Genomic DNA, 57,671 nt, shown 5'->3' with positions numbered 1-57,671 from the left:
GCTTATCTGCCGAATCGGTGTGGAAAAATTGTGCCAAGGGAGCAGCGGTTGAATCAGCAGGGGGTTCAATAGCATCCTTTTCCATTGGAGTGTCTGGCGTGGTCTTGAGAGGTGTCTGATTCGCAGGTGCATATGCAGTGAATGAGCTTCTATCGGTGAGGAATATTCCGGCAATCAACAGTACTGCAAACAAGCAAGCACCTAGCTGAAACGTCCGTTTACGCGACTTCGTCCACATCGCCGCCACTCCTTTAACGAGCTCTACATCTTGTATCAAATTGGACGCTTTTTTTGGGAAAAGGTTTCAGTTTTTTCGGTGCTTGCACAAAAAAAAAGCAGCCAATATCGCGAACGATATTAGCTGCTCATTCTCTATTAAAGCTTCAGCAAACTATAGATGACTTGCGCGGCTTCGGCACGCGTCGTCAAGCCTTTCGGCTCGAACTTGTCAGCGGTACGTCCTTTGATGAGTTCGAGGGAAACCGCCGCATTAACGTCCTTCGCGGCCCACGCCGAGATCGCAGCTTGATCGTTGAATGATACGGATGCGCCAGCTGAAGGAAGCGAGCTATGACCGGATGCATAGGCTCTCATCAGCATGACGACCATTTCTTCCCTTGTGATGCGATCATTTGGCCCGAATTTCGCTTCTGATTTCCCTTTGACAATGCCTGCAGCGACAGCCGCCGCAACATCGCTCGCGAACCAATCTCCAGTACGCACATCTTGGAAAGCAGAGCCGTTAGTAGAACCTGCCGGTAGCTTCAACGCTCTCACTAGCAGCGACGCGAACTCTGCGCGTGTAATCTGGCGGTTCGGCTCGAAGGTGTTCTCTGTTACGCCCGTTACTAATTGCTTGGATGCCAAGCTTTGGATGACATGATACGCCCAGAAGCCTGTTTCCACATCTGTGAAGCTCTTGCGTACTTCCAGTACGGCGTACTTGCTGAAGTGGCTAACTTGCGCAATAAACTCGCCATTCACCAATGTTCCGCCGACATATTCCAGCTTGCCGTCATTCGTAATGTAGTACATGCCAGCAAGCTCACTATTCACCGAGGAGCCAACTTTAATACGAATCGTAATCGGCTCGCTGAAGGTAGACATCTTGGTCGTCGTACCTGATGCGGTCGTCAAGGAAAGACTGAAGTCGTAGACTTCACCAATGACTTTCACTTGCGCGCCGGAAGCGCCCTGTCCGCTTGATACGAGCTGCTGGACCTGAGCAGCAGGCATAGGATTCATTGCGATCGAGATAACAGCATCTTTAAGCTCTTCTGCGCTTACTTTCTTAGATAGCTGCGAAATTAGGTCAGAAGGAACCTCAACTGAGAGCTTATCTGATTTAATCTCAAGGCTGTTGCTGCCCGATGCTGCGCTCACGGCGTCAGCATTCAGGTTGACGAGATTCGTACTCGCTGGAACTTCGAGGACTGCACTACCGTCGGTACCTTTTACGATCGAATCCTTACCTGCATTAACCGCTGATGAACCTGAAGGTCCGGAAGGTTCTGATGGTCCCGATGGATCCGTTGGTGTAATCGTACCGCCTGACGAACTGGAATTCGTCGTAAAAGCAAGTGTCGTAATCTCGCCGGCAGGAACCTCGCCGCTTGCCTTCACCCGTACTTGCACCGTATGCTTGCCGCTCAGGCTAGGCTTGGCGTTTGCATCGTAGGTCGTCCAGCTGCCTTCGTCGATTTTGTATTCCATCGCCGAATTAATGCCGACAATGGTATTACTCGAATCGTTTGCCGTTACGCTCGGAGCCGCCGGCGGTGCTATGCGATTGACCACCACGCTGTACGTCTTGATCGTCGCCGTATCTTGAGCGGTTACCGCAATCGTTACTGTATTGTTGCCTGGATTCAAGGCAATTGCACGCTCTTGACCCGCTGTATACGACTCACCGTTTATCGTAATGGTCGCTTTCGTATCCGCCGCAGCACTTACTACATTAAACGTATCAATGCTGCTTCCGACCGTAACCGAGTAGCTCGTCACATCGGAGGCGAATGCTGGAGAGAGCGTACCTTGACTCACGCTCAAGCTGCCTAGAGTAGCGATATCCACAAGTTTGCCTGCGATCATATCACCCTTAACAAGGTCAAAGTCCGCGATGATCTGCTTCGAATAATCCTCAGCAGCGTTAATAATCGCACTTTCAATTGCACTCCAGTTCGGAGCAACGTCGTTCTTGAACTTGCTGTCGAAGCTTCCGGTCAGACCGCCAATTGGCGAATCTGCGTCCGAATAAGCATGCATGTATGCGTACGCTTTGGCAGAATCAATTGCATACTGAGCTAGGTCCGTTGCATTCGAAAATGTCTTCTTCGTGTAATCGCCCTTGTACGGTGAAATTTCCCGTACAAGATACTGGCGGCTGTTGTCCCCAAGAAGAACGCCGAGGTAAGCATCCGTATCGAGCGTCATCGCCTGATACGCTTTCTTCGGCAAGCTTGCAGCGCGCAGCTGCTCTTTCACATCCAGAACGACATCGTCTGTAGCCGCTGTTGTTGCGCCCTCGACCATCACGTTGTAACGATTAACGCCGATACTGCCCATCCCTTGATTAATGCGGCGAACAATCGACTTGATTGTGAAATAACTGTCCAGCTGCTCTGAAGTCAGAGTATGAAGTGGACTGTTCTGATTCGCAGCGATGTCCTGAACATATCCGCCCCAATGTGCCTGAATATCCGCTTTCTCGGCGTCCGTCGCAGGCAAGTATTTGGACGTATCCGGACTTGTCACCGTATCCTTCACGAACTTGGAAGCTTGGCTGCTTCTCGCAGCGGCGTAGTCTTTATTGTTTACAACGGTATTCAGCACGCTTGCCGTATAAGTCGTCATATTGCTTGCCGTCAGCTTGACGGTCTTCTCATCATCATTATCCGCCACGCTAACAACCGCATCCTTATAGGCTTCAAGGAACTGCTTAGCTGCAGCACGAATCTCCGAGTCTGTGATCTGCGTGATTTTGGAGCTGTCCGCGTCATACTTAACGACATACAGGCTCACGACGAAGCGCAGCAAGTCCGTATAGAACGGATCAACCTTCGCGCTATCGAAGTCGTTCAGCCCAAACACAGGCTTGCCCGTGCTATCGTTAAAAATACCGACGTTCTGAATATGAGCATCGCCTTCGGTGTACGTCTTGAGCGAAGACAAGCTTTGGAGTGAAGCAGGCAGCGGGAATGCCGAAGTGCCTAAGTCTTGGCGATAGACATCATTCGTACCGCGCAGGAATGTAAAAACATCATGAGCTAGCGCTTCAGAGCTGTACTTGTAGGTCTTCGTGACAGGATCATTGAAGAAAGTGTTTGCTTGCTTCAGCGTTTGCTCGACGAGAGCTTTGCGATCGCTTGATGTATTCGGAGCAATGCGGTGGCGCTCCAAGGATAGTCCTGTAACCGCTGCAGAATCGAGGGCACCTTCCTCTTGAACCGCATGAGCTTTAATGAGGATAGAGAAGTTCGCATCTTCCGTAATTGCATTATTGACTGAGTTCACAGCCGTGAACACAATGCGATTGTTCTCTGCATCTGGTGCAGCAGTCAGTGTAATTCCTTCCGGCATACCTTCCACCGTATAGTCTGTTCCACTAGCAAGAGGAGCATCTGTACGAACCGTTACATTGCTCGACAATTGAATCGCAATCGTATTTTGGCCCAGAGCCGTGTCGCTGGACATGACGAGCTTATCCGATCCAGCAACTGCGCTAGCCGTAATTTGTGGAATCGTGGACACATGAGCTAGCGTCGCTCCGCCTATTGCAGCTGAGTCCGGATAAGCATTCGCATGCTCCAATGCAGCGCCCTTCACAACAACTGTCAGATCGCAATCCGCTGTGATCGGCTCAGCGGCCGTTCCACTAAGTGTAACCGTGATCGAGTTGTCAGCGCTGGAACCGACCGCTGTAGTCGTGAATGTGCCGTCCGGAAGACCGCCGATCGTATAATCGTCTCCCTCGACCAGATCGCCATCACGCACCGTACCGATGCTCAGCGTTACTTTAAATTGATTTTGCGTGGAGCTGACTGTCTTGTTATCTGCGTCCATGCTGAGGCCAGCCGTAGCCGCTGCACCTTTGATTGCGGGCTCGCGTACGCTGCTGTTGCGCGGAGTGAAGATCGTGCCTTTCAGTTGTTGGAAATCCGTCGCATTATTATCTGAATCGTAACCATTTCCGTACCCCGTAGATTCAGAGGTTGATGGTGTTGCTACACTATCATTTAACGTGTTTACGCCTTTACGAATAAGGACCTTCTGGTATGAACCATCAAGCGCATACGAGCCTTCCTTAGTTGGAGGTTCTGATGTTGAGGTGCCGTAGCCGACCAAATCTATTACAGTCGGGTCGTCGTTGGGTGCTTTTGTGTTCAAAGGAACAGGAGTACCGCTGCCCTTCACAAGCGCAATGGCACCTCCAGCTTTGTTCATGTGAGGAAACATGTTGCCATCTGTATTTACATCCATATCTGAATTGTTGATTTCTTTTGTATCCGCATTTGTTGCACCCGTGCCGTGGTTGCCTTTAATTAAGTAGTATCCGTGCGGCTGAATGCTCTGGACATCGGCAGTGTCAAATGCAATCACATTCCAATCGCTTCCGTCAGAATAGTCATATGGAACATATTGTATAGACCAGCCTGCTAGTGGCTGTGGTTCATCTGTCGGATTATACAATTCGATATAATCGTTAAAATACGTGGAAGGCTTCGTATCATTATCTGCCCCACCGGCATAAATCTGGCTGATAACCACATGATCCGCGTTCGAGTACGCTGCTGCAGCTGCTTCCCCTGCTCCAGTACCGGGAATAAATGTCCCGAGCCACCCATTAATGCCCAAGGCCAGCGATAACAATGACGCTGCATATTTCCTGCCTCTTGCTGATTTCAACACTTGGAAACCTCCTCAATTTGACTCATTTCAAAAATAGTAACAATTTACTATTTTCCGAGCGTTAGAAGGTTATTAATAATTCGTAAAAGGATGATGAAAAAGGGAGCTCCTAGCCATCATTTGTGATGAGCTTGGAACTCCCTTATATGTTGCCACCGAGACTCTATTTCCCCCAGCTGCGCTTATCATTAATCGCCATCTTCGCTTCGAAAGCCTGATTCAAATCAACGCCGAGCTTGTTTGCCAGGTCCATCAAGTTCCAGACAACGTCGAACATCTCATGCCCAAGGTTCTCGCTCCGCTCACGCTCAGGATGGTAGGAGACGGAGAGCACTTCTTTGGACAATTCACCGACCTCGGTCATCAAGTACAGCATCCGCTGCTCGATGGTGCCCTTGTCAAAACCTTTCTCCTCACTGAAACCTCGCACATACTGCTGCAATTCGGATATATTCACTACGCTACCCTCTTCTCGCTTTTCTAGCTTGCCTTTAGTTAACTAGCATAACATTTTTGCTGCTCAAAATTTAATAGATTTCGGGCTGCACCTGCACAGGACAACCTCAAACCCTCCCATATACTGGTAGATAGAGGAAGGAGGTGTTGCAGAAAATGCCCTTTACTACTGGAATTGTGACCAACACAAGAGACTTCGGAACAGCATCGTCCAACATCGTCGTCAGCATGAAGAATGAAAACTTGGAGGACACGGTGACTGTCGTTATCTTCGTCTTTGCCTCTGTTGACTCATCTAGCTTCACTCCTGCTTACGCAGAGTCGTTCACGCTCACGCCTAATGATTCTGAGATTACAACTTATTTTATTAGTGGGAACGTCGCTTATGAAGTTCAGTACGACGTTATTACGCCTGCCCTGAACAATGTCGTTGTATCGGTGTTCGGCATTGATGAATTCGGCAATCTTGTGCAAGATCAGCGTTATTCGCCGTCGGAATTTACGTTCATTCCGAACCTTACCCCGGTATCTTAATAAAATAAGGGGCATCCCCTCAAGCATCATCTACTGGCGCTTGTGGTGGGATACCCCGTTCTTTATGGACGTACGGCTTCGAATGTGAACGGCTGCTTGTCGCCCGTGAGCGGCTTGCCGTACTCATAGTCTGCGGAAACGACGATATCCGTAAAGCCGCAGCTTTCCAGTACATACTTGAACTCTTGCACACCGTACCATCGCAGAGCGAAACGCTGCAGCTCTGTCTCGATTAGCACGCCATCCCGCCACTTCTCATATTTGATTAGCGAAACTTTATTCTGGTGGAGGAAGCTCGTTTCGATCAACTTGCCTTCCATGGTGATGAGGTCGCCACCTGACATATGGAACACCGCTGTTCCTGCAAAATGGCTCTGTTCAAAGTTAGAGTCAGGCAATTCCAAGTCCAGCAGCAATCGGCCGCCCGGCTTCAAATGTTGATAAAACCGCTTCAGCGCTTCGATCGACTGCTCGCGATCTTCGATAAGCAGGAACGAGCCCGCCGGTATGAAAATCGCATCATAGAGATGCGGCAGCTCAAGCTCCTGCAAATTAGCCTGATACAACTCGGTGACAAGCCCCCGTTCCTCGCAGCGCTCCCGACAGGATGCTAACATGGCGGGTGAAGCGTCCACTCCATCCACTTGAAATCCCGCTTCAAGCAGCGGAATGATGACGCGTCCCGACCCTACCATCGCTTCCAGTATGCGCCCGCCTCTACAAGCTTGCAGCCTTTCCAGATAGTACTCAATATCTCCGTCGATCGATTGACCGACTTTCTTCGTATGATCATAAACCTCTGTACATAGTGCGCCATAGTAGCTAAAAGACATCCGCTTTCCCTCCATATTGTGGTTTGTTTCCACGAAAGGGAATTCTATCGTTCTGCTCCACTCACGCTAGCTCAGAAGCGATTATCCCTTCCGTACCTTCTTACTCTCGAATCTAGCCGTTTGACGAATTATCATGCGAAATCACTCGCTTCCATGTAAAATTACCCCAATTATACCGTTCGTCACGCTAGGGCGTCTATGGGGATATTGTGAGAGTCCGATATACCGCAACAAAAAAAAAGGTTCCCTCACTCGCAAGGGAACCTCCTTCTCTTCAATTAAGCCTCCTGCACGCGCGAGCGTCCGCGGCGTTGCAGCAGATAACCAATGCCCATGACGAGCAGGCCACAGACGAATGGGAACAGCGTATCTACCCACTCGCCGGCGTTATGCAGAAACTTCTTGAGCGTATCATTGTCCTCGAGCATCTCGCCAGCGGTATAGCCGAGAATGCCGGCACCGATGAAGACGACGATCGGGAACTTGTGCAGCAGCGCCATAATGAGCTGGCTGCCCCAGACAATGATGGGAATGCTGAGCGCAACGCCGAGCGACATCAGCCAAATGTTGTTGTTCGCAATGGATGCGATCGCGAGCACATTGTCGAGGCTCATGACGAAGTCAGCCATGACGATAATGCGAATCGCCTTCCAGATCGACTGGGCGCCTGCAATATCTTTGCTGTCGCCGTCGTCCTTCAGCAGTTGAATTGCGACCCAGAACAGGAGCAACGCGCCTGCGATCTGAATGAACGGCACTTTAAGCAAATAAACGGCAATGACGGTCAAAATAATCCGGAGAACAACTGCCGCCATCGCGCCCCACCATACAGCCTTCTTACGTTGTAAATCTGGCAGATTTCGGCTTGCCAACGCGATGACAACAGCATTGTCTCCGCTAAGTACAATATTGACCAGCATGATCTCTGCCAGCAATACGAGTAGTTCCATTATCCACACCTCAAACAGTCAGTCTTTGTAATAGCCCATTATCGCATAGATCAAAAGGGATTGTCTACGTGTGCGGGACTGCTACATGAAGGGAATTGCCACAGTCTTATCCACAAAGTTGTACACAACTCATCCACATAACGTGCATAACCTGTGGACAATCCCCATTGCGAATCGATTACCGCCGCGAGCTGCATCCCGAGGAAGATGCCGCCATATCAACAGCAGCAGCAGCCTCCGTAGCAGGCAGCTCTTCATGTTCACCCTGCGAATGCCGGTACAGTTCATCATAATACCCGCCAAGCGTAAGCAGCTCCCGGTGAGTACCTTCTTCAACAATCTCGCCCTGCCGCATTACAATAATACGGTCCGCCCCCATAATCGTGGACAACCTGTGCGCGATAACAAGCGTCGTTCGCCCTTCGGAGACGACCGCAAGCGCCCGCTGAATGAGCTGCTCCGAATGAGAATCGAGGTTCGCCGTCGCTTCGTCCAGGATGAGGATTTTTGGCTGGAACACAATGATCCTGGCAAAAGAAATGAGCTGCCGCTCGCCCGCAGACAAGCCGCTGCCCCGCTCGGACAGCCGCGTATCATACCCATCCTTCATCCGCATCACAAGCGTATCGGCCCCGACCATCCGGCAAGCCTCTATTACGCGGTCACGGGAAATCGACTCGTCGAACATTCGGACGTTGTCGATAATGCTGCCGGAGTATAGATACGGCTCCTGCTGCACAAGACCAATCAGCCGGTGGAGCGTATGCTGCGGAATGTCTCGAACGTCCGTCCCGTCAATCGAGACGCTTCCTTGCTTTACATCGTAGAAGCGGCAAAGCAAGCTGATCAGCGAACTTTTGCCCGCGCCTGTTGTACCGACAATGCCAATCATTTCACCTGGCTGCACATGCAGATCAAGATGATGAATGACCGGAACCCCGTCGCCGTAAGCGAATTTCACACCGTCAAAATCAATCTTCCCTTTCACGACTACTGCCTCGACCTCACGCGCACCTGCAGCATCCTGCACCTCTGGGACCGTCCCGAAGATGGACCAGATCCGGTTCATGGATACATTGGCAGATTGAAGCGTATTCCATTGCTGCGTGATGTTATTGATGGGCTGGAAGAACTGCCGGATATACGTAATGAACGCGAACAGTACGCCGAATGGAATCGAATGGCCAAGCACCGCATTACCGCCGAGCCACGTGACGAAGGCGACCGACAAATTGCCGAGCATATCGAAAGATCGGTTGAACAGCACGTTCGTGCGAATCTCACGCATATTCGATTTGAAGTAACGCTGATTGCCCTCATCGAACTGGCGCTGCTGCTCCTTCTCCTGATGGAACACTTGAATGATGCGCATCCCAGACAAGTTCTCGGCAACGAATGCGACGAGCCGCGACAGATTCGTTCTCGTAATCTGATAGGTCGTGCGCATGTAGGAACGGAACGAAATCGCAATCAGAGCAATAAGCGGGATCAAAATCAAGCAGTACAGCGTCAATTTCACATCGAGGTGAAACATCAGCGCAATGATGAATACAAGCGTCAGTCCATCTCGCAGCACGCTTAGCAGCACTTGGCTAAAGAACTGATTCAGCGTCTCCGTATCGCTCGACACATGCGTAATCAAGCTGCCGCTTGGCACGCGGTCAAAGTACGACATCGATTGTTTGGAAATATGCCGGAAGAGCTGTTTACGAATGGCTGCGACGATGCTTTGACCGGCTTCCTGAAGGTAGTTATTTTGCAGATAAGTAAAGACAAATCCGCACACCGATAACAGCAGATAGATGCCGGCAATGAGAAGCAGCGTACCCGCGTCCTTATCGCCTTTCATCAAATGATCATCGATAGCCACTTTCACTAAGTAAGGCTGCAGAAGGTCTGCCGCAATCGCGACGATGATACAGCCGAACACCGCAAGGAATGTCTTCGTATGCGGCTTGGCGTAAGACATGAGCCCTTTATAAGCGATTTTGTTGTTCGCATTGAAGTCCGCTGTTTTAGCCAACGCTGCTTCCCTCCTCCTGAATGGCATGAAGCATCGCGTAGATGCCCTCCTGCGCAAGCAGTTTCTCGTGCGTGCCGCGCTGTACAATTCGGCCTTCATCGAGCACGATGATTTCATCAGCATGCTTAAGCGCGCTGATCCGGTGCGCGATAATAATGGTCGTCTTGTCCTCGCGCTGACGGCGGATGGTATCAATGATAACCGTTTCCGTGACAGCGTCTACGGCGCTTACGCTATCGTCGAGAATAAGAATCGGCGCTTCCATCATCATCCCCCGAGCAAGCGCGGTCCGCTGCCTCTGACCGCCGGATAGCGTTACGCCGCGTTCGCCGAGCTTCGTCTCGAAGCCATCGGGGAAGTCCATAATACTGTCATAAATTTGCGCCTCGCGAGCTGCCTTCTCCACAAGCGACAGATCGGCGCTGCGGCGGTAGAACGCAATGTTGTCGCGAATCGTCGTGCTGAATAGGAAGCCGTCCTGAGGCACGTAGGCGATGCCGGCGCGCAAGCTTTCGAGCGAAATATCGCGCAGATCGCTGTCGCCAATTTCGACTGCTCCAGCAGGAGGATCATAGACCCGCAGCAGTAGCTTCACCAGCGTTGTTTTGCCAGAGCCGGTCCGTCCTACAATGCCGAGCGTCTTGCCCGGTTCGAGGCGAAGCGAAATGTGCTTCAACGCTTCCTCAGGTGATTCCGGATATGTGAAGGAGAGATCATTCACAGTAAGTACGGCCTTGTGCCAATCGACTTCCGCCGCAAGTTCTTTCTCAATGATTTCCGGTTCCTTCCCCAGCAGGTCGTTCAGCCTCTCGAGCGACGCTCGGGAGCGCTGTATCGTATTGATGACGTTGCCGATCTGCTGCAAAGGGTTAACCATCATCCGAACATAAAGCGTCAGCGCAACGAAGTTACCGAGTGTGAGACGCCCTGACAGCGCCAGATAACCGCCGAATGCAAGCGTCACAACGAGCGATAATGCGCCAAGAAACGGGATAAGAGCTTGGAAGAACGAAGAGACGCGAACCAGCTTCAGCTGATTGTCTTTGATCCGGTCAACGGTACGGCCGAATCTGCCATTCATAATCCCTTCTACTGCGAATTTCTTCGTGACTCGGATACCGCCGAACTGTTCTTCCGCCGATTCGGTCATGGCTCCAAGCGACTCCTGCACTTCGAGCGAACGCTTGCGAATCGTAGGACCGAAGCGAACGACAATCCACGGAATGAAGAGCAGCGGCGATATACAGATCAGAATTAGGTACCAGGGAATATGGCTAATTAGCATCATGACAACGACCGAGACGATTAGCATCACCGCGTTCGCGGTTTGGTTGACCCCCATCGAGATGGATTCGCGAACGGTCGTGACATCGTTCATCACATAGCTTAGCAGCTTCCCGACCCCATTCTTGGAGTAGAACTGCTCGCCCAGCTTTGTGAAATGCCTGAACAGCTTTTGCCGCGTAAACTTCTCAAACACCCTGCCGACATACATAATGTGGAACTGTCCAATACCGCCAAGAATGCCGTAACCGATGCCGATTATAAGGAGCACGAGGCTCGAATCGAGAACCGTCTCCTTCGTCAGTCCGCCCTTCTGCAGCTCATCGGTGAAGCTCCCGAGCACCTTCGGATAATAAGATTGAATCAAGTTCGCTGCGATAGTAAACGTAATGCCAGATGCGTAGATGTACCATTTCGCCCGGATATAAGACGTTAACAGGCCCCGACCACTGCCCAACTAAATCGCCCCTCTCGGTTATCCATTATTTGCATATAATTACACAACGGGATTCAAGCCAGATTAATGAAATTCCAGCCTACATCGCGCTTTTTACGACACACATTCATTTGAGATCATGTTCGATTACACACAACTGTCATACGACCAAATGAACCTCAATTCCGGATGGATCATGCGTGATGATCGTGCTGCCCTCAGTGCGTAGCGGAACGCTAGCAGCCTGCAAACGCGCAAAAACGGCCATTAGAGCCGTTTCGGAAGGGAGTACGATTTGGTAATAATCAAGACCCGGCGAATTCGCTGGGGTCAGCGGCGCTCCAACGCCTGCCCATACATTCAGGCCAATGTGATGGTGATAACCTCCAGCCGAGATGAAGAGGGCTGAATCTTGCATCGAAGCGACGATATCGAAGCCAAGCACATCGATGTAGAAATGCTCCGTCGTCGGCAACTCCGTCACATGCAGATGAATATGCCCGACTGTCGTACCTGCAGGCAGTCCGTTCCATGGCAGATCTCCGGCTTCCGCAAGCAGGCCGTCTTGATCAATTGGATCAAGGCCCATCTGCACTCGGCCCTGCGCATCCCACTGCCAAGTATCACGAGGGCGGTCGCGGTAGATCTCGATGCCGTTATTGTCCGGATCGGTGATGTAGAGCGCCTCGCTGACAAGATGATCCGAATGTCCGATATGAATGCCGGTGCTTCTCAGATGACGAAGCGACAAGCCAAGCGACTTCCGATCCGGCACGAGCAGCGCAAAATGATACAAGCCCGCACCTGAGCGGCGCGGACGCTGCACCGCATCCGGAATTTCGCGCAGCTGAAGAAACGGCTTAGCCGCACCTGGGACACCTAGCGCGGCTACTCCTTTTTCCTGCGTCTGTTCGATTAATTGAAGACCGACGACCTCACGATAGAAGCGGATTGACCGCTCTAAATTACTTACCCGCAATTGCACGAGCCCAATCCGTGTTTCTGCTGCAATTGCTGCTAATGCTGACATTTTCCGCCACCTCCTACTGTTATAAATAGTCGGCAACGATGGCTTTAATGCGATCGAGTCCTGCCCACATATCGCCAGGTCCGTCATAGATGAGTACAATTGCGCCGTTAAACTCGGCGGCACGAACGGTGTTCAAGCACTTAATAAATTCTTCTTGGTCTGGATAGCCTTGATCGTCGTATTGCGCTTTGGCATGTACGGACACGCTGCTCGGAAGCGTAAGCGCGAATTCGTCGTATTTGTTCGGGAGCTTGAAGTTGCCGAAGTCGGTGATGAAGTCTGCGTTGTCGCCCACGAGCTCAAGCAGCTTCACGCTGGATGACCCTGTCGACGTAAGCGGCTTGAAGTTCTCCGAGATAATACGGACGTTCTTGCCTTGCTCCTGCGAGTATTGGCTGAGGCGATTCAATGCTTCTGCCGATAGACGGAGCGCATCGATGTTATCCGGAGCTGCCTCTCCTGCAACGATTCGGATCTGCTTCGCGCCTGCAAGAGAAGCGATGTCGATCCACTGCTGCATGTAGCGAATGTCCGCTTCGCGGCGCTCCTCGTCCGCTGTCGTCAGATCGCCGTAATCAAGCAGGAGCGTATCGAACTTAATGCCAGCCGACTGGAACGATTCTTTCAGCTGCTGCAAGTACGCCGGCTCTACGGATGGAAAATGAAAATGGCACACTTCTGCGGCTTGGTACCCTCTGCGCGCCAGCTCTGCCGGCAGCTCGAGCAGTGTCAGCACCTGCGGCTGTTCTGTAACATGCGGTTCATGCTGCTTCGTCTCCGCGTTCCAAGCTGTAAAGCGCAGCGGACCGAGCAAGCGATGCAAACTCCACGTACTGATGGACAAATAAGACATTGATAAGCCCTCCTCTGATTGATGAAAGCGTTATAAACGAAGGAAATGTCCTTATGGTATCACATTCCAGTTCATTTACCAATTTCAAGAAAGCGACATGATGGGTATTATTTTCACGACATGCATCCTGGTATATAATACGTTTGACTAGTACATATGAGGTTGAGAGCCTGAAAAATTAAGAGATTGCGACTTAATTGAGATAAGCCAAGATAGGAGAATTGCTATGGATATTATTCAAATCCCCATTCATTTGATCGACGAGGACGAGGACCAGCCGCGTTACCAGTTCGACGAGGAAGCGCTGCAGGAGCTGGCGAAGAGCATCGAAGAGATCGGCTTGCTCTCGCCGATTAAAGTGCGGACGACTGCGAGTGGACGTTACAAAATCATCTATGGCAACCGCCGTTACAAAGCGAGCCAGATGCTCGGTAAAGAGTCCATGCCCTGTATCGTGTCGAGCGCGACCGATGAGATGGAAATATATTTGGAGCAGATCGCGGAGAACTTGACCCGTGAGGGCTTCTCACCGATTGAGGAAGCTGAAGCGTTCCATAAGCTGATGCATGAATCGAAGTTCAACAGCTCGCTGAAGTTTCTCGCGAACAAGCTCGGCAAGCCGGAGAACTATATTAAGAATAAGTGCGAGCTGCTCAAGTTCGGCAACTCGGTGCGTAAGCTGATTGTCAGCGGCACGGAAATTCGAGAAGGCAAGTTGACCGAGGATCAGCTGCTGCCGATCAAGGATTTGCCGATTGAGCATCGCGACCCGCTTGCGCTCATCATTGCGCGCGATGCGCTGCCTGTCACTGATGTGAAGAAGATCGCGAAGCTGTTCAAGGACAAGGAGATTTCCGCGGGCACGAAGGACAAGCTTCTGTACAAGAGCGGGTACGAGCTGCTGCAAACATGGTCAACCGTGCAGCAAAATAAAGCGGAACGTGAGCGAGCCGCGGAGCAGAAGGCGGAGCAAGCTGAGCGGGCAGTCGCGGCGAAGGCCGAGAAGGCGCGTCTTGCGGCAGAGGCCGCGGAGCGCGAGGCGGCCGCTGGTGCGGCAGGTGCGAGTGCTAGTGGCGGCGTGGGCGGCGGAATGGCGAGTATTGTGAGCGGGAGCGGCGCGGGTGTGAATGGTGCGAGCGGGAGCGGTGTGGGTGTGAGCAGCGTGAGTGCTAGTGGCGACGCAACGAGTACTGCGGGCGTGAGTGGCGCAGGTGCGGCGAGCGTTGGTGCGGGCGGTGCGCTCGGCGGGGGAGCAGGAGCCGCGTTGGAGGCGGTGGTTGCTGGCGTGCTGACGACGGCGGGGGAGCACTCCGCAGCGAGCTTGCTCGGCGAGCTGCAGCTGCTGCTTAACGCGCTGCCAGCTCTGTCGGCTGCGCCTGCCGAGCTGCTAGCCGGCGTCACACAGGAGGGCGAGCTGCAGGCTGTAATCGCGAACGTCGACCTCTTGCTGAGCGCTCTGGAGCAGCGGTCTGCGGAGCTTCGAGCTGTCCGCGACCTCGCTGCGACACGTGTGAACGGATAATTTTTAGTGAAATATGGTGAACTTCGTTCGGGTTCACATACGAGCAGCCTCCTGTGTTACTATAAGCAGGAGGTTTCCTATTAGCCTGTTATTTTATTATAGACTTTGTGCGAGAGTGAGGATGTTAACGCATGAGAGTTGTTATTCTTGGCGGTACCGGCAACATTAGTACAAGCATTGTTCGTCTTTTGGTAGCTCAGGGCCACGAAGTCACTTGTTATAATCGCGGTCAAAGCGCAAGCGAGCTGCCTGCAGGCGTTCGCGTCATCAACGGAGATCGCAAGGATCGCGAAACGTTTGAGCAAACGATGCAGCAAGAGCAGTTCGATGCAGCAATAGATATGATTAGCTTCGACAAGGAAGATGCGGCAAGCAGCTTGCGCGCGTTCCGTGGCGTGAAGCATTTTGTTCAGTGCTCCACGGTGTGCACATATGGCGTCGATTACGACTGGATGCCTGTGACGGAGGATCACCCGCTTCGTCCGATCAGCGGCTACGGCCGCGGCAAAGTGGAAGCGGATCAGCTGCTGCTGGAAGCGCACTACCGCGAAGGCTTCCCTGTGACGATTCTGAAGCCGTCGACCACTTATGGTCCGCAAAGCGGCATCCTGCGCCAAGTGGCTTGGGACTTTACGTGGATCGATCGTATTCTGAAGGGCAAACCGCTTCTCATTTGCGGCGACGGCAAGGCGCTTCACTCCTTCATGCACGTTGATGATGCGGCAAAAGCGTTCGTCGGCGTTCTTGGCAAAGCACACTGCATCGGCCAAACGTACAACGTCGTTCCGCGCGGTTTCACGACATGGGAGCAGCAGCATAAGCTGGCGATGAAGCTGCTGGGCAGAGAAGTCGAGCTTGTCGGCGTATCGCTGAATACGCTGAACTCAATCGATGCGGGCCGTTTCGGCATCTGCAGCGAAATCTTTGCGCATAACGTGTACTACAGCTCAGAGCGTTTGATGCGCGATGTGCCTGAATTCGTGCCGACCATCTCGCTTGAGGAAGGCATGCGCGAGGTGTTCGAGGCGATGAAGCAAAGCGACCGCATCCCGAACTCCGACAACGAGACATGGGAAGACGAAATCATCGAAGCGCACCGCAGTGCGTTCGGTCCACTCGCTTCCGCTGCAAAAGCATAAAGATAAGGGACGAAGCCGTGGGCTTCGTCCCTTTTGTTGTTTGGATAGATGGCATTCGCGGCGCTGATTGCTGGTTTTGGTAACCCACTCTCATGCGCCGAGAGAGGCTTTTTCCGCTTTCAGTTGACTAACTTTGGCTATGATCATAGAGCACCGACGCCGAGAGCACATATACGTCCTCTCAGCAAACTTTTCGCGCGTTTTTGCTGCTGAGAGCACGTATGCGTTCTCTCAGCAACGAAAACAAACTTAAGGCAGCGCCGTCCCTACATCAGCAACCGATCCAGCCCAATCGCGCTGATAAGCATGCGCTCTTTCTTGCTGCCAAGCAGCTGCTGCGTCCAGTCGACGAAGCCGCCGTCACCAATGAAGTGCTCATGCCCTGCGATAGTGGTCTTGATCGTAAACTGCAAGCCGAGGTAATACGCGTTGTCCTTCGGCGGAACTACCGTCACGATGAGCTCCGGCGCGCGTTCGCGAAGGTGCTGGACGGTTCGCGCGATTAGGCCTTCGCCGTCGGTATAGCCGCCGCGACCGCTTATGAGCACCTCGATGACAGCGCCGCCGAACTGCTTGCTGAACATGTCACGGTACATCGCGATGTGCTCCCATACCGCTTCTTTCTCGAACGTATACGAGCCGCTGTCCCTGCCCGCTGTCACCATCGCGTACAACGAGAAATGCGATAGATATCCCGGCAAATCCGGAAATTTCTGTGCGCGCACAAGGCGGTGTGTCGTGCACAGTCTGACCGGCTCGGGATAATTGCGCAGCGAGCCGGACTGCACGCCGTCGGCAATGTGCAGCGCGAGCAAGTTGGTCATATCAGCGACGACTTCAGTGCCGCGGATGGCGGAGATGATCTTGTTCTGGTCTGCGTGCGCCACGACAGAACAGGAGCCAAGCGGCGCGACCGGCGACAGCTGCACCGGCGCATAGCCCCGCTCCCGCGCAATAAGGAGCAGGTCCAGCTCCAGCTGCTTGAGCGCAAGCGAGTCCACCGTCGCCGGTTTCACGAAGCGGTTCTCCCGGTAGCTTCGCAGCAGCTCGCTCGGCTGCTTGTCTGCCGCACGCCGGCGAAACACCTCGAGCATAAGCGAGTTGAAATCTGTACCGGACATCCCTTCCGCCAGCAGCGTCACCAGCTCCTGCCTGCCACTGTCCTGCAAGATCCGATTTAGCTCCAGCCGCTCCACAGTCCCATCCTGCTTGCTTCCCTGTTCTTTCTCCATCTCCGCCCATCCCCTTTGCATAAATATTTCTATTAATTTAGCATATCTCACTAGCAAATGGCTCTCCATATAATAAAAAATCCCCGCCGCTCACATGAGCAGCAGGGCCATCGCATACCACTTTTTCACGTCAAAGGGCTACCAAAAACACTCCGAATTGCCTCCAAATACTTCATGCCATGAACCGTATCCGGCTCTAAATACCCGCCTTCCGTCCACTCATTCCACGCATAGATGTTGAACATGCGCGGCGCGAGATCTGAAGCGTCAAGGTAGCTCTTCATCTCCCGCAGCATCGCCTCGAATGCCTCCGGCGTATTGCCCGTCAGTACCGGCGAATAGGGATACTCCCCCTTCACATACGGTAGCTCCCAGCTGCAGCGCGGACTCGGATCCCACCCCATCGTGGCATTCGGATAGTATGGCACATCGAACGCATCACGAAATTCCGGCCACTTCCGCATCGCATCCGCCGCGCAATCCGCATAAGGCGCCGACGGGAACGCATCCGGCTCCGCATGATGAATCCACACATATGACGTGACGCTGTCGATGCCAAGCTCGGCGATCAGCGCATTCGAGTCAGAGCCAATTACATCACGATGCTGCTCATTCAGCCCCCATTCGACGAGGTTCAAATGCAGCTCCCCGCAGCCTGCCTCCCGCGTTTTTTCCCGAAAAGACTCAAGCGCCGCCTTCGTCTCCTCAATGCTGCCGAGCCCTTTGATCAACGTATGGCTCTCATAAATCGAGAAGTAGAGCTTGCCGTCTATTCGCAGAAAGTTAGGCTCGTTAAAATATTTGATGATTAAATAGTCCGTCATCGCATCAAACCGCTCGCGCGTCACCTCGTTATGGTTCGCCCACATAATGCCGAAGCGAAGCCGTTCACGGTTGTTCGCTTGCAGGAACCCATCCTCCAATGCCCGGTGCAGGAACGGCCCTTCACCGCCTCCGAGATCCCAATACCAATCATAGATAAAAGAGGTAATGCCGTGGTCCGCCGCCGCATCAATCTGCTTCTCCGATACGGCCGGGTCAGACTCGTCCAGCTCGCCCCAGAGCGGCACCTTCGGCTGCTCATGCCCCGGGAAGCGCGGCTTTGCTTCTCGCAGGGACGGCCATTCGGTCCAGCCCTCGCCTTTTAACGCTTCATTCTGCGGGTCAGGATGCCACTGGGGAAAATAATACACCGCCACTTCGTAGGGATGATTGTGCTCAAGCTCACTCATGCTAGTCATCGCCTCCTATTTATCTAATATGTTACACAGAGCGCGTGAGTAAAGCCGCTCCGAACGGCCGCCGCGCCTACCCTTTCACTGCCCCGGCTGTCAGGCCGCGGAGCATATACTTCTGCGTAAACGCAAACAGCACGATAAGCGGCAGCACCGCCAGAACACTCACAGCGAAGACAGGGCCGTAGTTCACGGACTGCTTATTGAACATGAACTGAACGATCTGCGGCATAAGCGTCATCCGCTCGGGATTATTCAAGAAGATCAGCGGCGTCAGAAAATCATTCCAAACCCCGTACACGTTCGTCACAATAAACGTCCCGGTCGCCGGCAGCAGCAGCGGGAAAATAATGCGCCAATACAGGCGCAGCGGACCGCAGCCATCGAGGTTAGCCGACTCCTCCAACTCGCGCGGAATTGCCTTCGTGAACGCCGCATAGAGGAACGATGCAAACGGGATAAAGCCCGCCGTGTAGATAAGGACAAGCAGTGTCCGTGTATTCATCAGATGGATGTCGACCGCCATCCTGAAGAGCGGAATCAGCGAGCCTACCCCCGGAATGATCATGCCGGATAAGAAGAACAGGTAGGCGAAGCGGAACAGCTTCTCCGTGCGGCGAGACAACATATAACCCGCCATCGAAGCGACGATAATCGTCAGCAGCAACGCGCCAGCCGTAACGAGCACCGTGTTCGACAACCCCCGGAAGAAGTCCATATCGCGGAAGGCCGAGCGGTAGTAGTCCAAGTACAAGCTATGCGGCAGTTCATACGGCTTGAAGAAGTAGCGAGGTTCTTTGAAGCTCATCTCCAGCAGGAACACGATCGGGAACAGAAAAGCGAGCGCAAACAGCAGCAGGACGCCTTCGAGCAGCAGCGACGGACGTTTGTTCAGTCCCATTACAGCTCGACCTCCCTTCTGCGCGTGATGCTCAGCTGAATGACCGTAACGGCGATGACGAAGATGGCCAGTACGATACTGCCTGCTGTCGCGTAGCCGTAGCTCTGGTTCTTGAACGCTGAGTTATAGACGGCGAGGAATAGCGTGTACGAGGACGAGCCCGGTCCGCCGTTCGTCAACAGGAATGGCAGATCAAACAGGCGAAGCGCCCCGACAATGGTCAAAAAGAGCACAATCGTGACTGACGGCATTAGCATCGGGAATGTCACATGGCGGAACAGCGCGAAGCCCTTGGCCCCTTCAATATCCGCTGCTTCGTAGATGTCAGTGGGAATCGCTTGAAGCCCGGCGAGATAGATCATGGCGCAATATCCGATAGCCTGCCACTGCGTCAGCAGAATAATGGTCGGGAAGGAGGTGTACACCGTGCCGAGCCAGTCCTGCACATGAGCCTCGCCAATGATTCGCGTAAGAATGCCGTTAGCGAAGCCGTCGAACTTCAATATTTCTCCCCAGACGACGGACGTAACGACAAGGCTGATAATAACCGGTAGATAGAACGAGGTACGCAGGAAGCCGCGCGTCCGGAATTTCTTATTGAGCAGCACGGCCAGCAGCAGTGCCAGCGGATTTTGCACGACGAGGCCGAATACAACCATTTTCAGCGTATTTTTCATCCCATCGAGCATTTGCACATCTTGAAATAGATAACGATAATTGCTCAGTCCCACATACCGCGGAGTCTTAATCCCATTCCATTCTGTGAAGGAGTAGTAGATGCTCTGCACGAACGGATAGAAGAAGAACATGCCAAAGATAATAAAGGCCGGCAAAAGAAACAAACAGGCGATCCAGTACTGCTTGCGGCTTAAACTCATTCTCGCTTCACCTACGTTTCGTCACTTAGGTCTATAAATGCGTTCAGCCGCAGAGCCTGCGGCTGAACGTGAATCCGTGATTGTATATGCTGCCAATGCTTATGCTTATTGCGCCGGAGGCGTCACTGTCGCTTTATCTTTGTCAAAGCTCGCTTGCGCGGCTTTCAGATCCTCTGCGTTGAATTTGACGCCAGAAACGACTTTCGTCAGCAAATCCATCATATTCGTAGCCGAGCTTGCCGGGATAAAGTTGCTCAAGTTCGACGTTACGACCGTGCTGCTATCCACCGCTGCCTGTACTTCATTCATGGCAGGGTCATCATGCTGAACCGTCACGTCGGTGAAGGAAGATAGCGCGCCGTCACCCTTCATGAATGGGCTGATGATTTCTGCAGTAGTAATCAGGTTGACGAGATCCTTCGACTCCTGTACAAGCTCCGTCTTCGCATTGATGCCGAGCGCCTCGTTGCTGCCAAGACCCATCGCCACTTTGCCGTCGTCGCTTGCAAGCGGGAAGTAACCGATATCGAATTTGTCGAAGCCACCTTTGTTGATATTGTCGGCGTTCGCGCCAGGCATCCAAGGACCTTGAATGATCATTGCCGCTTCGCCGGAAGCGAACATTTGACCCGATTGCGGCCAGTCGATGCTGATTGCGTTCTTGTTGAAGTAGCCCTTCGATTTCATCGTCTCGAAGTTCTGATATACCTTCTGAATAATCGCATCCTCATTAATCTTCTGCTCACCGCTGTACACCTTCTGGCCGAGCGTCGGATCGTCCAGCTGATAGGAGTTCAGCCAGTTGAAGAAGAACAGGTTCGCTGTCCATTGATCCTTGAAGCCGAGGGTAATCGGCGTTTTGCCAGCGCCTTTGATCTTCTCGGCAGCATCGAACAGCTCCTGTGTTGTCTTAGGCGGCTGGATGCTCAGATCGGAGAAAATTTTCTTGTTGTACCAGACGCCTCCGCCGATGGAGAGGCCCATTGGCACGCCGAAGGTTTTGCCGTCCGCGTGGGTTTGGAAATCCTTCTGGCCGCCGTCGTTCAGACGTCCCACCCAAGGCTCTGCCGTCAGATCGGCAAGATTACCCGACTTGGCAAAATCAACGCCTTGATAGAACACGACATCCGGCGCGGAGCCTGATGCAAACTGCGCTTTCAGCTTATCGAAGTAAGTCGCGCCAAGCACGACATCCCACTGGATCTTCGCCTTCGGATACAGCTTCGCGTACGCCGCTTCAACGTCTTTCTTGAACTGAACCATGTATGGGCGATCATCGAGGAACCATGCACCGACGCGGATCGTGAATTCCTTGTCACTGCCTCCTGCCGCATTCGAGCCGGAATTGTCCGCCGCTGCATTCGTGCCGGAGTTATTCGTTGCAGCAGTATTGCTGTTGTCCGCACCGGAGTTGCTGCTCGTGTTGCTGCTTGTATTCGTGCTCGTATCATTGGATGAAGCATTATTGCTTGTTCCGCTGTTGTTGTTTGAGCCGCCGCACGCCGATACCACAGTCGTCAGAAGCAGCACACTCGCAAGCGCCGATAATCCTTTGAGCTTCATTGCTACAACACCCTCTTTTCTCGTCTCTTGTTTCGTTCACAAGTTAAGTGTAGCGCTTTCATGAATCCGAAAGGATAGCTGCATTTTACCGTTTCTATGCTGGAATTGACGACATTGGTGAAGAAGCATTGACCCAAGGCCATAGCCGGCTTGTCTTTTCATCTTCTGAACGAGCTGGGAGAGGCTTTTCCCTCTCTCAGCGCGATTTTCCTCGAATTTGCTCTCCGAGAGAGGCTTTTTCCGCTTTCGGAGCGTTTACGGACGGCAATTTTGCCACGAGACTCACTTGAGAGAGGATTATCCCTCTCTCAGCGCGATTTTCCTCGAATTTGCTCTCCGAGAGAGGCTTTTCCCGCTTTCAGCCTCTCCCATTCCCCAAATCCGCCCACAACTCGTAGCCCGCCCAAACGCTACAACTCCCCAGCTCCGCTCCCATCCCCTCTAACCTGCGCCCGGTACGCACTCGGCGAGAGCCCCACCTTCTTCTTGAACATGAAGCTGAAATGCGCCGTATCCTTGAAGCCGACCGCATAGGCGACCTCGTAGCTCTTCATGTCTTCGCGCAGCAGCTTGTTCTTCGCTGCTTCGATCCGGTAATCCCACAGCATATCGGTAAAATTAGTGCCGGTCTCCTTCTTGATCAACCGGCTCAGATACGAATAGTTCACGTTCAGCTTCTGCGCGACCGATTGCAAAGTAAGATCCTCCGCGAACCGCTCGCGGATCAGCTGGCGCACGCTTGCAATGACTTGCAGCGGCGAATCCTGAAGCTCATGCCGCATCAGCTCTTGATAGGCGAGGAGCTGCTTCTCCAGCTCCTTCATGATGTCGGTCAGCAGCACCGCGTGAATCAGCTTCTCGCGGATATCGAAGCTCATGCCGTGCGACGGCTTAATGCCGAAATCGGCAAGCGCTGCCTCAGCCTTCTCAATGACGCCAAGCGCATAATGCCGCATCTCCTTCTTGCTCGCCCCGACAGAGAGCATGCTGCGGTACGAGTCCTTGAGCAAGGCTCGGATCGGCTCAGGGTTCGCCTGGCGAAGCGCATCGGCGATCAGCGAGAGCGAAGCGTCTGTTTCTTTCTCTTTCTCGGACAAGAACGACTCCAGTGCATCGAAAGCGACGACTGAATTCTTGCCGAGCAGCATGCGGTATTCCATGCAGCGCTTCACCTGCTTCAGCGCCTCGGGCAGCTGGCAATAAGAGCTGAAGCTCTGGCTGATGCCGACTGACAGCGACAGCTCGCGCTCGAAGCTAAGGCGCTCACCCTCGCCGGCGATCTCCTTGGCGAACACCATCAGCTGTTCGCGCCCGGCGGCGGCAGCGCCATCACGCAGCGGCACGAACAGATAGATGCCGCTCGCGGACGAAGCGGTTCGGCCTTGCAGACCGTTCCGAGCAGCGGCCACTTCCATCTGTCCGCGCACATGCGCCGCCGCGAACGGGAAGTGCTCGCCTTCGGCTGCTCGCGGCGCGTCAAGCTCCGCATACAGCAGCGCGAAGCTGCCGTCCCGAAGTCCCTGCGCCTGCAGCCACTCCTGCTTGTACGCGCTGCTGTGCTTCTCGCTCGCCAGCAGCTCGAAGAACTGATCATGCTCGCGCCAACCTGCGAGCAGCGGCTCATGGACGCGAAGCGACGCCACAGTGCGCGTCAGCTCCTCCGGCAGAAACGGCTTCGTCAGAAAGTCCGACACGCCAAGCTTCACTGCCTGCCTCGCATAATCAAACTCGTGATACGCCGTCAGGAAGATAATCGGCATATCGGGATGGCGCTGCCGCACGCGCTCTGCAAACGTAATGCCGTCCATCACCGGCATGCGGATATCGGTAATGATGACGTCAGGCAGCGCCCCTTGCAGCAGCAGGCCTAGCGCCTCTTCACCATTCGAAGCCGTCCATGCGACCTCGCAGCCAATCTCCACCCAGCCGCTCATAGATGCGAGAAATTCGCGAATTTCACGTTCGTCGTCCACAATCATAATGCGCATAGATGGTCAGCCTCCCTCATTCTCTTGAAAGATCTGTATCGGCATGAGCACTCTCGTTATCGTCGTAGACTCACGATGCATGAGACTGACCCCATAAGTGTTACCGTAGTGAAGCCGCAACCTGGCAATCGCATTCTCGAGCCCACTGCCAAGCCCCTTGGAATGGCGATACTCCGCCGCCTGGCCTGCCGCCGTCCCCTGTGCAGCTCTGCCTGCAAGCGAGCTGTTCTCGATCTCAATGACCAGTTCATACTGCTCTTCTTTCACTGTAATCGTGATACTGCCACCCTCCGGCAATCGGTCGATACCATGTACCACTGCATTCTCGACGAGCGGCTGCAGCAGCAGCTTCGGCACGGCGATCTGGCGGAACATATCCGGCAGGTCAATCGAATACGTCAGTCGATCACCGTAGCGATAACGATGAATTTCGAGGTATTTGCGGACGAATTCCATCTCGGTATCCAAGACGACGAACGCATTGCCCGGCGTAATCGAGAAGCGGAAGATGCCCGACAAGTGCTGCACCATCTGCGGAATATGCTTCGCCTTCTCCGGCGTGTGCGACATAATGCTGATGTACTCCATTGTGTTGTAGAGGAAGTGCGGGTTGATGTACATGCGGATTGCCTTCAATTCCGCTTCGCGAATCATCAACTCATTCTTGTAATTCGTCTCGATGAGGTGACTTGTCCGTGCGACAAGGCTGTTGAAGCTGTTGCATAGCATCGCGACTTCGTCCTTTGACGTGATGCCGCTAATAAGCTGGTACTCCTCCCGCTCCGCTGCGCGCATGAGCCGCGTCAGCCGCTGAATCGGGATCGTGATCCGCCGCAGTATCACATACGTTACAATCGTTATTGCCAGCCAAGCGGCAAGCGTCACGCCAATGGAGAACAGAGCCTGCTTCTGCACGAGCCCACCCGTTCCGGGATTTGCGAATAGCACATATTGAAATTCCGAGTAACGCGACTTTTGCCGAATAACGAGGTCACTGAGCGGACCGCGAACATCCAGGAGCTGTCCAATCTGGTTCAGCTTTGAAGAAGTCATGATCTGATTATCGGCATTGGTAATGTAGAAGGTGCCAGGCTTATAGCTGTTGAACAGCTTCTGCACCTTAGCGGCGTTAAGCGTAATAATGAGACGGCCAATCTCCGAATCGGCGGAAGGACGCTGGCCCTCGTCGAAGATTTTTACCACGCACGACATTCGTTTATCGTCATTAAAGAACGCCCACTCGGGCATGCGGTCGAATTCAAAAGGCATTTTCCAGAAAGCATCTTCGTATAAGAGGCGGTTACCAGGATCGGTGCTGTATAGAATATGTTTTTTATCGAGGACATAGATATTGCCGACGAAGTCGCCAATCTTCAGCCGCGCGGTCGCAAGCTCGGACTGGAGCAGTTCGACAACGGAACTGTTAAGCAAGTTATTCACCTGCCCCCTCTTCGCATTGCGGAACATCGCCTGGATGAACACATTTTCGCTAATGGGGAGCATCTGGCTCTTCACGGCATACAATACTTCGTCGAAACTTTGGGCGGAATGGGACAAGCCTTGCTGCGCTTCTTCTGCGGCTTTCTTCTCGATGAGGTGGCTGGAACGAATGTAGAAGGTGGAGCTGACAACGATTAACGGTATTAAGGTCAGCAGGGAGTAAATGATGAGCATCTTGTAAAACAACCTGGAGCGAATGGGATCTAGCAAATGCGAGGTCAGCCATTTCATAGAGAGTCTCCTATTCGGTTATTAAGCTGCTTAAATATGAGGGTTTTGCCTCTATTATGCTATAAACGATAGGATATGCAATAGTCCGCACGCAAAATAAGCCTCCTCACCAGCCCAGGCTACCATGCCCGTTTAGTCTTCAGCTAAATTCGTCCTCTATAACTTTTTTTGAATTCGGGTTCAAAATCCAAATTTTACATTCCATTTATTACCTCAAACCCCTTATACTAACTGTGATAAACATATAGGGCTAGTGGCCCATAATCTCAAAGGGGAGATATAAAAGTGGCATTCTTGGGATTTGCTAGTATCTTTGCTTTACTAGTTAGCGTTATTGCACTGTTCTCACAGAGAGTGCGGGCTAAAGTGTTTGGGAATACAGCAAGGAAACGCCCACTTATAGCCAGTTTACTAGCCCTCGTAGCACTTCTGATAGCTGCTGAAGAAGCAAGCATGGCATTCTTGGGAATTATCAGCTTATTTGCTTTACTGATTAGTGTTATTGCGCTGCTATCACAGAGATTACGCGCTAAGGTGTTTGGGGAAAGCGCCTCAAGGAAACGTTCGCTTATCGTCGGTGCCATTGCACTAGTAACTGTTATTGTTGCTTTGTCTAGCACACCTGATTCAACTAAAACGGATACACCTATTACTGCCGCATCAGATGACGCCAAGGTAGTTGATGCAGATGTTGCTCAAGTAGACACTACTGATACACCAGCTAAGACGGATGCTGAAATACAGGCTGAAGCAGACAAGAAAGCAAAAGAGAAAGCTGAAGCGAAGGCGAAGGAAGAAGCAGATCGTAAAGCAAAGGAAGAAGCTGAGGCGAAGAAGAAAGCTGAAACCGAAGCCGCTGCAAAGAAAAAGGCTGAAGAAGAAGCAGCTGCGAAGAAGAAAGCCGAAGCTGAAGCTGCTGCAAAGAAGAAAGCTGAGGAAGAAGCCAAGATACCGAGGATTGGCGATACCTATCAAGTTGGTGATGACCTATTTCGTGTGAACACCGTCAGCATAAAGAAATCAATCGGAAACGAGTTCCTAAGCACCAAGGCTGATGGTAGATTTCTTGTAGTGAACGTATCGGTGAAAAATGGTGAGAAAGAAGCTATCACTATGGATGCCAGCTACTTCAAGCTGCTGAGAGGCGATGTGGAATATTCTCCTAGCACGGTACTTACCATGGACGATTCCATCATCTTCGATCAGATTAATCCGGGGATCACAATCCACGGCAATGTTGTATTCGATGTTCCTGAAGACGTGGCTACTGCTGGAGATCTAATGCTGAACGTGCAGACAGGATTTTGGGGTACCGAGCAAGGACAGATTGCTTTACGGAAACGACAGTAGAAAAAAAGCTCGTCAGCTAAAGCTGCCGGGCTTTCTTTGTTTGAAGGCCATCATGTGGTTTAAGAGCTAGTCCAGAACGCCGGTGCCCAGTATCATCACCTTGACCTTCGGTTTGATCGTCAACTTCGGATACTCTTCGCGCCAATTCATCTTGCTATACAGCTTCGGATGATAGGCCGCCAGCACATGTGCCAGTTGAAAGTAATCGCAGTTCGCCTTCTGCAGCTTTGCGATGACTTTCTCGGCCTCCTTCGTAAGATCCGCTGAGATTGCCTTCTCCATCTCCTTCAGCATCTTGTCCGTATGACTCTTGATTGCAGGACCGTCTTCAATTAGCTTAGCTTCCAGCTTAAGCGTAATGTCCATTTCGCGAAGGTCTTTATCATTCTTGATCGTATCGATACGGCTCTTGGAGCTACTTATTCGAATGGTGTAGATTCCGCCGCCAATTTGCCTAGTGATCGCCTGAATTTTGCCAGGTGTCCCTGCCATCAGGCAAGCTAACCTAGTCTCATCATTATTCAGATTGACTCCGGTGTACTTCCCGTCTCGAAATAAGGCAGTGCCCTCAAGACGTGCCCTTCCCTTATCCGGCACGAACCGGTTGAGGCCAAAGTCGCCTATAAAATCCGTCCCTCCAAGTAAATAGCGCAGCAACTTGTTGCGAGGGATGTTCCCCCTCTTCATCTCATCCGCCAGTAAGCCATTCATAAAGTCCGAAATGGTCTCTTGTCCTACTTTCTTCTTGGATAGCAGCTCGGAGAGATCGCCATCATACACGGCAATATGGGCATACAGTGGATTGGAAACAAATTGACCGACAGAGTTCAGATAGGTAAGCGGCTTATCTTTGGCGAAGCGCGGACCGATGAGATACAGCCTGGTCTCCTGTACGGTTAGAATTCCGGGTATTGACTTGTTTGTTTTCGCTACAGAATCATATAAACTATTTCCAGTCTCTTCAATGTATACGCTGGATGGCTTGCCCCCTCCTTGCGTAGCCTCCCGAAGCGATGAGATGACGTAGCCAATCTTAAGCCTCTTGCTATCTCCCTCGTAGTCAACGCCGACAATATCGACAAACAGTTGTTCCTTCAGCCGTAACTGATCCCAGCACCCGGAGAGCAAAAGACACATCAGCAACACGATAACCACTCTATTCATGCGTTGCTCCTTCCTATGCCGCGGAGCCCGGAAATGATAAGAAGGACAGCAGGCAGAGCAATGATCATAATGACCGAGGCTATGTCCTGCATATCGGAGAATTGCATAATCGCTCCCCGTTTCTTGAAGAAATAGCTGCCTATAAAGGCTACGCCAACCATCGACCAGACCCATACCTTGTGCTTGCCCAATCCTTGACCGCGAAGATGGACAAAGGCTTTGGCCGACAAGAAGAAGTAGATGTATACGGTGTCCGCTACGATAAAAACATAGAAAATCAGGAACAGGACATCCAAGCTTTGCAGCACCTCAAGCTGGTAATACTTCAGAATGAAAATAATCGGCTCCGGAATAAATTGGAGCTGCTTCAAACTAAACATCGTCGTACAGATCAGACAGCTCAGGACATAGTAAAGGGTTGTAGCACCGTTAGCGAGAGTCATGATAAGAAGCAGCCTGCTCTTGCTCTGAGTCTTTACATAAGGAAAGGCGTACAGCAGCAGATCATAGCCCACATATCCGCTAAATGCATAGTAAATCCCCTTTACGACTGGACTTGCGCCATCAGGCAGAAGCGGCATCAAATTCTTCACATCAAGACCGTACAGCCCGCAGCCAACGATTAGAAGAATTCCGATAAAGGGAAAGATCAAGTAGGATTGCGCGATGTACGAAATCCTCCTGAGCGATAATGATGCTGCATACCCGCACGCGATGAATAAAAACAGCACAAGCATCCACCGTGGTGTATAAACGAACAGCCATCGATTCAGAACATTGGCGTAATTGACAATTAGCAGACAACCCGAAACCGTATAATAGCAGCCGTACAATAGATTAAGGAAAGATCCTATCGGTCTACCGACAATTTGGGGTACATATGCAAAGAAATTACGCTTTGGATACCGACTGCCGAGCCACCAAATGAGCATAATGCCGGCCTGTGCGCACAGCCCGCTCAATAATACGGCCAGCCACGTATCATGGCCGGCAATTTTAGCTTCAACGTGGGGCAGGGATATCACCTCGACGCCAAGCTGCGTCATAAAGATTAGGATGAACAACTGTCTCCCCGTAATGGCGTCTTCCTTCATCGCTTCCAGCCCCTTGGATTCCGCATCCTCGTTCTATTGCTTGGCGCCGTTGTTTTTGGCCTCTTCAGCATCATCCACGTCGGAGCGCGAAACAGCGTATCCTTGGTGTCGCTTAAGGAGAATGGCGGCTTGTAATAAGAAAGCCCAAACGTACTAATCTGACATAGATGGGTACAAATCATCATGAAGAAGAAGGCAAGGCCGAACAAGCCGAACAGAGCGGAGAGCAGAAGCGCAGGATAACTTAACAATCGTGTAGCGCTGCTCATCTCGTATGACGGCATGACGAACGAGGCTAAGCCTGTTAGTGCAGCTGTAATAACCATCGTATTGGAAACCAGGTTGGACTGAACAACGACAGTACCAACAACGATACCGCCGACGACGCCAATAGTTTGGCCGACGGGACTTGCCAGCCGGATCGTCGCTTCCCGCAATATTTCGAGCAGGAGCATCATCGAGAGCGCCTCGATTGCCGGCGGGAATGTCACGTATTTAAGCGAGCTTTGAAGCGTGTTCACAAAATTAATCGGCAGCATCTGCGGGTTAAAGCCTGCAACCGAGACATAGATGGCCGGCAGGCCAATGGCTATAAAAAAGCAGCAGAGGCGTAACAACCGAAAGATGGAACTGATCAGCCAGCCACTCTGATAGTCGTCCTCGCTTTGAAAGAACGACCAGAACGAGACCGGTAAAATGACAACGTCAGGAGACCCAGCTGCTGAAATAACCACTTTGCCTTCCATTAGATTGGCGCGTGCACGATCAGGCCGTTCTGTAATGAGGAGCTGCGGGAACACGGTGTATTTTTGCTCCTGAATCAGCTCATTGATTTCTCCAGGCGAGTCGAGATAGTCGATGTCGATGCTCCGCAAGCGTCTGTCCGCTTCCTCAACAAGCTTCATATCTGCAATCGTCTTGATGTACATCATGGCGACCTTGGTCTGCGACAACCGCCCAATTGTATATGTTCTTACGATGAAGTCCGTTGAGTTGATCAGCTTGCGCATCAGGTTGAGATTCGTATCTAAATTTTCAATGAACGCCTCATTCGCCCCGCGCAGCACCCGTTCATTGGTCGGGATGTTAATGGAACGTTCTTTCTTCACATCCGTTCCCAGCAAGTGCAGTTTCGCCTCTCCGCTGCGTTGAAGCACGGTCTTGCCATACATGATCGCATGAACCGCTTCTTGCAAGCTCTCGGTTTCCGTATAGTCTAGAATGGACACGACATCATGGATGGGATCGTGCGGACGGGACAGCAGCGGCTGCAGGACATAGCTCTGAACGAGTTCGGAATCAATTAAAGTGTCAAAATAATACAGTCGCAACTCCGTTCCGCCGAGATTCAGCTGCTTCGACTGGAAATCGCCCTGATCCGCAAACAGTTCCTTGAAGTACTGATCCGTCTCTTTCAATGATGCTGTTAGTTTCACACGCATTCCCTCCTTCGCTAGAGATGTCCTTACTTTAACCACCGGTTGGTAAAAGTATGTAGAAAAGGATGTGAGCAGTGGTAAACAAAAAGGCAGTGACCAGTGGTCACTGCCTGCATTTAGCTTAATTAGTCTCCTGATAAATTTATCGGGATGCGGCCTAACGGATTTTAATTTGCACTTTAAGCAGCTCGGGATCCTTCGGCTTCGCGAGAAAAGCAGGCGTTTCCTCAAGCGTGATTACTTTGGAGACAAGCGGCTCCAGCGCGATGCGGCCTTCCTTGACCCAATCGAAGGCGGTGAGGAATGTGTAGTTGATCGCCATCGATCCGAGAATCGTCCAATCCTTGTTGTAGAGATCGAACGGGTTCACTCGAACGGAAGCATCCTTCGGCGTGACCCCGAACTGCAAGTATGTCGCGGTCTTGCCCAGGTAGGAGAACGCCTTCTCGATGACAGACGGGATGCCTGTCGCATCGACGACAACGTCAAAGCTCCGTCCGGCCAGGCGTGACTGCTCGCTCACGAACACCGCTTCCGTAGCTCCGAGCGCAAGCGCCATATCCAGCTTGCGGCTCGATACGTCCACGACGGTCAAGCTTGAAGCGCCAAGCCGCGACAACGATTGGACCAGCTGAAGGCCCATTGCGCCTGCACCGAAGAGAAGCACGGACTGTCCGGCTCGCAGCTGCAGCCGGTTCATGGCATGTACGACGCAAGCCATCGGCTCGACGAAAGCAGCCGTCTCGAACGACATCCCATCCGGAATGCGGAAGACATTGCGGGCCGGCACAGCTACATATTCCGCCATGCTGCCGTCTACCGTGTTGCCGAGCGCGCCCCAGTTCTCGCACTGATTGCCGCGGTTCGTCAAGCAATACCGGCACTTGCCGCAGAACAGAGAAGGATCAGCCGTCACCCGGTCCCCAATGGCGAAGCCCTCGACGCCTTCGCCCAGCTCGTGGATGACACCGGAGAACTCATGCCCCGGAATGATCGGATACGGCGACAGAAACTCCCCTTCGAAGATATGAAAGTCTGTCCCGCATATCCCGACTTGGGCGACCTCGATGACGACTTCACCCGGCTTCGGCGACGGATAGGGCACCTCTTTGACAACGGCGACGCGGGGTTGTTCCATGACTAATGCTTTCATTGAAATTCCTCCTTTATTATTGGTTGGCTTTCAAGGGTATAAGCACCTTAGGAAGTTATAGTCGCTGCAAGCAAAGGTTTTGAATGGTAAGGTCATCCGGTTCCGTTAGCGCGAAGAGAACGAAGAGAAGCTTCTATCGCTTCCATCCACTCCCCTTGCTCATCCGCCAGCAATGTATCCCAGCCCAGCTCGCGCGCTGCAACCAAGTTACGCTCCGAATCGTCTACGAATAACACCCGCTCCTGCGCTCGCAGCCTCGATTGAACAAGTTGATAAATCGGCAACGAGGGCTTGCAGCTCCCCGTCTGGCTCGAGATCGTTACACTCGTCAGATAGGGTTGAATCGGCTCAAGCAGGGGCAGTAACCATTCATGCCGATGATTGCTAAGCACGTGAATGTCTGCAGCCTCGCTCCATGCTGGAATACGGTCAAAAGCAGGCAGCGCGCGAAGATGCCGAGCCAATATGTCGCGCCCGTCCGCAGCCGTCAAACCCGGACAATAGGAAATAATCCATTCCCAGAACTCCTCTTCGCCTGACTCGCCGGTCCATAATTTATTTCTAAGCTGTACTCCGTATCGCTCCCTCAGCTCATGAAGGGAAATATCCGCATGCCCGGCAATTTCCTTCCACACCTCTGGCAAATTCGTAACCATGACGCCGCCTGCATCCAGCACTAATTGCAGCTTGCCCATCTCGATCTCTCTCCTTCTCCATCAAAGCTCGTTCATAGCCGCATCAAAAACTTGCTTTTCCAATGGATGATCCTTCGACTTCGACCAATAAATCAAGAGTACATTCCCGATTTCGTAGGTATTCGGATAGGTCGTGAATTTCGCGCCCTGCATCTCCTTGTTAAACTGCTGCACGCCTTTGACACGCGATTCTTTCGACGGGAATACATAGACATGAACGAACTCAGGATCACTCTGATCCGTCTGATTCTTGGCTTCAATTGAATATACGTTAGGAATGACATGGTCCAGCAGCAGCGGGTACCCTGTTATTCCGTAAGGAAGCAGCTTCACCTGCTGATCCCGAATCGCCTTTACAATGTTCTCCAGAGAATAAGGCTTCACCTGCTCACCCGTGACCACTTTCATAGGAACGCTGCCGGAATCGCGAGGATCATCGAAAGTCTTGCTAGCGACGATTGCTCCCTCATCATTGAGTGCCTCTATACCGTAACTAGGAGCCGAAGTCGATGGAAGCGTGGCAAACCATAGTCTCTGCCCCTCCTCGAACTCTACGATCTTGGCCGAATAACTGCCTGCATCCGGACCGCCAAAAGTGACATTCACACCTGAGATGGATGAGTTCGACAGCTGGCCGAATAGGATTGGAAAAGGACCATGAATGCCTTCAAACTTCGGCATGCTCATGTAGTTGAATGCCTCTCTCGCATTAGGATCATGTCCTATGCCGTACCCGCCGCCCATGACCCATTTCCAGCCAAGCCAATTTTTGCGGACGAACTCAATTTCTAGATTAGTGCCGTCGCCTTTGATGAAGTCACGTTTAATGAAAAGCAGCATCCCGCCATCAATCGCCTCGCGATGAACGACCCGTATTGAGGTGGAGTTCCTGAACTTCATGACCGCTTCTTCAGGCGTCTTGCCAATCGGAATTTTCACTATACCTGAAATCCCAGCTGCGCGAGAATAGCGCCAATCCGCGACTCCGCCCGGCATTACATACACGTAGGCAAAAGCAATCAGCAGCATTATGCAAGCCACTGCCGCAGCTGAAGTGACGATCCATAGACGCTTTCCTCGGTTGTTTGCATTTCGCTCTGACGCCGATGCCTGCCGCTGAATGTCTGCAATGCGCTGCTCTGAAGGAATTCGACTTACTGGAAAAGGGCGCTGCTTCAGCCGATCGAACAAGGGATCATCCTGCCGCTGCTCGTCTGTTTGCCATTTCGTCATTGATATCGCTCCTCCTTCATTCGCTTTGCAAGCTTGGCTCTGGCACGTGCAAGCCGAGATTTAACGGTTCCCTCAGCAATTCCTAGCAGCCCAGCAAGCTCCTTATACGAAAGTTCATAATGCGCATATAGGATGATGACCTCCCGATCGCTTCGCGGGAGCTCAAGCACGAACGACCAGATGTCGTCCGTGAAGCTGGCAGCCATATAATCCGTTTCCGCTGATGAGGACCGCCTTGTGTCCTGGAATAAGCCGATGAGCGTCACTTTGCGCAGAAAAGCAGATTTGCTATAGTTGAATGCCGTATTGCGGGCAATCTTGAACAGCCAGCTCTTCACCGAGCATTGTCCACGGAACGCATCGATCGCGCGAAATGCCCGAATGAACGTCTCCTGCGCGATGTCTTCAGCCACATGCTCCCGGCGAGTTAGAAAGTAGGCGTACTGCCACACGTCATGCCAATAGCGGCGGACAAGCCCATCCATCTCCGGCTCATCCAGCCTCGTAATATGTTTGAGATAGTCATCCTCCACGAAAGCCGCTCCCTTCTCTCCAATAAACAGACAACAGAGGATGGCAGAAAGTTCCGTTTTTTTGCAAAAAAATAAAAGGACCACCGTGGCAGCCCTTGGATTGCAGAGAAACATATATTCTAACGGATGCTACAGCGCTTATTTGCACAATAATCGGCCTTCTGAGATTCTAACGGTTGCTAGAGATCTTATTGGCCATATTTCGATTGAAATCCCCGCCGAAATAGCCGAATAGCGTTGCTGACAACCGTTAGCGTTTCAAAAGAGCTATTTTAGACGAAATAGCCTTTCTGGCAACCGTTACAGAAGTCGACACCCATACTATCAAGAGAAAAGCCACATCTCAAATATATGCGAGTGAGTAATCCCCATCCCAATTGAAAATAATTATCAATTGGAATCATAAATGGGTTGACAAAACTCCTTCTGAGAACTATTATCAGTTTATAATAATTCTAAATAACTACTCCAGGAGGCAACACACATCATGTCACTAATCGGTAAAGAAGTACTTCCATTTCAAGCGCAAGCTTTCCAAAACGGCAATTTCATCGAGGTAACAGAAGCGAATTTCAAAGGACAATGGAGCATTGTATGCTTCTACCCAGCTGACTTTACGTTCGTCTGCCCAACGGAGCTAGGCGATCTGCAAGATCAATATGCAGCATTGAAAGCGCTGGGCGTAGAAGTTTATTCCGTATCGACAGATACTCACTTCACGCACAAAGCTTGGCACGACCATTCGGATACGATCGGGAAGATTGAGTACATTATGATCGGCGACCCGTCACATACGATTTCACGCAACTTCGACGTACTTATTGAAGAAGAGGGTCTGGCTGACCGTGGCACCTTCATCATTGATCCAGACGGCGTCGTTCAAACGGTTGAAATTACGGCAGGCGGCATCGGCCGCGACGCAAGCACGCTTGTGAACAAGATTAAGGCAGCTCAATATGTCCGCAACAATCCAGGCGAGGTTTGCCCTGCCAAATGGCAGGAAGGCGCTTCTACGCTCAAACCGGGTCTTGATCTCGTCGGCAAAATCTAAGGGGGTCATATAGATGGTATTAGATCAGGAAATTAAGGCACAATTAAACCAATACCTTGGCTTGATGGAAGGCGACGTATTGATCAAGGTCAGCGCGGGAGACGATCAAGTGTCGAAGGATATGCTTGAGCTGACGGACACTTTTGCCAGCATGACTTCGCGAATTAAGGTCGAGAAAGCGGATTTGCCGAGAACGCCAAGCTTTAGCGTCAGCCGGCCAGGCGAAGAGACAGGTATCGTGTTCGCGGGCGTACCGCTCGGCCACGAATTCACGTCCCTCGTGCTCGCCCTGCTGCAAGTCAGCGGCAGAGCGCCTAAAGTGGAGCAGGACGTAATCGAACGTATCAAGAACGTCCAAGGCGTATACCGCTTCGAGACGTACATTAGCCTCAGCTGCCATAACTGCCCGGACGTCGTGCAGGCGCTGAACCTGATGAGCGTCCTTAATCCCGGCATCTCGCATACGATGATCGACGGCGCAGCATTCAAAGCGGAAGTTGAGAGCAACAACATTATGGCTGTTCCGTCCATCTTCCTGAACGGCGAATTCTTCGGCGGCGGGCGCATGACAATCGATGAGATTTTGGACAAAATGGGGATGAAGCGTGACGACTCGGCTTTGTTCAATAAAGAAGCTTACGACGTGCTCGTTGTTGGGGGCGGACCGGCAGGCGCGAGCGCAGCGATCTACGCGGCGCGCAAAGGAATCCGTACCGGTATCGTAGCGGACCGTTTCGGCGGTCAGGTCGTCGATACGGTGAGCATCGAGAACTTTATCGGCATGAAGTACACGGAAGGGCCGAAGCTCGCGGCAAGTCTCGAAGAGCATGTGAAAGAGTATAATGTCGATGTAATGAAGCTGCAGCGCGCGAAACGCCTTGAGAAGAATGGGGAGTTCGTAGAAGTCGAGCTTGAGAACGGCGCTTTGCTGAAGAGCAAGACCGTTATTCTGTCCACAGGTGCACGCTGGCGCAATATCGGCGTTCCCGGCGAGGAAGAGTTCAAGAATAAAGGCGTCGCGTATTGCCCGCATTGCGACGGTCCATTGTACGCAGGCAAGCGCGTAGCCGTTGTCGGCGGTGGCAATTCCGGCGTCGAGGCCGGTATCGATCTCGCAGGCATCGCCAGCCACGTCACCGTCCTTGCATCCGCTGCGGAATTGAAGGCGGACGCCGTGCTGCAGGATCGGCTGAATAGCCTTCCGAACGTTACGGTTCTCACGAACGTGCAAACGAAAGAAATTACCGGAACAGATAAAGTGAACGGCATCTCCTACATTGAACGCGAAACAGGCGCCGAGAAGCATGTCGAGCTTGAAGGCGTGTTCGTTCAAATCGGACTTGTGCCGAATACCGAATGGCTCAGCGAAGTCATTGAGCGGACAAATTCCGGCGAAATTGTCGTGGATAAGCGCGGAGCAACGAGCTTGCCAGGCGTATTTGCCGGGGGCGATTGCACGGACAGCGCGTACAATCAGATCATTATTTCGATGGGCTCGGGCGCAACCGCAGCGTTAAGCGCTTTTGATTATCTCATCCGTCATTAATAGCTAGATAATAAGGCCGCCTGCATCGATGCTCGATGCAGGCGGCTTTTTAGTTGCAGTATTCATTCCTGCTCCCACCTCTAACGAATTCAGGTGGCGTTATTCGGGCAAATTGGGCCGGTTTGAAATTTTAACGAACTCAGGTAACGTTATTCTCCGCATTTGAGACGTACCGGCGGCAAAATCGAGGCAATAGCGTGCCCACAGTTCGTTAGCCGATTTAACCAGCCGAAATGGGATGAATAAGCGCTATACGGTTCGTTAGCCCGAAGCTCACGTATGGGTAGAGCGCTCCGGCCGCCCTGCCAGCCAGTCCGCAAGCGTCGCGACGCGTTCCGGGAACTTCGTACTTCTCGCTAGAAACCCGGTCCCATGCTGCGGCATCGGATCTTGATCCGTCGACTGATAGCGGAGGTCGACACTCCAGCGGACATGGTCGGAGTTGTTCGGCGTCGACATGTGCAGCAGCCGGTCGTTGAACAGAATCGCAGTGCCCGCCTTCACCGGCAGCGCGACCGTCTTGCGCGAACCGAGCTGATGCTCATGCAGCGCTGTGTAGCTCGTTCCGGTGTACGTCTCCGCATGCCATTCCAGCAGCTTCGAGTTCTGCGTGCGCGGCTTGATGTGCAGGCAGCCATTTTCGAGTGTCGCATCGACGAAAGAAATCCACACCGTGATTACCGGATTCGCATTCGAGTCCGGCCAATACGATTTATCTTGATGCCACGGCACGGCTCCGGCTGCGACGCGCGGCACCTTCGGGCGAGTGTTATAGACGGGACTTGCGAAGATTTCCTCTCCGATGAAGGACTCAACTGCGTCTATGATCCTCGGATTGCTAAGGAGATGGAAGTAGCCCGGGGTCCGGTTCCGCCAGCTGCGCCCGAACTGCAAGAAATGCTGGTCCGTCAGTCCGTCGAATAGCTTCGCCAGCCTGTATTTGAGCGGTTCGTCCTCCAGCTTATCTCTAATAAGCCCCTGCTTGAACAATTCGTCAGCAATCGCAGATACCTCATCCATCATCGCCTGCCGAGGCGGCTCCATGTCTGCATCATCTAGCAAATCCTCTAGAACCAAATAGCCATCGCGATCATATTGCAGTAGCTGCTCATCCGATAAACTCCCGCGCGTCGTACGGTGAAATGTCATGAACGATACCTCCGTAGCCTATAGTGCTTCCTCTTCCTAACGTGACAACTGTATGATCGCTTGCCTGCCGTCAGTCCACTGTCCCTTCCCGATACTTCCTCGGCGTCATGCCGCTCACCTTCATGAACACATTGTAGAATGACGGTTCACTCTGATAACCCACAATCTCTGCAATCTCCTTCACCTGAAGGCTTGTCGTGCGAAGGTATCGCTTCGCCGCCTCGATCCGGCAGTAGATGAGGAACTGGATGGGGCTGACGCCCACCATTTCTTTGAACAGATGCGCCAGATGGTACTTGTTCAGGTACGTCTCCTCCGCAAGCGAATCCAGCGTAAGCGGCGTGCTGTAGTGTTCTTCAATAATCCGCTTCGCCTTCCACACCGCCTCCTTCGCGGGGAAACGCGAGCGCTGCGACTCGTCGCCATAATGCGCGATCCGAGCCAGCTTGGCAAAAATAATACCGAGATAGTGGCTCGCAATCATCTGCGATTCGGGCTCGAACTTCTGCGACTCCGCGATGGTGTCGCGCATCAGCTTGCGGATGACAGGAAGCTGATCATGCAGCTGGATAATCGGCACACGATCCCTGGTGAGGAAGTAATCCCGCTCCAGCTCCCCGATCTGCAGCCCCGTAAACCCGATATAGGTGCAGCGAAAAGGATGCTTCGTCGACTGCTCCCTATGCCATATGCCGCGATGGTAGAAAAGCATGGAACCCGCTCCCGCGGTATAGCTGCGTCCGTCGATCTCGAACTCGCCCTCGCCTTCCTCGATCAGCAGCATTTCGCTATTGGCGTCATGTTTATGCAGCTCAAGATTGAACTTGTTGTCACCGCCTGCCATATCGAACGAGCTACCCGCAATAAAGATCGGCTGCTTGCGAAACAATGTAGAAACCGCCAAAGCATCGCCCTCCTCTCATACCGCAAGAATGAATAGTTTTTCGCACAAGTTCTCTTATTGTCACTTCCCTCTGCATGACATACGCTTAAAATAGAGAGCGCTTGCATGCTGTTATGCTCAGCATAATTCAGCAAGGCTATTAATTACAACATTAAATAGTTTCGGATCGGAGCGTGTACCTATTGCTGCAATTTAAGAAGAGACAGCTGTCCGAGGAAAAGTACGAGGCTTGCGCTGTGTTCGACGTCAATGGAGACGGCATTCCGGATATTGTGAGCGGCGCTTACTGGTACGAGGGACCTGACTATGCAAAGAAACATTTTATATGCGATGTGCTGGAAATTTCGGAGTACCACGACGACTTCTCCGACTACCCGATGGATGTCGACGGCGACGGACGGCTCGACATTATTACGGGCGCTTGGTGGGGCGAGACGCTACGCTGGCGGCGTAATCCCGGCGATACCAATACCGCTTGGGAGACGTTCGACATCGATAAGTGCGGCAGCATCGAGACCATTCGCTATTGTGATATTGACGGCTGCGGCGTGCCTGAGATCTTCCCGAATACGCCAGGAGAGCCGCAGGCGTTCTATAAGCTTATCCGGGATACGGACGGCAAAGGAACGGGCGAGTTCAAGAAATTCGTCATCAGTGAAGGGTCCAGTGGACATGGCATGGGCTTCGTCGATGTAACCGGCAATGGCCGCATGGACGTTATTCTGAGCGCCGGCTGGCTCGAGCAGCCGGAAGATCCGCTAAGCGGCGAGCTGTGGACGTTCCATCCGGAATTCTCGCTCGGCAGCGCAAGCGTGCCAATCCTCGGGCATGACGTGAATGGCGATGGCCTGATGGATATGATCGTCGGGCAAGCGCATGATTACGGACTGCACTGGTATGAGCAAGGCCGCGCTGCGGACGGCTCGCGGACTTGGACGAAGCACGAAATCGATATGAGCGGCTCCCAATTCCATGATCTGTGGCTCGTGGATCTCGACCAAGACGGCGAGCTTGAGCTCATCACGGGCAAGCGGTACCGTGCCCACAACGACGGCGATCCGGGGGCTCATGACCCGATCGGCATCTATTACTACAAGCTGAATGGCGGCCAGTTCAAGAAACATGTCATTGACTTCGGCCCTGCAGGCGAAGCTTCCGGCGCTGGCATCTATTTCTGGGTGCAGGATCTGAGCGGCAACGGTTATCCAGACATTGTCGCGCCAGGCAAGGACGGACTGTATCTATTTGAAAATTTAGGAAAAAGAGAGGGTTAGCGACGATGAGTAAATTACGAATTGGTTTTGTCGGCGGCGGCGGTATGGGGCAGATGGCTCACCTGAGCAACTATGCGGTGCTCACGGATTTATGCGAAGTCGTCGCACTTGCAGAAGTGCGCCCGGAATCCGCCAAGCTCGTGGCGACGCGGTATGGTATTCCTCAAGTATATAACAGCCATCTGGAGCTGCTTGAGAACGCAAATGTCGATGCGATTGTGGCGCCGCAACAGTATCGCCACCACCCTGCGCTTATCCCGGACATTCTGCGAGCGGGTATCCCCGTCTTTACGGAGAAGCCGCTTTGTTTGACGGTCGAAGCAGGACGCGAGCTCGTTCGCATTAGTGAAGAAACCGGCACGCTGCATATGGTCGGCTACCATAAGCGCTCCGACCCTGCGATGGAACGCGCCAAGAAGGAAGTAGACGCTTGGCGGGCAAGCGGCGACTATGGCAAGCTGCGCAGCATCCGTGTCACGATGCCACCGGGCGATTGGGTTGCAGGCGCGGATAAACCGCTCAGCGCGAACGAGCCGTACCCTGCTCTAACACTAGAGCAAGGACCTTCTGATTACAACGACCAACAAACGCGCGAGTTGGATACATTCGTGAACTATTACATCCACCAAGTGAACGCGATTCGCTTCTTCCTCGGCGAGAATTATAAGCTGACCTTCGGCGACCGCGAAGGCGTGCTGCTCGTTGGCGAGAGCGACAGCGGCGTGACCGTTACGCTGGAGATGGCGCCGTATTCGAACTCGATCGAATGGCATGAGCAGGTGCTCGTCTCCTTCGAGAAGGGCTTCGTCCGCGTCGACCTCCCTGCGCCGCTCGTTCGTCAGCAAGCAGGCAAAGTGTCGATCTACAAGGACAATCCCGATATCGCGTCGCCGGAGATCGTGCAGCCAATCATGCCGAATGTCTCCGCAATGCGCAATCAAGCGATCAACTTCATCGCTGCCGTGAAGGGCGAACGTCCCGCGCCGTGTACGTCCAAGGAGGCGCTCGAGGATCTGATTCTCGCCCGCTCGTACATTGACTTCATGTCGCGGACGTATTGGCAGCAGCCGGCGAAGGCTTAGCGGCAAGCTTGTCGAATAAATAAGGGAGACAACAATCCCGTAAATGCTGAAGGAGTTGAAACGATGAGAAAAATCGCAATTATCGGAGCTGGCAGCATCGTATTTTGCAAAACATTAATTCTCGATATTATGGCGACGAAAGACCTCGAGGACACGGAGTTTGTACTGATGGCGCCGTCGACGTCGAAGACGACACAGGTGAAAGCTTTTGCCGATAAAGTGATTGCCCACAACGGGCTGAAATCGAAAGTCTCGATTACGACGGATCGCCGCGAAGCGCTCAAGGGTGCGAACTACGTCATTGCTTCCTTCCAGATTGGCGGCGTCGATCTGTTCGAGAAAGATTACAAGATCCCGCTCGCTTACGGCGTTGACCAATGTATCGGCGATACGCTCGGACCAGGCGGCGTGTTCCGCGCGCTGCGCAGCATTCCGGTCATTCTGGATGTGGCTCGCGACATGGAAGAGCTATGCCCGGACGCAACGCTGCTGAACTACGTCAATCCGATGGCGATGATCTGCTGGGCGCTTGGCGAGACGAAGATCAAGTATGTCGGGCTGTGCCATGGCGTTCAGACGACGCTTGACCTTATCTCCGGCTATGTCGGCGTGCCGAAGCATGAGATCGACTACGTATCCGCAGGCATCAACCATATGGGCTGGTTCACGAAGCTGACGCATAAAGGGCAAGATCTCTACCCGATTCTGCGCGAGAAGTTCGAGGAGCCGGAATTCTACGTCAATGAGAAGGTCCGCGGTGAAGTGTTCCGTCACTTCGGTTATTTCATGACCGAGTCGACCGGACATCTATCGGAATACGTGCCATGGTTCCGCAGCAGCCAGCAGGCGCTGGACCTCTATTGCGACGAGCCGTCCTTCGGCGGCGAGAGCGGCGCGTATTACAAGTGGTGCACTTACGTAGCCGATAAGTACAAGGCGAAAGATGTGCTTGCGGATGAATCCGCCGAGCTGCCGCCGCGCAGTGTCGAGTACTGCGCTTATATTATCGAAGCGCTGGAAACCGGCCGCACGTTCAAGTTCAGCGGCAACCTGCGCAACAACGGCATGATCTCGAATCTGCCGGAGGATTGCTGCGCAGAAGGGCTTGTTTTCGCGGATCGCAATGGCCTGCACCGCACCATCAACGGCGAATTGCCGCCGCAGTGCGCGGCGCTCAATATGACGAACATCAACGTACAGCGCCTTACAGTGCTGGCGGCGAAGACGGGCGATCCGGAGACGGTCGTGCAAGCAATCGCGCTCGATCCGCTCACTTCCTCCGTGCTGACGCTGAAGCAAATCCGCGACATGGTTACGGAGATGCTCGTCGCGCAGGAGGAGTACCTGCCGCAGTTCGAGGGCAGACTCCCTCGTCCAACGCCAACGATCCACATCCCAGCGAACGTCCAGCGCGCCGAGGTGCCGATCGACCCGGCTCTCGCGGTGTATTCGCGATTCGGGGAGCTCGCGAAGTAAGCAGGTAATAGTTGGAAAGTTGAACTCGTGGCCAAATGGGGCCACGAGTTTTTTGTTGTGTTTGGGGGGTTGAGGGTTTATTCGCAGCTATAGCAGATGCATTTAATAGTGAGAGAACGTATATGTTCTCTCGGGGGCGGTTTTGTGCTGCTGGGGTGGTGAGAGAACATATATGTGCTCTCGAGTCCATTATTGGCGCTATTATGCCTCGTTTTGCTGCTGAGAGAACGTATATGTTCTCTCGGCAGTAAGTTTCCTTGGTTTACGGTGCTGAGAGAACATATGTGTTCTCTCAGCTTGCAACAGGTAATTGACCAGGCATGGTGAGAGAGGCAAAACCCTCTCTCAACCCCTCATCCGGCCCTTTTCGCGCCGTTTCGAAACCTGAGAGCGGAAATCCCAGCTCTCACACGCGCACTCGGCATGATTTCACTGCTGAGAGAGGCAAAACTCTCTCTCAGCCCCTCATCCCGCCCTTTTTCAGCCGTTTCGAAACATGAGAGCGGAAATTCCCGCTGTCACACGCGCACACGACGCGATTTCACTACTGAGAGAGACAAAACCCTCTCTCAGCCCTCATTCGCTCGGCTCAGCCACCGAGCCACACCACGCTCTTGCTCTTGCACTTGCACTTGCACTTGCACTTGCACTTGCACTTGCTCTTGCTCTTACCCTCGTCTTCGCGGTCCCCCGTACCATCACCATTTGGGGAACGGTCGAGAACGGAGGCTTTGGCTCAGCTTTGGCTCAGCCTTGGCACAACCTCGGCGCGGAGTCTCCCCTCACTCAAGCCCAAGCCCCTCCACCATCAACAACAAAAAAAGCGCGAGGCCCTCAAGTCCCGCGCTTTCCCACCTTATTTCAACTCACGCATAACGTCCTGCAAGAATGCCCACGTCCGCTCCACAGAGGAAATCGACACATGCTCCTCCGGCGTGTGGAAATTGTACATGTTCGGGCCGTAGGATATGGCGTCGAGATGCGGCATTTTCTCAATGAGGACACCGCATTCGAGTCCCGCATGGATCGCCTTGACCTGGAGCGGCTCGCCGTACTTGCGAGCGTACACCGTTTCGAACACTTCGCGAAGCTTCGAATCCGCCCGGTATGGCCAGCCTGGGAAATAGTGATCGTACCGGTATGTTACACCCACCGACTCCGCGAGCGTCTCCATCCCCTGCAGAACCGCATCCAGCTGAGAGCGATGCGAGCTCCGCACAAGACTTTCGAACACAACCTGGTCTTCCTTCATCGAAATCACACCGATATTCGTCGACGTCCGGACGAGATTCTCAATGGCCTTATTCATGCTGAGCACGCCGTTTGGCATAAGCGCCAACAACCGAATAACGAGCAGCTTCGTCTCCTCCGACAGCCAGCGCGATACATTTTCAGCCGCCCCAACCGCACTAATCGTTACTTTTACACCCGGGTCCGCTGCTTCGAACTCATCCTTATAAATCTGATTCCACTCTGCAATGCGTGCCTCAGCAACCGCCAACTCTTCCGCTGTCAGACGCACAACCGCCTCCGACTCGCGCGGAATCGCGTTCACCTTCATGCCGCCGGCAATGCTCGCCAGGTCAAAAGCAGTATGACGCCGCAGATCATCCAGCACACGCCCTACCAGCTTATTCGCATTGCCGCGCTCGCGGATAATATCGTCGCCGGAGTGACCGCCAACCAAGCCTTCCACCGCAATGGTATACGCCGACCGGCCATCCGAAGACTCGCCGTTACTCCACACAATTGGCACCGTATGGAACACCGATGCACCGCCGGCGCTGCTTACGAACACAACGCCTTCGCGGTCAGAATCGAAGTTGATCATCATCTGTCCGCTCAGCTTGGAAGCATCAATATTCTCCGCACCAGCCATGCTCGTCTCTTCTTCCGTCGTCAGAAGAATCTCCAGCGCTGGATGTGCCATATCTACCGAGTCCATAAGCGCCATAGAGAAAGCAACGCCGATGCCGTTATCGGCGCCAAGCGTCGTACCCTGCGCATAGATCATGTCCCCGTCAAGCTTGAAGCGGATCGGGTCTTTGGTGAAGTCATGCTGCGTCGATTTATTTTTCTCACAGACCATATCCAGATGACCTTGAAAAATAACCGTAGGCGCCTGTTCATACCCCTTCGCAGCAGCCTTCTTAATAATGAGATTATATCGTTCGTCCTGAATCGCCGTGCAGCCGCGCTCTTCCGCGAACTGAGCAACGTAATCGCTAATCGCCTTCTCGTTGCCCGATCCCCGAGGAATCTTCGACAATTCCTCAAAGAATTGCAGCACCTTGCAATCACCTGTATATACCTTGCCTGCTTGTTCATTACTCACGCTTGTTTCCTCCTAAAGCCCAGCCTTCTCGTATCAACTTGCTATACGCAAGTAGTGTACATCATACGAGCAGCCAAAACCAGCCTCCGGATTAGTTCGTTTTTGAAGAGTGTCGCACAACAAAAAAGACGCGCCGTCCGGCGCGCCTCTTTATTTCTGAACCTCAAAGCTTGCACTCTCTTCCGCCGTTTCCCCGCCGCCGCCAAACAGCTTATCTTCCTCGTTATCGCGAATCGTCTTCTGCAGCACGAGACAGGATACGATCAGGAACGCGCCGCCGATGGCATAGTAGCCTTTTACCGACAGAGGCTCTTCAAGATTGAACACCCCGATATACTCCGCAAGAATCGCGAGTACGAAGCCTGCCCAGGAGAGGAATGTGAAAGCGGACGTATTCCTGCGACGGTAACCTACGTTGTAGACTTGCAGGTAGTTATCCTCATCATTATCCCGCGCTACCTTCTGCAACAGGAACGAGGTGACGATAAGCAGAATGGCTGACACTGCATAGTAGCCCTGAACGGAGAGCGGCTGCTTGAGCGTATAAATCCCTACAAATTCGAACCCGCATGCCAGCACAAAAGCTGACCAAGCCATGAACGTATATGTCGGTGTGTTACGTCTGCGGTAAAATTGCATTTTATTGCGAAGCTGCTGCCCCGCACCCGTTGTTGTCGATTCAGTCATCATCTCTAAAGTCCTCCCTTGCAGCCTCTCGCGGCTGCTTCGTTATGACCTTATTGTAAGACTGACCGCGCAAACACATAAGTACCATCTTCTCCTAGTACCTGGTCACAACGCCTAAGCAGCTTACTGCTCGAACTTCACATTCCGGCTGAGCTCCACGACCATTTTGGCTGCATTGGCGCTCCCCAGCGGCTCGCCCAAATAGCTAATGCCCGAGAACGTAACGCCATCGATCATATGCGCGCCATCATAACCGCGGATGATAGAGACGGGGAGCAGCCCGCCAACAATGGCAATATTCTCAAAGCGGATATCGCGAACCTGACCACGCTCCGTATCACGAGAATACTGGGAATATTGAATCTTAATATCAACCAGCTTCTCCTCTGAGTCTTCGACGCGGATGTTGCTATACAGCACGTTCTGCACGACTGCACGATCTCCGTTATGGATAGTGAACGTCCCACCGGATTCATAGCCTTCGAACTGGCAGTGAATGATGTCGCAATCGCTGAACTCAATGTCCGAGATTGTCTCGCTGCGTGTCTCGTAGCCTATCTCGAGCGCATTGCCCCACTCCGCATTGAAGAACACTGAACGGCTTACCCGCACGCGGCGCACATCTCGGCAGCCCGCTTCATGGAAGTAATCGACCGCCTTAATGGCGATGCAATCATCCTTGGAGCGGACGAACACGTTCTCAATTGTCACGTCTTCACAGCCGACAATATCAATGCCATCCCCCGTCCCTGCAAAAGTAAGCACGTTCACATTCTCGATCCGCACATTCGAGCACGCCGTCGGCACAAGATGCCACGTTGGTCCGTCCACGACGCTGATCCCTTCGATGGTAACTCCATTGCAGCGAGCTGGCAGCAGCATCGCATGCTTCTTCGCCCCTTCGTCGTCTCTCCACAGGGAGCCGTCAAGAATTCCTCTGCCACGAACCGTAATGTTCGATGCGCCATCTGCAGTTACACGTCCATACACGACTGCTCCTTCTTCGATATAGAGCGTCTCTCCGTCCTGCAAACGGATTTCGCCCGCGTGATGCACCTCGCCGCCCTTGTAATAATGAACGTTCGAGTCAGCTGGGTCAGGCCGCTCTGCCGTCTCCGGCGGATTAATCCAAATAAATAGCGGCTCCTTAATGTCACCGTCGAATTCAATGGACAACTTCGCTGGCGCCTCGATCTCAAAGCAAAGCACATTACCTGCTGCCGAGGCAGGCGCAATGCCATGTCGCAGAGGACGTACGACCGCTTGCTCGAAGCTGTGGCTCGTCTCGATTTCAATGGTGACTTTGCCTTCAGCTGACAACACGGCATAACCTGCGCCTTGGCACTGATATACAAAAACAGGCTGGCCATCAATACGAACCTGGTAGCGGTCTGATGGCTTAATTGATGCCGCCGGATAACTGGATTGAATGTTGGATTGCAGCATAAGAGCACACTCCTTGCGTGGATGATGGCTCTATTCTATCGAACCTGCTGAAGGGCATGTGAGTGAAAATTGTTCATTGTGCTACGAAAGTTGTCTCCATTCCGATTCCGCTAAGACAATTAATCTGGTAAAATGTGTTAAACTCATCGAACAAAGGAGGCTGCTACTATAATGGGAGCAATCATACATGCCATAAAGAACCCTTCCGGGTTGCGTCTCATCACCGCGATGTCGGTGTCGAGTTCATACTTTCTAATTCAAGTCGTACGCCTGGCCACTAAGAGCGGACACCTTGTAACTCTATTCACGACCGCAGGATCTTTCCTACTTTGTCTGTCCATATTGGTAGCTGCTTGGTACAGGGGACGTCAGGTATCAACTGAGTTATCGCTAATTGGCAGTCAGTTATTCGTAAAAGGAGTAACCATTCACGCTGAACAGATTCAGGTTATCCGAACAATGGGATATTTCCGTCCTGTTATCGGCATTAAGCCTTACGGCGCACGGATTGTGCCGCTGGCGATGTGCTTTAGATTTGCAAGTGACGAAGATCAAGGCTCCGCCGACTTGGCGAATTGGGCAGCTCGGTATAACGTAAAGATGGTGAATAAGCCATTTATGCGGTGGATATGAGATTAGAAGCAATCGCCTCCACCATCTCTCTGAAAACCACTTCCCAATCTCGATTAACATTATGAATCGTATTGGCCGGGAACGGTAGCCGCTCAAGCAGCATCGATTCGATCCGCTTGCGGTTCTCCATGAAGCTAATATTCTGTTCCGTTGCAAAATGAGGCTTTGAGCGAATAGAGGAAATCCAGCTCTGCTGCTCCCGCACATCCGGCTGGGATAAATAAATTAACACCGGATCTAAAGCGGCAATCCTGCCTGCAATGCTCTGGATATGCTGCTCAATCTGCGTGTCGTCAGCTTGATAATGCTTCATTAAATCATGAATCTGATGCTGTAGGAACACCGCTTCCAGCACGTAGACATCGTCAGCCGCGCTAACACGCCCTGCGAATCGCGACCAATGCCGCTCGATAGCTTCGGTAAACTCCGGCAACGTAGCTACGGGCGAATTCGTCCAACATAGCTCGCGAGACTTTAGCTCGGCATGGAGCACGGCCAACTCGTTAAACACATTAACCTCTCGATAGGGAACCAAGTAGTTTCGTCCATCTCTAATAACCCGCGACCGGATCTCGCCATTCACGCTCGGATAGCGCACCAGAAGCTCTGCATACTCCTCCTCCCGGAAGAAAGCATGCCAATTCAGGCTCACCGGATGCTCCTTAGCACCTTCATCATAGAAGTGAGATGGGATGCCTTGCTCCCGCAAATAAAGATGCAGCCGTTCCGCTAACGTCGATTTACCCGTGCCGCATAAGCCTTCAACCAAGATTAATTTGCAATTTCTTGGCATGCCATTACCCCCGTCTACTTGACTTCATCCAACAAGATTCTTTCCACACCATGGCTCCACACACCTTCAACTACAACAAAACAATAAATAGACCAAACCGCTCATCTGAACGGTTTGGTCTATTCGCAATGTAATACCTATGAATAAAACCTCTTATTACCAGCCGATATCGTCACGTGCCGCAGCTTTTTCACCCACGTACGCAGCCATATCTTCTACGCCGGCAGATTTAAACTTGTCTTGAATGCCGCGCAGAATCTTGAGCGCTTCGTCATCGGATTTCGCGTAGCATGCTTTGCGGAATTCTTCGTCGAAGTTCAAGCTAGCTGTTTTATCGCGGAACTCTTGGTATTTCGGCCAATCTCTTTCCAGATAAGTTGCGCTGACCTTGTCGATAATTTGGATCGGCAGTCTCTTCGAGTAGCTTGCCTCGAGTTTCTCCCATTGCGTCTTCTGGTCATCTGGAATCGGCCAAGTGACTTCGGAGGAGAAAGCGCCCATGAAGCTGCCGGAGAGATAGTTGAGACCTTCATCACGCTTCACATCCGGATTATCGTCGAACTTCTTCTTCACATCAGCAATCCATTGCGGCTTGCCATCTACCATGTTGTACGTTTTACCTACGTTACCCCAGAAAGCAAGCAGGCGGCCTTCGTCGCTGTTCAAGAAATCAATCAGACGAAGTGCTGCATCCGGATCTTTGATCTTCGCGCTCAAGAAGATAACCGGGAAGCCGGAGCGGCCTGGCTTCTCTACTTGCGTCACAATGTTACCGCTCTTATTCTTCATTGGACCGAGCAGCTCATATTGCATTTCTGGATTTGTTTTATAGAGCGTTTTTTGCAATTCGCCAATCATGCTTTGAGCGCCGAATACAGCCAGCTTGCCTGTAGCGAGCTTCTCATTCGCAGTTGTATCGGTATTGCTGAATGCCTCTGGGTCGAAGAGACCTTCAGTAATCAGCTTTCTCATGTAGAGCAAGCGAGCTTCTTGATCCTTGGATTGCGTCCAGTGGATGAGCTTGCCGTCTTCTTGGCGGAAGTCCGAGATGTTGTAATCCGACCAACCGGACAGGAATTGGCTGTAATCCCAACCGTTATGCATCGTACCGGAAGGAATAACCGGCTTGCCGCTAATATCTTTGAAGCTGCCATTCTTGATCTTAGCCAGCAGGTCAAGCAGCTTATCCTCTGTATCGATATCTGCTGCATTCACACCCAGAGACTTCAAGATATCTCCGCGAGCATAGAGACCATAATTCCAGTTATGAATGGATTCCGGAGTGCCGTCTGGCGTCTGCATCGGAATGACATATTGCTTGCCTTCAAGATCAGGACTATTCAGATCGAATTCGGCAAAGTCCTTCGCTACGCCTTGCGTCATCAGTTTCTTCACGTTCGGATATTTATCGAGATAAGGGGTTAAATCAAGCAGCTGGCCTTCCAGAGCCGCTTTCTTGATGACTTGTCCTTCCCCGCCTGTCGTCGACCAGTACGGCGCGTTTACGATATCCGGAACCGTATCCGAAGCGAAGATCGTGTTCAGTTTCTCAACTTCGCTAGTAGTGATCGATTCCAGCTTTAACGTTACGCCGGTTTTTTCTCTAACTGCTTGAGCAACCGGATTGTTTTCCTGATCCTGCGGGTATCCTGCACCGCCGCCGTTCCAGGCACTTAGGAAGGATAGAGTAGTCTGCTTAGGTGCAGTGGATTCATTCGACCCCGAGTTTGCAGAGTTCGTGGAATTCGTGGTCCCCGAGTTAGAGGAAGTACCCGCATCGTTGTTGTTTCCTCCACATGCCGTCAAAGACACGGCAAGCAGCGGAACCGCAAGCGTCAAGCTAAGAGAACTTTTTAATCTGGTCTTACGCATTTGAGAAGCCCCTTTCGTTTGGAAGTTTTTTTATATATAAAAGGCTGCGCCTCTTATACTCGACTACTCTTTAAGCGAACCAACCAACACGCCTTTGACAAAATACTTCTGAAGGAACGGGTAAACCAGGATAATCGGTGTCGTAATGATGATTACGAACGTCATCCGGAGCGCCTCAGGCGTTACGCCTCGCAGCGCCATCTGGTTCTCATTCATGTTCTTGATGGACGAGCCGCTGCTTGAACCTGTCATCGATTGGAAGGACGCTTCGCTGATCATTTTGTTCAAGAACGTGGCAGCAGGCTGAAGATTCTCGTTCTGGATGAAGAATTGTCCAGTAAACCAGTCATTCCAGATGCCTACTCCGACGAACAATGCGATGGTCGCCATAACCGGCATCGAAAGCGGGAGAATAATTCGCCAGAATACCCCTAGCTCACTTGCGCCGTCGATACGGGCCGATTCCGACAAGCCTTGAGGAATCCCGTCGAAGAACGTCTTCATGATAATCGCATTGAAGAAGCTATAGAGCGATGGCAAGACGAGCACCCAGTACGTATTGAGGATATGAATCTCCCGGTACAGGATAAATGTCGGAATAAGTCCACCGCTGAACAGCGTCGTGAAGAAGAAGAAAAAGACGATATATCTTCTTCCTGGAAGACCTTTCCTTGAAAGACCATAGGCCAGCAAAGCGGTCAGCAGCGTGGAACCTACGGTAACGACAAACGTTCGTGAAATCGAGATCCAGAAGGATTGCAGGATCTGAGGGTTGTTGAATGCTTTGGTGTAGTTCTCGAACGTTGTGACTCTCGGGAAGAAGTAAATGCCGCCCTTCATGGCATCGTAGCCGTCATTGAATGAGAGCGCCAAAAAATAGATAAAGGGATAGAGTGCCGTCAGGCAGAATACGAGCAGCAGCGCATAGTTAATGCTGGAATAGACTTTATCGGCTGCCGATAATTTTCTCACACCCACACCCGCACCTCCTTAGGTTCGTAGAATGATTTTCGCCCCATTACCATAGCGATACGTCGCTCACTTTTTTGGACACCTTATTAACGGCCACAATGAGAAGCAGCGAGATCAGTGACTTGAACAAGCCGATAGCTGTGGAATAAGCGAATTGTCCTTGCTGAATACCTGTTTTCAATACATATGTATCCAAGATTTCCGAAACACTGAGTGTTGCAGGCGTCTGCATCAGCCAGATTTGGTCAAAACCGGCATTCAGCACGCCGCTCAGGGAGAAGATAAGCAGGATACCAATCGTAGGCGTTAGAGATGGCAGCGTAATCTTAAACAGCTTGCTCCACCTTCCGGCGCCATCCATTTCCGCAGCTTCATACAAGTGCGGATCAATATTGGTTAAGGCAGCCAGATAGATGATCGATCCCCAACCTACGCCCTTCCATATATCCGAAACGATCACCAAGGGATAAAATAACTCCGGCTTTCCCATAAAGAAGATCGGGTCCAGCCCCATATGATCCCGGATGTCATTGATAAGTCCCACGTTAGGAGAAAGAATTTTTTGCATCAGTGTCACAACGACGACCCAAGATACAAAGTGAGGCAGATAGGAAATGGTCTGAAAGAGCCGTTTCAATTTGCCGTGCATGACGCCATTGAGCATCAATGCGAGGATCAGTGGTGCCGGAAATCCAAACAATAGTTTAAGGAAGCTGATGTACAACGTATTGTACAGCACCGAATAGAAGCTGGAATCTCCGAGAAACTGTTTGAAATACCGCAGCCCTTCCCAAGGACTGTGTAGGATCCCGAGGTTGTACTTGAAATCTTTGAACGCGATCAAAATGCCGTACATCGGATAGTAGCTAAAAACGAGGTACCAGATAATAGCGGGAAGCATAAATAAGTAGATGTGTCTGAAACTCCAAATCTTAGCCCAAGTCTTGTTCTTCTTTAGCGGAGATGCACCGGGTATGACTTCAACTCTTGCTTCTTTTGCAATCATTACTCCTCCCACCTTCTACAGGATATAGCCAAGCGAAGCGCATTCAATTAATGAACCGGTGGACATCGATAAGGGCGAAAACCTAAAGTTGACTGCTAGGTAATCAGTAAGTATCGTTTGATCCTGCAAACGGTTTCATTAATCTCATACCAATATAATATATTTAATATATTTAATCAATACTTTTATTAAAATTGTTTCATACTAGGTAATTCGACTGGGAATTCACGGGCTGCGAAGACGCTATTCTCCGCAGTTTCAATATACTAATTCAAAGAAAAATCCTTATAATTCGAGGGTTTTTGTCGAATTATGTTGTTTGCAGTCGGATTCTCAATTCCCAGTTTTACTGCGCAATTATACCGACTCTTCCCTATAAGCATCCACATCGGCAGCTAAAACCTATAACCATTTAATAATATATTTAATATATTATTAACACTCGATATTAATGCTTTTGTCATGGGTCTTTCTCTATATGCAAGAACTGCTGGCTTCAAGCGAAAGCGGGCAGTTCACTTGATAAGTGCGAGATGGGCAGCAGCTCATAGAAAGAGCGCACAGGGAGTTTCTGTTGCTTCTCGCACGCTGCCTGCGGATGCTGTCGGATGTTGATGGATGACGGAGGTGAATGGAGGCCTGTTGAGCGGCTAACGGAGGGCGTGGGCTGTCGGAGGGTTAACGTAGGGCTAGACGAATGGCGGAAGGTATTCGGATGGCTGTCGATTGACCGTCGGAGGGCTAACGGAGTGCTGTCGGATGACTGTTCGGATAGCTAACGGACTCCAGACGCGTTATTCGGCCCATATGACCCGTTCATGGAATGTAACGAAACTCAGCAACGCTATTCCACTGAAATCGGCTTCTTTGAGCTGCGAAAGCGGGGAATAACACCGCTGGAGTCCGTTACAATTTTTTGAGTGCTATTTTGGTACGAATAAGGTGTTTACGTTCCGTTAGCAAACAAAAAAAAGACCGTCTCGCCGTAGTTATAGCAACTACTTGCGAGACAGCCTCTACAAACCATCTTCGGAGGCAACCTGCGGGGCTCACCTCCGTTTCATCTTCCCTACTACTTCACCCGCACCAGAATATCAAGCGGGTAACGTCCTGCATTTCGGCCATACAGCGCCACGCCGCCTTGATCCGCTGCGATTGCGAGCTTGAAGCTGCGGCTGCGGTTCAGCTTGGCTGCGATGCGGCTTGGCACCGCAATGCGGCACAAGTATCCGAACGAGCCAGCCTCGTCGAGCTTGTTGTAAATCTCTTGATATTGCCACGACAGCACGCCGCGGCTGTCGGCTGGATTGTCAGGCAGCGTGAACGTGCCGACTTGCTCGCCGTCAATGCTCACAACGATGTTCGATGGGTGCTGCTCTTCATCGGTCATGTAGTACGTATTGCTGTTGTACTCCACATTCGCGTTCGCGCCATGCATGAAGTCGATGCCGTGCTGACGATCGCGAGCACCTTCGATGTTGCGGGCAAGCAGTCGCTTCGAGCTTGCTTCGAAAGCAATCTCGATATGATGGATCGCGCCTTGCTCCTCCACACCTGGCAGTTCAACGTCATACACGAACTCGCCTTCCGAACCGCCGTTTGTTTTGCCTTCTTGAATCGCATTCCACTGGTACGGGAAGCTGTGCGATGCGAAGCCAGTCACCGGCACTTGCACGAACTGCCCTTCCGCATCATATACGCCGCCGGCAATGCCGCTGCGTACATCGAACGTCGTGAAGTTGCGCGTCACGACGCGACCTGCCGCGTCCACAAGGCGAACGGCCAGCACTGCAACCGCATCTTGCTTCGGCATATTCACAACGATAGGCGCATCAATCGGCTTCACGCCGTACTCGCCCCAAGCCAGTTCTACCGATCCGCGCTCAGCTGTCTCGCGTACGCCGATGTTGTCGTATGCCAGCTCCCAAGCAAGCGTTAATTGCTGACCGTGGTAGGCATCGGAGTAGCTAGATGCCAAGAGCGACAACGATACTTGCTCGCCTGCCTGCACCGTCTGGCAAGGAGGAGCGTCAATGACGATAAAGTCCGGCGAATGCAGGTCAGCAAGAGACATGCCCGGTACCAATTCTTCGTAGCCGAAGTACTTATCCGTGCCGTCCAGACGGTAGTAACCATTGAATTCATTGGTCACATCGCGGAATTCCGTAAAGACGAAACCGCACATTTTGTCATGGCGACGGAACTCATTCATCATGTACCAGTAATGCCAAGCGAGGTCGCTGTCGCCGGCGCCGTTGGAGAAGCCCCACACATTGCCGCACTCGCTGTTCATCAGCGGCGCATCGCCTTGGACGTTATCGCCAATGCAGTTGAAGCTCGAACCTGGGTAGGTCTTATCGACGATATCCGTTACATGCTCACGGAGCTGCTCGTAGCCGTTAATGTAGAAGTGCCATGTATTCAAATCCGTCTCGACATGGTCGTAGTTGCAAGGCGAGTTGTCTTCCACAATCCGCGTCGGGTCAAGCTCTTTTGCCCAGTGGTAAATCCCTCTGACCCATTCCTGAGTTTCAGGCAGGTAGGTATTGCTTGGTACGTGCGATTGATTGGTCAGACCCTGCGACTGCGGATTCGTCTTGAGCCCCCAAGTTTCATTGAACATGACCCAAGAGAAAATCGACGGATGGTTGTAATCGCGCTCAATAATTTCTTTGGACTCGCTCTCATAAGACGCTCTTGCCGTCTCATCCGGATTGCCCCAGAAGCATGGCATATCCTCCATTACGAGCATACCGAGCTTATCCGCCCAGTACAACTTGCGCGGCTCTTCCGGTTTAATATGAATCCGAACAAGGTTCAACCCAAGACGCTTCAGCAAATAAATCTCATCTTGCATCTCATCATCGGTTGGATACGTGAAATATCCTGTCTTATGGAAGGACTGATCCAGCGTACCGTTCAGATAAACAGGCTTGCCGTTCAGCGTAATCCAGCGGTAATTCCGATCGCCGAACAGAGCTGTACCGATCTCGCGAATGCCGAAGTATGTCGACACTACGTCACCTGCGCCGCCTGCACGACTGAGCGTAAGCGTACCTTCATAGAGATGAGGCGTCTCTGGGCTCCATAGCTGCGGGTCATTCACGACAAACGAAGTGCTAATCTCATTCTCGCCTTCAACCAACTCAGCCGCGAATGCATGCTGAACAGTCCCGTCAGCGAAGCTGAACTGCAAGCTCGCTTCTCCCGCTTCATGAGCGACAACGACAGCTTTCACACCGATTGTGCCATTAATGAACGTTGCGAATTTCGCCGATTGGATATAGGATTGCGGACGCGCCTCCAGCCATACCGGCTGCCAAATACCACGGATTTCACCGTACCCTTGCTTCCCGCGCGCTTGATAGCCATGGTCAAAATCAGTCGCGCTCACGATAATCGCATTCGCAGCATCACTGCGCCACACATGCGTTACATCAAACTCGAAGCTGCCATAGCCGCCGATATGCGAGCCGACATGCGTGCCGTTCACCCAAACTTCGCTGCTGTAGTCAGCCGCGCCGAAACGCAGGAATACGCGCGATCCGCTCTCAGTCGGCGCCCATGCCACACTCTTTCTATACCAGCCGGTACCGCGCTCATCGCGGCCAACTCCCGACAGCGGGCTTGCCCACGAGAAAGGCACGACAATTTCACTGTCAAAATCAGCCGTAGGCGTCGCGTAACCGTTTTCAGATTCACCCGCCGTATCAAGACGGAAATCCCATGTACCGTTCAAATTCAGCCAATCCTGGCGCTGCCAGTCCGGGCGAGGAAATTCAGGACGAGGTATTTGTTTCAATGCAGACGTCAATGCTTGTGCAGTCATAGCGAGTAAGCACAACCTTCCCTATAAAGTGGATTTGACCCCATTTTAGCACCCGTATATAGTTTAATCAATATGTATATTACACTTTTACAATATAGAGAATTTCGAGTACACTACCTCTATAACGATTTGAAGGGCTGGTCAAGTGAAGCCAATGAGCGATATTAAACAAGATACAATTCGATACCCCTCCTCCCGTATTGTCGATGTGGCGAAGGCGCTGTCCGGCGACGTTCGGGTCCGCATTCTGGAAGCGCTCGGCGAGAAGCCGATGAGCGTCAGCCAGCTCGCCGAGGCGCTCGGCGTAGCGCAGCCGACGATCTCTATTAATGTGCAAATTCTGGAGAGCGTAGAACTGGTCTCGTCCACAACCGGCGCGAACCGGGAGAAAATATGCTCCGTCACCGGACGCTCCATCCTGCTCGAGCTCCCCGTCAAGCTTGGTGAAGGACTGCACCGCACAGAAGAGCTGCATATGCCGATTGGCATGTATGCCCACTGCACGACTCAACCAACCTGCGGCATCGTGACCCGGGATGGCTCCTTTATCGGTTCCGTCGACGACCCACGTGCTTTCTATTTGCCAGAGCGAGTGGATGCATCGCTTCTCTGGTTCTCGGGTGCAGGTTATATCGAGTATTACTTTGCCAACCCAATGCCGCCTGGCGTAACCATTGACGAGCTGTGGTTCAGCGCAGAGCTCTGCTCGGAGGCGCCGCACTTCCAGATGGACTGGCCTTCGGACATCTCGCTGTTCATCAACGACCAGCCGATCGGCATCTTCACTAGCCCCGGCGACCTTGGCGATCGTAAAGGCAAGCTGACGCCTGACAAATGGAGCGGCACCGAATACGGCCAGCTCACCGAATGGCGTATCACCTCTTCAGGCAGCCTCGTGAATGGCACCGCCTCCTCCGAGGCGACAATTGCATCGCTTGATCTGCAGTACAACAAACCAATCCGCGTCCGTCTCGAGGTTGCAGAGGATGCGGCGAACTGCCGCGGTCTCAACCTGTTCGGCGCAAGCTTCGGCGATCACCGGCAGGATCTTCTGCTGTCGTTCATCCGCTATTCGGATTAACAACACGCACAAGTGTCAGAAATGCCCAGCAACGCAAAAGTCTCGAGAGCCTGAGAGTTCGATTTTCGCACTCTCAGCGCACCAATCGGGCGATTATTATGCTGAGAGTTCCATTTTTGCACTCTCAGCTTATCCAAACCACGAATATCGGCTACTTCCGTATCTGAGAGTTCGATTTTCGCACTCTCAGATCACCAATCGGCCGATTCTTATGCTGAGAGTTCGATTTTTGCACTCTCAGCTTCACTAAGCCACCAATATCAGCCGCTTCCGTATCTGAGAGTTCGATTTTCGCACTCTCAGATCACCAATCGGCCGATTCTTATGCTGAGAGTTCGATTTTTGCACTCTCAGCTTCACTAAGCCACCAATATCAGC

Annotated in this window: 44 protein-coding genes and 1 pseudogene (1 of these 45 running past the window's edge); 11 read left to right on the top strand and 34 right to left on the bottom strand. The window is 52.3% G+C overall.

The window, feature by feature from the left end; translation table 11 throughout:
• From AC0YNX_RS21120 to AC0YNX_RS21110, 3 genes are all read right to left on the bottom strand, one after another.
• Positions 1-238, bottom strand: partial view of an SdiA-regulated/phytase-like domain-containing protein gene (locus tag AC0YNX_RS21120; RefSeq protein ID WP_475817688.1) — the 5' end (the start) only. The gene continues 2,231 nt to the left of window position 1, outside the view; the window shows 238 of its 2,469 coding nt (coding positions 1-238); the start codon lies at positions 236-238; its stop codon lies off the left edge, out of view.
• A 137-nt stretch (positions 239-375) separates the two neighbouring features.
• Positions 376-4,905 carry a DUF4073 domain-containing protein gene (locus AC0YNX_RS21115; RefSeq protein WP_475817687.1) on the bottom strand — a complete coding sequence of 1,510 codons (4,530 nt, stop codon included), beginning with the start codon at positions 4,903-4,905 and terminating at the stop codon, positions 376-378.
• A 166-nt stretch (positions 4,906-5,071) separates the two neighbouring features.
• Positions 5,072-5,365 carry a MazG nucleotide pyrophosphohydrolase domain-containing protein gene (locus AC0YNX_RS21110; protein WP_475817686.1) on the bottom strand — a complete coding sequence of 98 codons (294 nt, stop codon included), beginning with the start codon at positions 5,363-5,365 and terminating at the stop codon, positions 5,072-5,074.
• Between the two features lie 155 nt (positions 5,366-5,520).
• Between AC0YNX_RS21110 and AC0YNX_RS21105 the strand changes: the two genes are divergently transcribed.
• Entirely contained in the window at positions 5,521-5,898 is a 378-nt protein-coding gene (locus AC0YNX_RS21105; RefSeq protein ID WP_475817685.1) for a hypothetical protein, read from the top strand.
• Between the two features lie 62 nt (positions 5,899-5,960).
• On the opposite strand, the gene AC0YNX_RS21100 is transcribed toward AC0YNX_RS21105, so the two are convergent.
• The 6 genes from AC0YNX_RS21100 to AC0YNX_RS21075 form a co-directional block, all read right to left on the bottom strand.
• Positions 5,961-6,731, bottom strand: coding sequence for a class I SAM-dependent methyltransferase (locus AC0YNX_RS21100; protein ID WP_475817684.1), 771 nt, complete (start codon positions 6,729-6,731; stop codon positions 5,961-5,963).
• A gap of 278 nt (positions 6,732-7,009) precedes the next feature.
• Positions 7,010-7,681 (bottom strand): TerC family protein, encoded by a 672-nt coding sequence (locus AC0YNX_RS21095; protein WP_475817683.1) that lies wholly within the window; start codon positions 7,679-7,681, stop codon positions 7,010-7,012.
• A gap of 178 nt (positions 7,682-7,859) precedes the next feature.
• Entirely contained in the window at positions 7,860-9,650 is a 1,791-nt protein-coding gene (locus AC0YNX_RS21090; RefSeq protein WP_475817973.1) for an ABC transporter ATP-binding protein, read from the bottom strand.
• A gap of 46 nt (positions 9,651-9,696) precedes the next feature.
• A complete protein-coding gene (locus tag AC0YNX_RS21085) occupies positions 9,697-11,445 on the bottom strand; it encodes an ABC transporter ATP-binding protein (RefSeq protein WP_475817682.1) in 1,749 nt (582 codons plus the stop codon).
• A gap of 139 nt (positions 11,446-11,584) precedes the next feature.
• Positions 11,585-12,454: a VOC family protein gene (locus AC0YNX_RS21080; RefSeq protein WP_475817681.1), complete on the bottom strand. Its 870-nt coding sequence runs from the start codon at positions 12,452-12,454 to the stop codon at positions 11,585-11,587.
• A 19-nt stretch (positions 12,455-12,473) separates the two neighbouring features.
• Positions 12,474-13,307, bottom strand: coding sequence for a sugar phosphate isomerase/epimerase family protein (locus tag AC0YNX_RS21075; RefSeq protein WP_475817680.1), 834 nt, complete (start codon positions 13,305-13,307; stop codon positions 12,474-12,476).
• 226 nt (positions 13,308-13,533) lie between these two features.
• On the opposite strand from AC0YNX_RS21075, the gene AC0YNX_RS21070 reads away from it, so the two are divergent.
• Together AC0YNX_RS21070 and AC0YNX_RS21065 are read left to right on the top strand one after the other, a co-directional pair.
• Positions 13,534-14,829, top strand: a complete 1,296-nt coding sequence (locus AC0YNX_RS21070) for a ParB/RepB/Spo0J family partition protein (RefSeq protein WP_475817679.1) — start codon at positions 13,534-13,536, stop codon at positions 14,827-14,829.
• 131 nt (positions 14,830-14,960) lie between these two features.
• Entirely contained in the window at positions 14,961-15,968 is a 1,008-nt protein-coding gene (locus AC0YNX_RS21065) for an NAD-dependent epimerase/dehydratase family protein (RefSeq protein WP_475817678.1), read from the top strand.
• A gap of 266 nt (positions 15,969-16,234) precedes the next feature.
• Here AC0YNX_RS21065 and AC0YNX_RS21060 read toward each other — a convergent pair whose 3' ends face one another.
• From AC0YNX_RS21060 to AC0YNX_RS21030, 7 genes are all read right to left on the bottom strand, one after another.
• Positions 16,235-17,200 (bottom strand): hypothetical protein, encoded by a 966-nt coding sequence (locus AC0YNX_RS21060; RefSeq protein ID WP_475817677.1) that lies wholly within the window; start codon positions 17,198-17,200, stop codon positions 16,235-16,237.
• A 125-nt stretch (positions 17,201-17,325) separates the two neighbouring features.
• Positions 17,326-18,432 carry a glycosyltransferase WbsX family protein gene (locus AC0YNX_RS21055; protein WP_475817676.1) on the bottom strand — a complete coding sequence of 369 codons (1,107 nt, stop codon included), beginning with the start codon at positions 18,430-18,432 and terminating at the stop codon, positions 17,326-17,328.
• A gap of 76 nt (positions 18,433-18,508) precedes the next feature.
• A complete protein-coding gene (locus AC0YNX_RS21050) occupies positions 18,509-19,336 on the bottom strand; it encodes a carbohydrate ABC transporter permease (RefSeq protein ID WP_475817675.1) in 828 nt (275 codons plus the stop codon).
• On the bottom strand, positions 19,336-20,214 hold the full coding sequence (locus tag AC0YNX_RS21045; RefSeq protein WP_475817674.1) for a carbohydrate ABC transporter permease: 879 nt from the start codon (positions 20,212-20,214) through the stop codon (positions 19,336-19,338). Before AC0YNX_RS21045 ends, AC0YNX_RS21050 begins: the two co-directional genes overlap by 1 nt.
• A 105-nt stretch (positions 20,215-20,319) precedes the next feature.
• On the bottom strand, positions 20,320-21,777 hold the full coding sequence (locus AC0YNX_RS21040; protein WP_475817673.1) for an ABC transporter substrate-binding protein: 1,458 nt from the start codon (positions 21,775-21,777) through the stop codon (positions 20,320-20,322).
• A gap of 410 nt (positions 21,778-22,187) precedes the next feature.
• Positions 22,188-23,765, bottom strand: coding sequence for a response regulator transcription factor (locus AC0YNX_RS21035; protein ID WP_475817672.1), 1,578 nt, complete (start codon positions 23,763-23,765; stop codon positions 22,188-22,190).
• 6 nt (positions 23,766-23,771) lie between these two features.
• A complete protein-coding gene (locus AC0YNX_RS21030; RefSeq protein WP_475817671.1) occupies positions 23,772-25,496 on the bottom strand; it encodes a sensor histidine kinase in 1,725 nt (574 codons plus the stop codon).
• A 285-nt stretch (positions 25,497-25,781) separates the two neighbouring features.
• On the opposite strand from AC0YNX_RS21030, the gene AC0YNX_RS21025 reads away from it, so the two are divergent.
• A complete protein-coding gene (locus AC0YNX_RS21025; protein ID WP_475817670.1) occupies positions 25,782-26,846 on the top strand; it encodes a DUF4352 domain-containing protein in 1,065 nt (354 codons plus the stop codon).
• 66 nt (positions 26,847-26,912) lie between these two features.
• On the opposite strand, the gene AC0YNX_RS21020 is transcribed toward AC0YNX_RS21025, so the two are convergent.
• The 7 genes from AC0YNX_RS21020 to AC0YNX_RS20990 all read right to left on the bottom strand — a co-directional run bounded on the left by AC0YNX_RS21020 (position 26,913) and on the right by AC0YNX_RS20990 (position 34,157).
• On the bottom strand, positions 26,913-28,010 hold the full coding sequence (locus AC0YNX_RS21020; protein WP_475817669.1) for a Ger(x)C family spore germination protein: 1,098 nt from the start codon (positions 28,008-28,010) through the stop codon (positions 26,913-26,915).
• Positions 28,007-29,104 (bottom strand): GerAB/ArcD/ProY family transporter, encoded by a 1,098-nt coding sequence (locus AC0YNX_RS21015; protein WP_475817668.1) that lies wholly within the window; start codon positions 29,102-29,104, stop codon positions 28,007-28,009. The genes AC0YNX_RS21020 and AC0YNX_RS21015 overlap by 4 nt, the downstream gene beginning before the upstream one ends.
• On the bottom strand, positions 29,101-30,546 hold the full coding sequence (locus AC0YNX_RS21010) for a spore germination protein (protein WP_475817667.1): 1,446 nt from the start codon (positions 30,544-30,546) through the stop codon (positions 29,101-29,103). Before AC0YNX_RS21010 ends, AC0YNX_RS21015 begins: the two co-directional genes overlap by 4 nt.
• A gap of 154 nt (positions 30,547-30,700) precedes the next feature.
• A complete protein-coding gene (locus tag AC0YNX_RS21005; protein WP_475817666.1) occupies positions 30,701-31,696 on the bottom strand; it encodes a zinc-dependent alcohol dehydrogenase family protein in 996 nt (331 codons plus the stop codon).
• A 92-nt stretch (positions 31,697-31,788) separates the two neighbouring features.
• Complete coding sequence (locus AC0YNX_RS21000; RefSeq protein WP_475817665.1) at positions 31,789-32,391, bottom strand: HAD-IA family hydrolase; 603 nt, start codon at positions 32,389-32,391, stop codon at positions 31,789-31,791.
• 21 nt (positions 32,392-32,412) lie between these two features.
• On the bottom strand, positions 32,413-33,624 hold the full coding sequence (locus AC0YNX_RS20995; protein WP_475817664.1) for a hypothetical protein: 1,212 nt from the start codon (positions 33,622-33,624) through the stop codon (positions 32,413-32,415).
• Entirely contained in the window at positions 33,621-34,157 is a 537-nt protein-coding gene (locus AC0YNX_RS20990) for an RNA polymerase sigma factor (RefSeq protein ID WP_475817663.1), read from the bottom strand. Before AC0YNX_RS20990 ends, AC0YNX_RS20995 begins: the two co-directional genes overlap by 4 nt.
• A gap of 487 nt (positions 34,158-34,644) precedes the next feature.
• On the opposite strand from AC0YNX_RS20990, the gene ahpC reads away from it, so the two are divergent.
• Both ahpC and ahpF read left to right on the top strand, forming a co-directional pair.
• Positions 34,645-35,208 carry an alkyl hydroperoxide reductase subunit C gene (gene ahpC, locus AC0YNX_RS20985; protein WP_475817662.1) on the top strand — a complete coding sequence of 188 codons (564 nt, stop codon included), beginning with the start codon at positions 34,645-34,647 and terminating at the stop codon, positions 35,206-35,208.
• A gap of 13 nt (positions 35,209-35,221) precedes the next feature.
• Positions 35,222-36,754 (top strand): alkyl hydroperoxide reductase subunit F, encoded by a 1,533-nt coding sequence (gene ahpF, locus AC0YNX_RS20980; RefSeq protein ID WP_475817661.1) that lies wholly within the window; start codon positions 35,222-35,224, stop codon positions 36,752-36,754.
• Positions 36,755-37,027: 273 nt separating this feature from the next.
• Here the strand turns inward: ahpF and AC0YNX_RS20975 are convergent, their stop codons facing one another.
• Both AC0YNX_RS20975 and AC0YNX_RS20970 read right to left on the bottom strand, forming a co-directional pair.
• Positions 37,028-37,903, bottom strand: a complete 876-nt coding sequence (locus tag AC0YNX_RS20975; RefSeq protein ID WP_475817660.1) for a phytanoyl-CoA dioxygenase family protein — start codon at positions 37,901-37,903, stop codon at positions 37,028-37,030.
• 70 nt (positions 37,904-37,973) lie between these two features.
• A complete protein-coding gene (locus AC0YNX_RS20970; RefSeq protein ID WP_475817659.1) occupies positions 37,974-38,807 on the bottom strand; it encodes a helix-turn-helix transcriptional regulator in 834 nt (277 codons plus the stop codon).
• 182 nt (positions 38,808-38,989) lie between these two features.
• On the opposite strand from AC0YNX_RS20970, the gene AC0YNX_RS20965 reads away from it, so the two are divergent.
• The 3 genes from AC0YNX_RS20965 to melA all read left to right on the top strand — a co-directional run bounded on the left by AC0YNX_RS20965 (position 38,990) and on the right by melA (position 42,639).
• A complete protein-coding gene (locus AC0YNX_RS20965) occupies positions 38,990-40,081 on the top strand; it encodes an FG-GAP repeat domain-containing protein (RefSeq protein ID WP_475817658.1) in 1,092 nt (363 codons plus the stop codon).
• 5 nt (positions 40,082-40,086) lie between these two features.
• A complete protein-coding gene (locus AC0YNX_RS20960) occupies positions 40,087-41,163 on the top strand; it encodes a Gfo/Idh/MocA family protein (RefSeq protein ID WP_475817657.1) in 1,077 nt (358 codons plus the stop codon).
• Positions 41,164-41,226: 63 nt separating this feature from the next.
• Positions 41,227-42,639, top strand: a complete 1,413-nt coding sequence (gene melA / locus AC0YNX_RS20955) for an alpha-galactosidase (RefSeq protein ID WP_475817656.1) — start codon at positions 41,227-41,229, stop codon at positions 42,637-42,639.
• Between the two features lie 856 nt (positions 42,640-43,495).
• On the opposite strand, the gene AC0YNX_RS20950 is transcribed toward melA, so the two are convergent.
• The 4 genes and pseudogenes from AC0YNX_RS20950 to AC0YNX_RS20935 all read right to left on the bottom strand — a co-directional run bounded on the left by AC0YNX_RS20950 (position 43,496) and on the right by AC0YNX_RS20935 (position 47,107).
• The gene (locus AC0YNX_RS20950) at positions 43,496-44,974 is read right to left on the bottom strand and encodes an aminoacyl-histidine dipeptidase (RefSeq protein ID WP_475817655.1); all 1,479 of its coding nucleotides are present in this window, start codon (positions 44,972-44,974) and stop codon (positions 43,496-43,498) included.
• 150 nt (positions 44,975-45,124) lie between these two features.
• A complete protein-coding gene (locus AC0YNX_RS20945; protein WP_475817972.1) occupies positions 45,125-45,403 on the bottom strand; it encodes a YiaA/YiaB family inner membrane protein in 279 nt (92 codons plus the stop codon).
• Positions 45,404-45,433: 30 nt separating this feature from the next.
• Positions 45,434-45,571 (bottom strand): annotated as a pseudogene (locus AC0YNX_RS20940) (YiaA/YiaB family inner membrane protein); the annotation flags it as partial.
• Positions 45,572-45,784: 213 nt separating this feature from the next.
• A complete protein-coding gene (locus tag AC0YNX_RS20935; protein ID WP_475817654.1) occupies positions 45,785-47,107 on the bottom strand; it encodes a glycosyl hydrolase family 28 protein in 1,323 nt (440 codons plus the stop codon).
• A gap of 459 nt (positions 47,108-47,566) precedes the next feature.
• On the opposite strand from AC0YNX_RS20935, the gene AC0YNX_RS20930 reads away from it, so the two are divergent.
• The gene (locus AC0YNX_RS20930) at positions 47,567-47,740 is read left to right on the top strand and encodes a hypothetical protein (protein ID WP_475817653.1); all 174 of its coding nucleotides are present in this window, start codon (positions 47,567-47,569) and stop codon (positions 47,738-47,740) included.
• Here the strand turns inward: AC0YNX_RS20930 and AC0YNX_RS20925 are convergent.
• The 5 genes from AC0YNX_RS20925 to AC0YNX_RS20905 all read right to left on the bottom strand — a co-directional run bounded on the left by AC0YNX_RS20925 (position 47,724) and on the right by AC0YNX_RS20905 (position 56,212).
• Positions 47,724-48,533 (bottom strand): P-loop NTPase family protein, encoded by an 810-nt coding sequence (locus AC0YNX_RS20925; RefSeq protein WP_475817652.1) that lies wholly within the window; start codon positions 48,531-48,533, stop codon positions 47,724-47,726. The genes AC0YNX_RS20930 and AC0YNX_RS20925 overlap by 17 nt on opposite strands.
• 156 nt (positions 48,534-48,689) lie before the next feature.
• Positions 48,690-50,405: an extracellular solute-binding protein gene (locus AC0YNX_RS20920; protein ID WP_475817651.1), complete on the bottom strand. Its 1,716-nt coding sequence runs from the start codon at positions 50,403-50,405 to the stop codon at positions 48,690-48,692.
• A gap of 63 nt (positions 50,406-50,468) precedes the next feature.
• Positions 50,469-51,383 (bottom strand): carbohydrate ABC transporter permease, encoded by a 915-nt coding sequence (locus AC0YNX_RS20915; protein ID WP_475817650.1) that lies wholly within the window; start codon positions 51,381-51,383, stop codon positions 50,469-50,471.
• A 40-nt stretch (positions 51,384-51,423) separates the two neighbouring features.
• Positions 51,424-52,383 (bottom strand): ABC transporter permease, encoded by a 960-nt coding sequence (locus tag AC0YNX_RS20910; protein WP_475817649.1) that lies wholly within the window; start codon positions 52,381-52,383, stop codon positions 51,424-51,426.
• A gap of 1,072 nt (positions 52,384-53,455) precedes the next feature.
• Positions 53,456-56,212 (bottom strand): glycoside hydrolase family 2 protein, encoded by a 2,757-nt coding sequence (locus tag AC0YNX_RS20905; RefSeq protein ID WP_475817648.1) that lies wholly within the window; start codon positions 56,210-56,212, stop codon positions 53,456-53,458.
• Positions 56,213-56,366: 154 nt separating this feature from the next.
• Between AC0YNX_RS20905 and AC0YNX_RS20900 the strand changes: the two genes are divergently transcribed.
• Complete coding sequence (locus AC0YNX_RS20900; protein WP_475817647.1) at positions 56,367-57,293, top strand: ArsR/SmtB family transcription factor; 927 nt, start codon at positions 56,367-56,369, stop codon at positions 57,291-57,293.
• Positions 57,294-57,671: the final 378 nt, after the last annotated feature.

It is taken from the genome of Paenibacillus sp. J31R98, assembly GCF_056269245.1.
The sequence above is the reverse complement of the archived record's forward strand: the minus strand, read 5'-3'. Positions and strand labels throughout refer to the sequence as shown.

Excerpts from the sequence above, each read along its gene's own strand:
- ahpF (WP_475817661.1), top strand. The coding sequence starts at position 35,222 with ATGGTATTAGATCAGGAAATTAAGGCACAATTAAACCAATACCTTGGC.
- AC0YNX_RS20920 (WP_475817651.1), bottom strand. The coding sequence starts at position 50,405 with ATGCGTAAGACCAGATTAAAAAGTTCTCTTAGCTTGACGCTTGCGGTT.
- AC0YNX_RS20905 (WP_475817648.1), bottom strand. The coding sequence starts at position 56,212 with ATGACTGCACAAGCATTGACGTCTGCATTGAAACAAATACCTCGTCCT.
- AC0YNX_RS20900 (WP_475817647.1), top strand. The coding sequence starts at position 56,367 with ATGAGCGATATTAAACAAGATACAATTCGATACCCCTCCTCCCGTATT.
- AC0YNX_RS21075 (WP_475817680.1), bottom strand. The coding sequence starts at position 13,307 with ATGTCTTATTTGTCCATCAGTACGTGGAGTTTGCATCGCTTGCTCGGT.
- AC0YNX_RS20930 (WP_475817653.1), top strand. The coding sequence starts at position 47,567 with ATGGGATATTTCCGTCCTGTTATCGGCATTAAGCCTTACGGCGCACGG.
- AC0YNX_RS21000 (WP_475817665.1), bottom strand. The coding sequence starts at position 32,391 with ATGGGCAAGCTGCAATTAGTGCTGGATGCAGGCGGCGTCATGGTTACG.
- AC0YNX_RS21020 (WP_475817669.1), bottom strand. The coding sequence starts at position 28,010 with ATGAATAGAGTGGTTATCGTGTTGCTGATGTGTCTTTTGCTCTCCGGG.
- AC0YNX_RS21105 (WP_475817685.1), top strand. The coding sequence starts at position 5,521 with ATGCCCTTTACTACTGGAATTGTGACCAACACAAGAGACTTCGGAACA.
- AC0YNX_RS21060 (WP_475817677.1), bottom strand. The coding sequence starts at position 17,200 with ATGGAGAAAGAACAGGGAAGCAAGCAGGATGGGACTGTGGAGCGGCTG.
- AC0YNX_RS20960 (WP_475817657.1), top strand. The coding sequence starts at position 40,087 with ATGAGTAAATTACGAATTGGTTTTGTCGGCGGCGGCGGTATGGGGCAG.
- AC0YNX_RS21050 (WP_475817675.1), bottom strand. The coding sequence starts at position 19,336 with ATGGGACTGAACAAACGTCCGTCGCTGCTGCTCGAAGGCGTCCTGCTG.
- AC0YNX_RS21100 (WP_475817684.1), bottom strand. The coding sequence starts at position 6,731 with ATGTCTTTTAGCTACTATGGCGCACTATGTACAGAGGTTTATGATCAT.
- AC0YNX_RS21070 (WP_475817679.1), top strand. The coding sequence starts at position 13,534 with ATGGATATTATTCAAATCCCCATTCATTTGATCGACGAGGACGAGGAC.
- AC0YNX_RS20925 (WP_475817652.1), bottom strand. The coding sequence starts at position 48,533 with ATGCCAAGAAATTGCAAATTAATCTTGGTTGAAGGCTTATGCGGCACG.
- AC0YNX_RS20975 (WP_475817660.1), bottom strand. The coding sequence starts at position 37,903 with ATGACATTTCACCGTACGACGCGCGGGAGTTTATCGGATGAGCAGCTA.
- AC0YNX_RS21030 (WP_475817671.1), bottom strand. The coding sequence starts at position 25,496 with ATGAAATGGCTGACCTCGCATTTGCTAGATCCCATTCGCTCCAGGTTG.
- AC0YNX_RS21045 (WP_475817674.1), bottom strand. The coding sequence starts at position 20,214 with ATGAGTTTAAGCCGCAAGCAGTACTGGATCGCCTGTTTGTTTCTTTTG.
- AC0YNX_RS21015 (WP_475817668.1), bottom strand. The coding sequence starts at position 29,104 with ATGAAGGAAGACGCCATTACGGGGAGACAGTTGTTCATCCTAATCTTT.
- AC0YNX_RS21055 (WP_475817676.1), bottom strand. The coding sequence starts at position 18,432 with ATGAGTGAGCTTGAGCACAATCATCCCTACGAAGTGGCGGTGTATTAT.
- AC0YNX_RS20935 (WP_475817654.1), bottom strand. The coding sequence starts at position 47,107 with ATGCTGCAATCCAACATTCAATCCAGTTATCCGGCGGCATCAATTAAG.
- AC0YNX_RS21065 (WP_475817678.1), top strand. The coding sequence starts at position 14,961 with ATGAGAGTTGTTATTCTTGGCGGTACCGGCAACATTAGTACAAGCATT.
- AC0YNX_RS20995 (WP_475817664.1), bottom strand. The coding sequence starts at position 33,624 with ATGACGAAATGGCAAACAGACGAGCAGCGGCAGGATGATCCCTTGTTC.
- AC0YNX_RS21080 (WP_475817681.1), bottom strand. The coding sequence starts at position 12,454 with ATGTCAGCATTAGCAGCAATTGCAGCAGAAACACGGATTGGGCTCGTG.
- AC0YNX_RS21095 (WP_475817683.1), bottom strand. The coding sequence starts at position 7,681 with ATGGAACTACTCGTATTGCTGGCAGAGATCATGCTGGTCAATATTGTA.
- AC0YNX_RS21040 (WP_475817673.1), bottom strand. The coding sequence starts at position 21,777 with ATGAAGCTCAAAGGATTATCGGCGCTTGCGAGTGTGCTGCTTCTGACG.
- AC0YNX_RS21035 (WP_475817672.1), bottom strand. The coding sequence starts at position 23,765 with ATGCGCATTATGATTGTGGACGACGAACGTGAAATTCGCGAATTTCTC.
- AC0YNX_RS20910 (WP_475817649.1), bottom strand. The coding sequence starts at position 52,383 with ATGATTGCAAAAGAAGCAAGAGTTGAAGTCATACCCGGTGCATCTCCG.
- ahpC (WP_475817662.1), top strand. The coding sequence starts at position 34,645 with ATGTCACTAATCGGTAAAGAAGTACTTCCATTTCAAGCGCAAGCTTTC.
- melA (WP_475817656.1), top strand. The coding sequence starts at position 41,227 with ATGAGAAAAATCGCAATTATCGGAGCTGGCAGCATCGTATTTTGCAAA.
- AC0YNX_RS21010 (WP_475817667.1), bottom strand. The coding sequence starts at position 30,546 with ATGCGTGTGAAACTAACAGCATCATTGAAAGAGACGGATCAGTACTTC.
- AC0YNX_RS21090 (WP_475817973.1), bottom strand. The coding sequence starts at position 9,650 with ATGTCTTACGCCAAGCCGCATACGAAGACATTCCTTGCGGTGTTCGGC.
- AC0YNX_RS21005 (WP_475817666.1), bottom strand. The coding sequence starts at position 31,696 with ATGAAAGCATTAGTCATGGAACAACCCCGCGTCGCCGTTGTCAAAGAG.